The sequence below is a fragment of the Bifidobacterium catenulatum DSM 16992 = JCM 1194 = LMG 11043 genome (assembly GCF_001025195.1).
Taxonomy (GTDB): Bacteria; Actinomycetota; Actinomycetes; order Actinomycetales; family Bifidobacteriaceae; genus Bifidobacterium; species Bifidobacterium catenulatum.
On the sequence record NZ_AP012325.1, the window covers coordinates 459976 to 517646 of the forward strand.

General features: G+C 55.8%; 47 protein-coding genes, 5 tRNA genes and 2 pseudogenes (2 of these 54 only partly in view). 41 read left to right on the plus strand and 13 right to left on the minus strand.

Annotation, left to right across the window (positions count from 1 at the left end; genetic code table 11):
• Positions 1-1089: the 5' portion of a phosphoserine transaminase gene (serC, locus tag BBCT_RS01905; protein ID WP_003835586.1), read on the minus strand. It extends 54 nt beyond the left edge of the window; 1089 of the gene's 1143 nt are visible here — the first part of the coding sequence; the start codon lies at positions 1087-1089; the stop codon falls past the left edge of the window.
• A gap of 182 nt (positions 1090-1271) precedes the next feature.
• Here serC and BBCT_RS01910 point away from each other — a divergent pair, with 182 nt between their 5' ends.
• From BBCT_RS01910 to BBCT_RS01920, 3 genes are all read left to right on the plus strand, one after another.
• Positions 1272-2213 carry a CHAP domain-containing protein gene (locus BBCT_RS01910; RefSeq protein ID WP_003835588.1) on the plus strand — a complete coding sequence of 314 codons (942 nt, stop codon included), beginning with the start codon at positions 1272-1274 and terminating at the stop codon, positions 2211-2213.
• Positions 2214-2337: 124 nt separating this feature from the next.
• Complete coding sequence (locus BBCT_RS01915; protein WP_003835589.1) at positions 2338-3108, plus strand: C40 family peptidase; 771 nt, start codon at positions 2338-2340, stop codon at positions 3106-3108.
• A 163-nt stretch (positions 3109-3271) separates the two neighbouring features.
• Positions 3272-4306: a universal stress protein gene (locus BBCT_RS01920; RefSeq protein WP_033512411.1), complete on the plus strand. Its 1035-nt coding sequence runs from the start codon at positions 3272-3274 to the stop codon at positions 4304-4306.
• A 93-nt stretch (positions 4307-4399) separates the two neighbouring features.
• Here BBCT_RS01920 and BBCT_RS01925 read toward each other — a convergent pair whose 3' ends face one another.
• Positions 4400-4813 carry an OsmC family protein gene (locus BBCT_RS01925; protein WP_003835595.1) on the minus strand — a complete coding sequence of 138 codons (414 nt, stop codon included), beginning with the start codon at positions 4811-4813 and terminating at the stop codon, positions 4400-4402.
• A 239-nt stretch (positions 4814-5052) separates the two neighbouring features.
• On the opposite strand from BBCT_RS01925, the gene BBCT_RS01930 reads away from it, so the two are divergent.
• The 3 genes from BBCT_RS01930 to BBCT_RS01940 are packed head-to-tail and all read left to right on the plus strand — an operon-like array spanning position 5053 to position 7078.
• Complete coding sequence (locus BBCT_RS01930) at positions 5053-5853, plus strand: thymidylate synthase (RefSeq protein WP_172620107.1); 801 nt, start codon at positions 5053-5055, stop codon at positions 5851-5853.
• A 57-nt stretch (positions 5854-5910) separates the two neighbouring features.
• Positions 5911-6576 carry a dihydrofolate reductase gene (locus BBCT_RS01935; protein WP_003835597.1) on the plus strand — a complete coding sequence of 222 codons (666 nt, stop codon included), beginning with the start codon at positions 5911-5913 and terminating at the stop codon, positions 6574-6576.
• 4 nt (positions 6577-6580) lie between these two features.
• Complete coding sequence (locus BBCT_RS01940) at positions 6581-7078, plus strand: low molecular weight protein-tyrosine-phosphatase (protein ID WP_033512409.1); 498 nt, start codon at positions 6581-6583, stop codon at positions 7076-7078.
• A 148-nt stretch (positions 7079-7226) separates the two neighbouring features.
• Here BBCT_RS01940 and BBCT_RS01945 read toward each other — a convergent pair.
• Together BBCT_RS01945 and galE are read right to left on the minus strand one after the other, a co-directional pair.
• Positions 7227-7300, minus strand: a tRNA-Asp gene (locus BBCT_RS01945).
• A 244-nt stretch (positions 7301-7544) separates the two neighbouring features.
• Complete coding sequence (gene galE, locus BBCT_RS01950; protein WP_003835604.1) at positions 7545-8555, minus strand: UDP-glucose 4-epimerase GalE; 1011 nt, start codon at positions 8553-8555, stop codon at positions 7545-7547.
• A gap of 173 nt (positions 8556-8728) precedes the next feature.
• On the opposite strand from galE, the gene trmB reads away from it, so the two are divergent.
• From trmB to fucO, 6 genes and pseudogenes are all read left to right on the plus strand, one after another.
• Complete coding sequence (gene trmB, locus BBCT_RS01955; protein WP_003835605.1) at positions 8729-9622, plus strand: tRNA (guanosine(46)-N7)-methyltransferase TrmB; 894 nt, start codon at positions 8729-8731, stop codon at positions 9620-9622.
• A gap of 167 nt (positions 9623-9789) precedes the next feature.
• Positions 9790-9861, plus strand: a tRNA-Glu gene (locus BBCT_RS01960).
• Between the two features lie 25 nt (positions 9862-9886).
• Positions 9887-9960, plus strand: a tRNA-Asp gene (locus BBCT_RS01965).
• A 21-nt stretch (positions 9961-9981) separates the two neighbouring features.
• Positions 9982-10057, plus strand: a tRNA-Phe gene (locus tag BBCT_RS01970).
• Between the two features lie 361 nt (positions 10058-10418).
• Positions 10419-10871: pseudogene (locus tag BBCT_RS01975) on the plus strand (NAD-dependent epimerase/dehydratase family protein); the annotation flags it as partial.
• 328 nt (positions 10872-11199) lie between these two features.
• Entirely contained in the window at positions 11200-12351 is a 1152-nt protein-coding gene (gene fucO, locus BBCT_RS01980) for a lactaldehyde reductase (RefSeq protein ID WP_003835610.1), read from the plus strand.
• 200 nt (positions 12352-12551) lie between these two features.
• Here the strand turns inward: fucO and BBCT_RS01985 are convergent, their stop codons facing one another.
• A complete protein-coding gene (locus BBCT_RS01985) occupies positions 12552-13487 on the minus strand; it encodes a glycosyltransferase (protein ID WP_003835611.1) in 936 nt (311 codons plus the stop codon).
• A gap of 54 nt (positions 13488-13541) precedes the next feature.
• Here BBCT_RS01985 and BBCT_RS01990 point away from each other — a divergent pair, with 54 nt between their 5' ends.
• The 10 genes from BBCT_RS01990 (at position 13542) to BBCT_RS02035 (ending at position 25337) form a co-directional block, all read left to right on the plus strand.
• The gene (locus BBCT_RS01990; protein ID WP_003835613.1) at positions 13542-15080 is read left to right on the plus strand and encodes an AI-2E family transporter; all 1539 of its coding nucleotides are present in this window, start codon (positions 13542-13544) and stop codon (positions 15078-15080) included.
• Positions 15080-16303 (plus strand): glycosyltransferase family 2 protein, encoded by a 1224-nt coding sequence (locus tag BBCT_RS01995; protein WP_003835614.1) that lies wholly within the window; start codon positions 15080-15082, stop codon positions 16301-16303. The genes BBCT_RS01990 and BBCT_RS01995 overlap by 1 nt, the downstream gene beginning before the upstream one ends.
• Positions 16304-16396: 93 nt before the next feature.
• On the plus strand, positions 16397-17842 hold the full coding sequence (locus tag BBCT_RS02000; protein ID WP_003835616.1) for a D-alanyl-D-alanine carboxypeptidase/D-alanyl-D-alanine-endopeptidase: 1446 nt from the start codon (positions 16397-16399) through the stop codon (positions 17840-17842).
• Between the two features lie 4 nt (positions 17843-17846).
• Positions 17847-18941 carry a tRNA lysidine(34) synthetase TilS gene (gene tilS / locus BBCT_RS02005; protein WP_003835618.1) on the plus strand — a complete coding sequence of 365 codons (1095 nt, stop codon included), beginning with the start codon at positions 17847-17849 and terminating at the stop codon, positions 18939-18941.
• A complete protein-coding gene (gene hpt, locus BBCT_RS02010) occupies positions 18928-19491 on the plus strand; it encodes a hypoxanthine phosphoribosyltransferase (RefSeq protein WP_172620094.1) in 564 nt (187 codons plus the stop codon). The genes tilS and hpt overlap by 14 nt, the downstream gene beginning before the upstream one ends.
• Positions 19488-21590 (plus strand): ATP-dependent zinc metalloprotease FtsH, encoded by a 2103-nt coding sequence (ftsH, locus tag BBCT_RS02015; RefSeq protein ID WP_003835622.1) that lies wholly within the window; start codon positions 19488-19490, stop codon positions 21588-21590. Before hpt ends, ftsH begins: the two co-directional genes overlap by 4 nt.
• Positions 21590-22228 carry a GTP cyclohydrolase I FolE gene (folE, locus tag BBCT_RS02020; protein ID WP_003835624.1) on the plus strand — a complete coding sequence of 213 codons (639 nt, stop codon included), beginning with the start codon at positions 21590-21592 and terminating at the stop codon, positions 22226-22228. Before ftsH ends, folE begins: the two co-directional genes overlap by 1 nt.
• A gap of 63 nt (positions 22229-22291) precedes the next feature.
• Positions 22292-23170, plus strand: coding sequence for a dihydropteroate synthase (gene folP / locus BBCT_RS02025; RefSeq protein WP_003835625.1), 879 nt, complete (start codon positions 22292-22294; stop codon positions 23168-23170).
• 95 nt (positions 23171-23265) lie between these two features.
• Positions 23266-24789: a 2-amino-4-hydroxy-6-hydroxymethyldihydropteridine diphosphokinase gene (gene folK, locus BBCT_RS02030; protein WP_033512407.1), complete on the plus strand. Its 1524-nt coding sequence runs from the start codon at positions 23266-23268 to the stop codon at positions 24787-24789.
• Positions 24786-25337, plus strand: a complete 552-nt coding sequence (locus BBCT_RS02035) for a DUF3180 domain-containing protein (RefSeq protein ID WP_003835630.1) — start codon at positions 24786-24788, stop codon at positions 25335-25337. Before folK ends, BBCT_RS02035 begins: the two co-directional genes overlap by 4 nt.
• A gap of 5 nt (positions 25338-25342) precedes the next feature.
• On the opposite strand, the gene BBCT_RS02040 is transcribed toward BBCT_RS02035, so the two are convergent.
• The 4 genes from BBCT_RS02040 to BBCT_RS02055 form a co-directional block, all read right to left on the minus strand.
• Positions 25343-26257, minus strand: a complete 915-nt coding sequence (locus BBCT_RS02040) for an acyl-CoA thioesterase (protein ID WP_003835632.1) — start codon at positions 26255-26257, stop codon at positions 25343-25345.
• A 432-nt stretch (positions 26258-26689) separates the two neighbouring features.
• Complete coding sequence (gene ettA / locus BBCT_RS02045; RefSeq protein ID WP_003835634.1) at positions 26690-28366, minus strand: energy-dependent translational throttle protein EttA; 1677 nt, start codon at positions 28364-28366, stop codon at positions 26690-26692.
• A 158-nt stretch (positions 28367-28524) separates the two neighbouring features.
• Positions 28525-29448 carry a serine hydrolase domain-containing protein gene (locus BBCT_RS02050; protein WP_003835635.1) on the minus strand — a complete coding sequence of 308 codons (924 nt, stop codon included), beginning with the start codon at positions 29446-29448 and terminating at the stop codon, positions 28525-28527.
• Between the two features lie 149 nt (positions 29449-29597).
• The gene (locus BBCT_RS02055; RefSeq protein ID WP_003835636.1) at positions 29598-30023 is read right to left on the minus strand and encodes a peptide deformylase; all 426 of its coding nucleotides are present in this window, start codon (positions 30021-30023) and stop codon (positions 29598-29600) included.
• Positions 30024-30194: 171 nt separating this feature from the next.
• Between BBCT_RS02055 and BBCT_RS02060 the strand changes: the two genes are divergently transcribed.
• Positions 30195-31070 (plus strand): bifunctional diaminohydroxyphosphoribosylaminopyrimidine deaminase/5-amino-6-(5-phosphoribosylamino)uracil reductase RibD, encoded by an 876-nt coding sequence (locus BBCT_RS02060; protein ID WP_231858078.1) that lies wholly within the window; start codon positions 30195-30197, stop codon positions 31068-31070.
• A gap of 227 nt (positions 31071-31297) precedes the next feature.
• Here the strand turns inward: BBCT_RS02060 and BBCT_RS02065 are convergent, their stop codons facing one another.
• The gene (locus tag BBCT_RS02065; RefSeq protein ID WP_003835640.1) at positions 31298-32236 is read right to left on the minus strand and encodes a DUF559 domain-containing protein; all 939 of its coding nucleotides are present in this window, start codon (positions 32234-32236) and stop codon (positions 31298-31300) included.
• A gap of 199 nt (positions 32237-32435) precedes the next feature.
• Between BBCT_RS02065 and BBCT_RS02070 the strand changes: the two genes are divergently transcribed.
• Positions 32436-33935: an amidohydrolase gene (locus BBCT_RS02070; protein WP_003835642.1), complete on the plus strand. Its 1500-nt coding sequence runs from the start codon at positions 32436-32438 to the stop codon at positions 33933-33935.
• 297 nt (positions 33936-34232) lie between these two features.
• Here the strand turns inward: BBCT_RS02070 and BBCT_RS02075 are convergent, their stop codons facing one another.
• Positions 34233-35513, minus strand: coding sequence for an O-acetylhomoserine aminocarboxypropyltransferase/cysteine synthase family protein (locus tag BBCT_RS02075; RefSeq protein ID WP_033512404.1), 1281 nt, complete (start codon positions 35511-35513; stop codon positions 34233-34235).
• A gap of 234 nt (positions 35514-35747) precedes the next feature.
• Between BBCT_RS02075 and xylA the strand changes: the two genes are divergently transcribed.
• Entirely contained in the window at positions 35748-37094 is a 1347-nt protein-coding gene (xylA, locus tag BBCT_RS02080) for a xylose isomerase (protein WP_003835647.1), read from the plus strand.
• A gap of 332 nt (positions 37095-37426) precedes the next feature.
• Positions 37427-39121, plus strand: coding sequence for a glycoside hydrolase family 43 protein (locus BBCT_RS02085; protein WP_003835649.1), 1695 nt, complete (start codon positions 37427-37429; stop codon positions 39119-39121).
• Between the two features lie 132 nt (positions 39122-39253).
• Here BBCT_RS02085 and BBCT_RS02090 read toward each other — a convergent pair whose 3' ends face one another.
• Complete coding sequence (locus BBCT_RS02090) at positions 39254-40270, minus strand: LacI family DNA-binding transcriptional regulator (RefSeq protein WP_003835651.1); 1017 nt, start codon at positions 40268-40270, stop codon at positions 39254-39256.
• A 360-nt stretch (positions 40271-40630) separates the two neighbouring features.
• Between BBCT_RS02090 and BBCT_RS02095 the strand changes: the two genes are divergently transcribed.
• The 10 genes and pseudogenes from BBCT_RS02095 to BBCT_RS02145 all read left to right on the plus strand — a co-directional run bounded on the left by BBCT_RS02095 (position 40631) and on the right by BBCT_RS02145 (position 52139).
• Complete coding sequence (locus BBCT_RS02095; RefSeq protein WP_047750578.1) at positions 40631-41905, plus strand: ABC transporter substrate-binding protein; 1275 nt, start codon at positions 40631-40633, stop codon at positions 41903-41905.
• A gap of 100 nt (positions 41906-42005) precedes the next feature.
• Positions 42006-43049 carry a carbohydrate ABC transporter permease gene (locus BBCT_RS02100; protein ID WP_003835657.1) on the plus strand — a complete coding sequence of 348 codons (1044 nt, stop codon included), beginning with the start codon at positions 42006-42008 and terminating at the stop codon, positions 43047-43049.
• The gene (locus BBCT_RS02105) at positions 43049-43942 is read left to right on the plus strand and encodes a carbohydrate ABC transporter permease (RefSeq protein WP_003835659.1); all 894 of its coding nucleotides are present in this window, start codon (positions 43049-43051) and stop codon (positions 43940-43942) included. The genes BBCT_RS02100 and BBCT_RS02105 overlap by 1 nt, the downstream gene beginning before the upstream one ends.
• A gap of 76 nt (positions 43943-44018) precedes the next feature.
• A complete protein-coding gene (locus BBCT_RS02110; RefSeq protein WP_003835661.1) occupies positions 44019-45650 on the plus strand; it encodes a glycoside hydrolase family 43 protein in 1632 nt (543 codons plus the stop codon).
• An 86-nt stretch (positions 45651-45736) separates the two neighbouring features.
• A complete protein-coding gene (locus tag BBCT_RS02115; RefSeq protein WP_231858079.1) occupies positions 45737-47701 on the plus strand; it encodes a sialate O-acetylesterase in 1965 nt (654 codons plus the stop codon).
• 342 nt (positions 47702-48043) lie between these two features.
• Positions 48044-48673, plus strand: a complete 630-nt coding sequence (locus BBCT_RS02125; RefSeq protein ID WP_033512401.1) for a sugar O-acetyltransferase — start codon at positions 48044-48046, stop codon at positions 48671-48673.
• 270 nt (positions 48674-48943) lie between these two features.
• Positions 48944-49414 (plus strand): annotated as a pseudogene (locus BBCT_RS02130) (ABC transporter permease subunit); the annotation flags it as partial.
• A 201-nt stretch (positions 49415-49615) separates the two neighbouring features.
• Positions 49616-49915 (plus strand): hypothetical protein, encoded by a 300-nt coding sequence (locus tag BBCT_RS09400; RefSeq protein WP_003835670.1) that lies wholly within the window; start codon positions 49616-49618, stop codon positions 49913-49915.
• A 58-nt stretch (positions 49916-49973) separates the two neighbouring features.
• Positions 49974-50318 carry a hypothetical protein gene (locus BBCT_RS02140; RefSeq protein ID WP_003835672.1) on the plus strand — a complete coding sequence of 115 codons (345 nt, stop codon included), beginning with the start codon at positions 49974-49976 and terminating at the stop codon, positions 50316-50318.
• A gap of 435 nt (positions 50319-50753) precedes the next feature.
• Positions 50754-52139 carry a CHAP domain-containing protein gene (locus BBCT_RS02145; protein WP_407921703.1) on the plus strand — a complete coding sequence of 462 codons (1386 nt, stop codon included), beginning with the start codon at positions 50754-50756 and terminating at the stop codon, positions 52137-52139.
• 111 nt (positions 52140-52250) lie between these two features.
• Here the strand turns inward: BBCT_RS02145 and BBCT_RS02150 are convergent, their stop codons facing one another.
• Positions 52251-53771 (minus strand): xylulokinase, encoded by a 1521-nt coding sequence (locus BBCT_RS02150; protein WP_003835674.1) that lies wholly within the window; start codon positions 53769-53771, stop codon positions 52251-52253.
• 169 nt (positions 53772-53940) lie between these two features.
• Here BBCT_RS02150 and BBCT_RS02155 point away from each other — a divergent pair, with 169 nt between their 5' ends.
• The 5 genes from BBCT_RS02155 to prmC all read left to right on the plus strand — a co-directional run.
• A complete protein-coding gene (locus BBCT_RS02155; RefSeq protein WP_003835675.1) occupies positions 53941-55167 on the plus strand; it encodes an ROK family protein in 1227 nt (408 codons plus the stop codon).
• 51 nt (positions 55168-55218) lie between these two features.
• Positions 55219-55292 (plus strand) — tRNA-Ile (locus BBCT_RS02160).
• A 108-nt stretch (positions 55293-55400) separates the two neighbouring features.
• Positions 55401-55613 (plus strand): 50S ribosomal protein L31, encoded by a 213-nt coding sequence (gene rpmE / locus BBCT_RS02165; RefSeq protein WP_003808371.1) that lies wholly within the window; start codon positions 55401-55403, stop codon positions 55611-55613.
• Positions 55614-55852: 239 nt separating this feature from the next.
• The gene (prfA, locus tag BBCT_RS02170) at positions 55853-56941 is read left to right on the plus strand and encodes a peptide chain release factor 1 (protein ID WP_033500916.1); all 1089 of its coding nucleotides are present in this window, start codon (positions 55853-55855) and stop codon (positions 56939-56941) included.
• Positions 56942-56950: 9 nt separating this feature from the next.
• Positions 56951-57671 carry the 5' portion of a peptide chain release factor N(5)-glutamine methyltransferase gene (gene prmC / locus BBCT_RS02175; RefSeq protein ID WP_033512392.1) on the plus strand. It continues 254 nt past the right edge of the window, so only the first 721 of its 975 coding nucleotides appear in the window; its start codon is at positions 56951-56953; its stop codon lies off the right edge, out of view.

A 57671-nucleotide genomic window follows, 5' to 3' on the forward strand; every position in this document is an offset into this window, starting at 1 on the left:
TGGATCCACCGATGGGAACACGCCGATGCGCAGTTGGTTGCGTCCCAGCTTGCGGTATCCGTTGGTGTCTACAATGCCGTTTTCGCGCAGTGCGGCAACCACTTGGGTGGCGCTGATGCGTTCGTCAAGGTCGATGGTGACCACGGCGTTGGAACGAGCGTTCTTGTCGGCGACGAATGGGGAAGCGTAATCGGACTTTTCCGCCCACTGATACAGCAGGGACGCCGACCTTGCGCAACGTGCCGAAGCCCAGGCGAGGCCACCGTTGTCGTTGAGCCAGCGCACCTGATTTTCCAACATAATCAGCGTAGCTACGGCTGGAGTGTTGAGCGTCTGATCCTTGCGTGAATTCTCGATGGCCGAGGTAAGCGATAGGAACGAGGGAATCCAGCGGCGTGCGCCCGGAAGGTCCACGCTTTTGGCGATGCCGTATGCGCGTTCGACCGCGGCGGGGGAGAGCACGGCGATCCACAGGCCGCCGTCGGAACCGAAGGCCTTCTGCGGGGAGAAATAATAGGCGTCGGTCTGGCTGATGTCGACCGGCAGCGCTCCGGCACCGCTGGTGGCGTCGATCAACGTGAGCGCGCCCTGTTCCTTGGTTCCTGCGATGCGTTTGATCGGTGCGGCAACGCCGGTGGAAGTCTCATTATGGGCCCAGCAGTAGGTGTCCACGTATTCCGTGAGCTCCGGCAGACGGTAGGTTCCCGGCTCTCCTGCGAAAATCTCCGGTTCCTCGAGGAACGGTGCGGATTGCGCTGACTTGGCGAACTTCGAGCTGAATGAGCCGTATGTGCCGAATGCGGCCTTGCGGGTGATCAGCGAGGCGCAGGCGATATCCCAGAACGCGCTGGCTCCGCCGTTGCCCAGCACCACTTCGTAGCCGTCGGGGGTCTGGAAGAATTCGGACAGTCCTTCGCGGATTGAGCCGACCACCTGCTTGATGGGGGTCTGTCGATGGGAGGTTCCCAGGAGATTACGGGCTCCCTTATCAAGCGCTTGGATTTGCTCCGGGCGGATTTTGGTCGGGCCAGAGCCGAAGCGTCCGTCTTCCGGAAGCATGTTGGAAGGAATGGTCACAGTGTTCGTCATGACAACCTAGGGTAGTCAGACGGTCGGATTGTGCGTGGTGATGACCGCTTTTCGGAACCATGATGTGGCGATGATGACTGCGATATCCCGGTGTCGGTGTAGCCTGAGCTTCCGTGACGGTTCTGTAACCACGCGGTCATAAGCTTGCTGTGGTTGAAGTAATCCGCAAGGAGTGTTGATATATGAGGCATGCGGCGCATAAAGCTGCCAAGGTTTCGAATGAGCGTTTCAGCGTTGCTAAGGCGTTGTTCACCTCGAGCCGCGGTTCCCACACCGCCAAGGCCGTTCGTATGGTCCAGCTGGCAAATGGTGAGGGTGCCGTTGTGGGTCTTGAGCCTGCGGTTGCCGAGAAGCTGAATGAGGTGGCTCCGATGAGTCGCCGCGCCATGCGTGAGGCTGCTCGTGTAGCCGGTCGTCGCTCCGCATTCATGGCTTCCGCATCGCTGGCTGCGTTGGTCGGCACCGCGGCCACTGCCATGGCGGTCGGCCAGCAGAATGCGTCTGAAATGACTTTTGCCGACAATGCCACCACTACTACGCAGATGAAGCGCGTCTCCGACAATGCGGCATCCCGTTCCGAGTCCCGTAGCGGTCTTGACGCTCTGGCCTCCACCAGCAACAGTGGTGATTGGCAGCTTGGCGAAACCAGTTCCTCCATGGATGCGAATCTTCTGTCAAAGTCCATTGCCGACAATCCCAATGTCGCCGTCCTCATGGATCAGGACGCCGGTCTTCTTCCTTCGGGCTTCAATCCGAACCACGACACCGGTGATACCGGCAATGACTACCCATACGGCCAGTGCACATGGTGGGCGTATACCCGTCGTGCACAGCTTGGCCTGCCTGCCGGAAGCCATTTTGGCAATGCGCGGAGTTGGGGTGATTCCGCTCGCGCTCTCGGCTATTGGGTTGATAACACGGCACGCCACGTTGGCGATATCGTGGTATTCGCTCCAGGACAACAGGGTGCGGACAGCTATTACGGGCATGTCGCGATTGTCGAAGAAGTGAATGCCGACGGTTCGATTAAGATTTCGGAATCCAATGTCAAGGGTCTTGGCGTGATTTCCGATCGTACGTTCACTGCGCAGGAAGCTTCGCAGTTGACATATATTCATTACTGATTTTTCTGTTTTTCGTTAATATGCGCTTGCCGTCCTGTTTTTTGGGCATAGTGTGATCGCGTCGGCGTGTCGCATGATATGACACTGTTCTGGTTGTCTTGCTGCTTGTTGCAGGGGAACGTTTATGGTAGCTTCGAACACGATGAATATTGCTAAACGTTTCACGAGTATCTTCGCCGTTGTTGCTGTGTCTGCTTCGTTGGGTGCGGCGGTTCCAGCCGCAAGCGCAGGCAGTGCTATGGCTGATACTACGGTAACCGCTACACGTTCTTTCCCGAAGACCGCCGCGGCCAAGCGTGATTTTCTCGCCGAGCACACATCCACGGATGTTGAGTCCAACGCCGATTGGGGTGGCATCGAAAGTTTGGATGTTCCCCAGACCGAGTCTCAGGCAGAAAAGGACCGAAAGGCTCAGGAGCAGGCTGAGGCTGAAGCTCAGGCTCAAGCACAGGCGGCTCAGGCTCAGACACAGACGCAGGCTGAAGCTCAGACTGCCAGCCGTTCTTCCGAACGTGCCGACATCAGCAGCGTTCCCACGGCTCCTGCGAGTGCCACTGGTCAGGCATTGGCCGACTATGCTCTGCAGTTCCAAGGCTATCCGTATGTGTCTGGAGGCAATACTCCGTCCGGCTGGGATTGCTCTGGTTTCGTGCAGTGGGTGTTCGCCCAGTTCGGTGTAAGCCTGCCGCATTATTCTGGTGCCCAGATGAGCGTTGGAACGGCTGTAGGAAGCATTGCCGAAGCAGCTCCAGGGGATATCATCGTCAATACTCAGCATGCCGCGATCTATATTGGCAACGGCATGGTGATCAACGCGCTGAATCCGGCTCAGGGAACGCAGGTTACTTCGCTGGCCGTGTTCTCGGGTGGCTATGCGATTCGTCGTGTGCTCTGAGCGAACATACGGTTTGACTTTTTAAGGCGTATCCTTTCGGGGATGCGCCTTTTTGTATGGAAAAGATCGAGTCGTTGCTGACAAAACCGCATGTCGCGCGGTATGGTGGAGCTTAGAGGCGATGCATGGTGGCGTTGCCGAGGTGATTCAAGGAGGTCGTCCCATGATTAATGACAAGGCAATCCTCGTTGGTGTTGATGGATCCCACGCCAGCTACAAGGCCACGTGGTGGGCTGCGAATTATGCGAAGCATGCGGGATTGACATTGCAAATCGTATGTGCGTACTCGTTGCCGAGCTATGCCGCTGTCTCCTTTGACGCGACGTACACCGCCATGGGAGATGACAATGCGGCCCACAGCGACGCTCAGGAGATTCTGTCGAAGGCCAAGGCCATCGCCGATGAGCAGGGCGTTGAAGCGACGACCCTTATCGTCACGGGCGATCCGGCGTCCGTGTTCGTGGAACTGTCTCGAAACTACAATCTCATCGTCATCGGTAATCGCGGCAAGGGTGGCTTGGCGGAACGTCTGCTGGGTACCACCAGCTCCAGTCTGCCGGCATATGCGTACTGCCCGATCGTAGTGGTGCCGTACACCGATGATGATGGCAATCTGATGCATTTGAACAACACCATCACCAAGGTGGCCGTCGGCTCCGACGAATCCAAGTGGGGTTTGAAGGCCCTTGAGATCGCGGCTGATTTCGCCGCCGCATGGGATGCCGAGCTTGACGTCATCTCCGCGGTGCCGAATATGAAGGGTTCCGACGATGAAGGCGTGATGGCTTCGTTCAAGGATGATCTTGAAGTGCGTATCAAGCCGCTTGAGGAAGCCCATCCGGATTTGAAGATCAACAAGCAGATCGTGCCTGGCCCGGCGGTTGGCGCGCTGACCAAGGCTAGCTATGATCACGATGTCGTCGTGGTCGGTTCCCGTGGTCGTGGCGGCTTCACTGGTCTGCTGCTCGGCTCCACCAGCCAGGGCTTGCTGCAGCACGCGGTCGGCCCGGTGTATGTGGTGCCTCGCAAGTATGTCGAGGCTGCGGAAACCCGTCTTGATACGGTTCCGAGTTCGCCGGCCGAGGTCAAGCCGAAGGCACTCGACGATATCAAGGGTGTCGAAGAGGTGCCGGTCGCCAAGGCCGAGCCGGAAGTGGTCGAAGCCATCGAAACCAAGATCGACCCGGAACGTCAGTAAAATCAATAAATATATATGAAAATGGCGATTGCAGCGCTGTGAAAAGCGTCGCAATCGCCATTTATTTTTAAAAAATCTTTTACAAAGAAAACGTCAGTGCTTGATGGTGACGTTCATACGGACCGGAGTTTTCTCCACGTACGTATGCTTCACCGTGCAGCCCTTGTCAATATGACGGGTGACACGTTCCTTGAATTTCTCGGCATCCTCGTCGCTCAGGCCGGCGTCGGAAGCGTCGATGACCACCTGCTCGTCGAAACCGATATAAGCGTCGTTGTCGGCGTCATAGGTGCCATCCACAACGATTTTCGCACCCTTGCCCTCGCCCAAGGTATGTTCGACGGCGAACTGGCTCGACAGTGCGGCACAGCCGGCCAAAGCGATTTTCATCAGGTCGCCAGGCGTGAACTGGCCGCGGCCTTTGCCGAACTTGATATGCGCGCCATCCTCGCTGAACGCATCCCAAGAACCGTCTTTGTTACGCTCGACCCACAGTCTCTTGCCCATGGTGAACTCCTCATCGTCTTGCCGGGAGCGCCATTCGCTCCTCGCTTACATACCTAATGTAATCCATCGATGTCCATTCACCGTGAAGTATTCCGAAAGCGCAAGAAACATCAACGCGCGGACGGTATATGCTTGACCTGCGATTCTGTGCTGTTAAGCTTGCAAGCATGGCTTTGACACCTGAACAACTTGCAGATATTCGTACTCGCATTCCGGCACGCCCGGAAACCGGCATTCCCATGCCATATGAGGATTTGGTGCGTCGTATCCTGACGGAGGGCACGTTGAAGTCCGATCGTACGGGTACGGGCACCATCAGCCTGTTCGGCCAGCAGATGCGATTCGACCTGAGCGAGTATTTTCCGCTGCTCACTACGAAAACGGTGTTTTTCAAGGGACTTGCCTATGAGTTGCTGTGGTTCCTGAAGGGTTCCACGAATGTGCGTTGGCTGCAGGAACACAATGTGCATATTTGGGATGAATGGGCCGATGAGAACGGCGATTTGGGCCCCGTGTATGGTGCGCAGTGGCGCAGCTGGCCGGCGCCTACGCCTGATGATCCCAATCGCACCATCGATCAGATTAGCAATGTGCTCGATCTGGTCAAGAACCATCCGGATTCCCGCCGTATGGTCGTGTCTGCCTGGAATCCAGCCAAAGTGGAGAATATGGCGTTGCCGCCATGCCACGCGCTGTTCCAGTTCTACGTAGCGGATGGCAAGCTTTCATGCCAGCTGTACCAGCGTTCCTGCGACATGTTCCTCGGCGTGCCGTTCAATATTGCGTCCTATTCGTTGCTGACGCTGATGATTGCCCAGCAGGCCGGACTGCAGCCGGGGGAGTTCGTGTGGACGGGTGGCGACTGCCATGTGTACGACAATCACATCGATCAGGTTCTGGAGCAATTGAGCCGCGATCCATATCCGTATCCGCATATCCGCATTAACAAAGCCGCTTCTCTGTTCGATTACGATTACAGTGATTTTGAAATCGTCGACTACCGGCACCATCCAACCATCAAGGCGCCGGTGGCGGTCTGAGAGTCGTCGCCAGACGTTAGACTACTGACCCTAGTTCAACTTCAAGGAGTGAGTGAAATGGAGCATGACAGTAGCCGCAGTGGCTATCACGAACCCGAGCCCGGACATGCCGGGCTTGAGGACGAGGAGGATTGGGGTGATGATTTCCCCAAGACGTTCTCGGTGAATCTGATTTGGGCGCAGGCTTGTGACAAGGAAGGTCATGACGGCGCCATCGGATTTAAGGGTGGTATGCCGTGGCATCTGCCCGAAGACATGAAGCGTTTCAAGGAGCTTACCGTCTCGCATCCGGTCATCATGGGGCGTAAGACGTGGGAATCCCTGAGCCTGAAGTATCGTCCGTTGCCAAATCGCGACAATATCGTGGTCTCGCACGATTCGTCTTATACGGCGCCTGGAGCGACCGTGGTCGACAGTTTGGACGATGCGCTTGATCTGGCCCGTCAGGAAGCCATTCCGGATGATGGTCTCGATCGCAGTGAAATCTGGATCATCGGTGGCGGTCAGCTGTTCCACGAGGCGATGCCGTTTGCGGACAAGGCGTACGTGACGCAAATCAGCATGCACGTTGACACCGACACCTATGCGCCTGACATCAAAGGACTGGTGGAGTCTGGGGCGTGGAAGGTGGCCGAGGAAGGCGTATGGCAGGGCACAAGAAAAGGTTCCGACGATATTGCTGGATTCCGTTTCATAACCTTTGAAAGAAATCACGAGGAGTGAACCCATGTATACCGTGATGACCGTGTGCACCGGCAACATCTGCCGTTCTCCCATGGCCGAGATCATTCTGCGCACCGAATTCGAGCGTCGTGGACTCGCCGACAAGGTCAATGTCGAATCCAGCGGCGTCAGCGATGAAGAATACGGCAATCCTATCGATCGTTGCGCCGTCAAGGTGTTGCGTGAGCGTGGATATGAGCTTCCGGCGCACCATTTCGCGCACCGCATCACTCGTGATGAGATCGAGCGTACCGACCTGTTCCTGCCGATGACCGCTTCCCACATGCGTGCGTTGTTGCGTCAGCTTCCGCAGGCCAAGCGTGAGAACGTGCATATGTACCGTAGTTTCGATCCGAACCTCACCAAGCCTGCTGCAGGTTACGAAAGCGAGATTGACCTGGTCGATCCATGGTATGGTGGCGCCCATGAATTCGAAGTGGCGATCGATCAGATTGAGGAAGTGGCTCCGTTCATCGTCGATTGGGTCGAACAGCGGCTCTGAACCTATGTTGAATGTGCCATTCGAGGCGATTGAAAAAGCTCGGTTCGTTTGAACCGGGCTTTTTGTATGAGAGATATGCTTGCGTGGCGACCGCAATACGACAATTGCAAAAAACATGTGAAAAGATTTAAAAAAAGAAATAAAAAAGCGACCCCGGCCGGACTTGAACCGGTGACCTCCGCCGTGACAGGGCGGCGCTCTAACCAACTGAGCTACGGGGCCGTTGTTTCAGTCTTGCAACTGACAACAGATGTATATATTACGGCAAAGTCGCCATTGTGCAAATCACGGCGTGTCATCGGCAAATATTTGCATGGATCGGCGAAGGAAAAAATTTGTGGAATCGGAAAATAGCGGGAAAACAAAACAACGGCCGGTCGTATATGAGGGGAAAACTTCTCATATACGACCGGCCGTTACGTTTGCGGTGCCGTGTTGTCGCTCACGACACTACGTTTTGTTGAAATCAGTCGGCCTGCTTCCAGGTTTCGACGTCGATGTGGTGTTCCGGATTGGCCTGCCATGCTGCCCAGGCGGACTTCACGATGTCTTCCACGCTGTACTGTGCGTGCCAGCCCATCTCTTCGTTGATGCGCTTCGGGGAACCGATCAGGTGCGGCGGATCGCCCGCGCGACGGCCCATGACGGCCTCCTTGAACGGCAGGCCGGTGACCTTCTTGACCTCATCGACGATCTGGCGCACGGAGGTGCCTTCGCCGGTGCCGACATTGAAGGCGTCGTACTTGCGCTCGTCGCGGTCCAGATACTTCAGGGCGGCGATGTGGGCGTCGGCCAGATCGGAGACGTGGATGTAGTCGCGCACGCAGGTGCCGTCCGGAGTCGGGTAGTCGTCGCCGAAGATCGCCGGAGCCTTGCCCTTCTTCAGGCGGTCGAACAGCATCGGAATGAGGTTCAGGATTGCCGGATCCTCGAGCTCGACCGGACCGCAGCCGGCCACGTTGAAGTAGCGCAGACCGCAGAAGCGAATGCCGTACGGCTCTTCGCAGGCGCGAGCCATCCACTCGCCGAACAGCTTGGTCTGGCCGTACGGGTTAATCGGCAGCATCGGAACGACGTCTTCCGGCACCACGTCGACCGGCGGAACGCCGTAGGTGGCTGCGGAAGAGGAGAAGACGAGCTTCTTGGCGCCGGAGTCGCGCATGCCGATGAGTACGTTGAGCATGCCGTTGATGTTCTGCTGGTAGTACCACAGCGGCTTCTCAACGGATTCGCCGACCTGCTTTCGAGCGGCGAAATGAATGACGGAGTCGACGCCTTCGGCCTTCATGATTTCGGCGAGACGTTCGCCGGCACCCGGAGCGGCGATATCCATGCCGTACAGGCGGGAGCCTTCGATGCGGGTCGGCTTGCCGTAGCTCAGATCGTCAACGACGACGACCTGTTCGCCGGCCTGATGAAGAGCGTGGACGACGTGGGCGCCGATGTAGCCGCACCCACCAGTGACGAGAACTGTCATGTTCTGGCCTTTCCTCCAAATGAGCGATAAAGCGCTTTGGTTCGAAAAACGAACGTTCAACGAACATTGTTCACTTTTGCTCTAGTTTGTTACTTTTTGAACAATTTGAGTATAACACATGAACAGTAACGCACATAATCGCCCCGTTCCTGCGTTTCCTCTATAAATAGGGTATGCAAGAAGATGTGAACACGCCGACTGAAAATCAAGTAAACGGCGAAAACGAACAAAACATGTCAAAAACGCAAGGTGAACTACAGGCTGATGCTGGTCAGCGTCCTGCCTTGTATGGGCGCAAGGTGCTTTCCTTCGTGCGTCGTTCCGCCAGGCTCGACGCGCGCTTGCAGCGTGCATGGGATACCTATGCCGATACCTATCTTTTGAATATCAATGCAGGTGAAGGTTCCCTTGACGTGCGAAACGATCTGGTGTTCGACCAGCCGTATATTGCGGAAGCGTGGGGCAATGCCAATCCTCTGATTGTGGAAATCGGCACCGGTCAAGGCGAAAACGTTGTTGCCGCGGCCGCCGAACACCCAGAAATGAATTTTCTGGCGCTCGAAGTTTACGATCCGGGTGTGGCACACACCATGCTGCTTGCGGGCAAACAAGGCCTTGCCAATCTGCGCATCGCACAGGTCAACGCTCCCGAACTCTTCAAGGCCGCCGCAGATGGCTCGATCGCCGAAGTGTGGACTTTCTTCCCTGATCCATGGCCCAAGATGCGTCATCACAAGCGCCGTATCGTACAACCGGAGCTTGCCGGTGAGATTCATCGCACGCTGCAGGCTGGAGGAGTGTGGCGTATCGCTACCGATATTGAAGACTATGCATTGCATGTGCATGAGGTCATGGATGGTATTGAAGGATTCCATAATGACGGCACGTTGACGGTGAGTCTGCCGGTTGAGCATGTCGGCAAGGGAAATGCCGACGAAGCCGCAAGTCTGCGACACGCCGATTTCAGTGAATCCGAACGTTTTTCTGGTCGAGTTTTGACGAATTTCGAGAAAAAAGGACTTGCTGCCGGTCGTGTGATTCATGACTTCACCTATCGCCGCGTATGAGGCTTCATGTTGTGCTGTTCATGTGCTGAAATGGCTTTATTTCAACGATTTTCAACATGTGAACAGCATGTTTTCCGCAATTGCGCAACGTTGCGACACGCCGAGACTTGCATGTTTCGATGATTCGCGTATAGTTAAGCGAGTTGTCAAGCGGAAACGCTGAAAGCGCCCCCTTCGTCTAACGGTTAGGACACCAGACTTTCAATCTGACAACGAGAGTTCGACTCTCTCAGGGGGTACTTGCCTTGGTAACAAGGTGGCAATGGCCCCGTAGCTCAGCTGGTTAGAGCGCCGCCCTGTCACGGCGGAGGTCACCGGTTCAAGTCCGGCCGGGGTCGCTCGAACAGGTTCCTGTTCATGGCTCTGTAGCTCAGTTGGTAGAGCGAACGACTGAAAATCGTTAGGTCAGCGGATCGATGCCGCTCGGAGCCACCATGGCTTTAAACCTCGGAAATCTCCGAGGTTTTTTGTTTTTTCGTCACTTTTTTAGTCATATAGGAACCAAAATTACGGCGGACTGACTGCAGAGAGGCCATGACTTTTTGAAGGGGCAGACTCTTCGGTCATGGCTCGCTCAATCTCAAGTCTTGCTGAATTCGTGATGTGGAGCGTGTCAATGCCCCGTACGGGTGTGTCATCTTATGATTTACTATAGAAATGACTAAGAACCCCCGTTGAGGGGTGAATTTGTCTGTTGGCGGATTACACTGGAATACCATATGACAGGAACAATGGAGGGTTTGTGGGCAGAGCTATGCCATAACCCCGTTAAGGGAATACTCACTGGGGCGGCAGCATGGAAGTGCTTTTGGTCGGTAATACCGATTTCATTACCAAACAGTGGATTCAGCATGCCTTTCCCCAAGACCATGTGGTGATAGCGGAACGCGAAGGCACCGTAGACGGCAATGACCGTCTCAGAATCGTCAACATGTCTGACGCCAACGCCCTTGCCGAAACCATCACCACATACGAATTTGATCGCATCGTATTCTTTTCCGAAAATCTGACCCCACACAGCGACAGAGACGGCGATCTGGGAGCATTGCGAAGACTTCTGCATGCCATTCGCAACAGGCAAACGCAAATGCTGATGGTCAGCGGCCCCGAATCCGAATTCACTTATCCGGAAAACGCCGACGTACGCGATACCAGCAAAAGCCTGATGTCTCGAGCATCGGAAGAACTCTGCCTGTATTACGCGCGCACCTACCGTCTGGAGGCGAAAATCATTCGTTGCCCATACTTGTCCGTAGCCGGCTCAAGTCGGAAGGTGTCGTGCAATGCGGTTACGTGAAGAACGACGGTGAGCGGTTCATGTTGACGATTCTTACCGACAACAGATCCATGGACGAGACCATGTGGGTGTTCGAACGTAAGGACCTGCCGTAGCAGAAGGGCAGGTTGTTCAATGGATGTTTTACCCCCTATCTGGTTTTATTATGTGAGAATGGTTACATAATGTCGCGGTGTCGTTGATCGCATAACAGTCGAAAATGGGTTTATGATGGAGGCGTTGGCTTCGGCAAGGTATGACGAAGCCTATGAACGCACAGTAGCTTAAAGGAGAGCATACTATGGTCTATCGCATGATTTTCAACCAGACGGCGTATTTCGGTCGCGGAGCCATCAAGGAGATTCCGGGCGTTGCCAAGTCGCACGGCTTCACCAAGGCATTCATCGTCACCGATCCGGTGCTGCTGGAAACCGGTACCGTCAAGAAGGTCACCGATGTGCTCGATGAGGCAGGCATGTCGTATGAGGTCTTCGACAACGTCAAGCCGAACCCGCCGGTCGAATGCATTCAGGACGGTGTCGCCAAGTTCGCCGCATCCGGTGCCGATTTCCTGATCGGCTTGGGCGGCGGCTCCCCGCAAGACACCTGCAAGGGCATCGGCATCATCACCGCCAACCCGGAATTCTCCGACGTGCTTTCCCTGGAAGGCGTTGCCGACACCAAGAATCCGTCCGTGCCGATCTTCGGTGTGCCGACCACCGCTGGCACTGCTTCGGAAACCACCATCAACTATGTGGTCACTGACACCGCCAACAAGCGCAAGTTCGTGGCCGTCGACCCGCACGACATTCCGATCGTCGCTTTCGTAGACCCGGATCTGACCGACTCCATGCCGCGCGGCCTCAAGGTTGCCACCGGCCTTGACGCCCTGACCCACGCCATCGAAGGTTACATCACTCCGGGCGCATGGAGCCTGTCCGACTGCCTGTCCATGCAGACCATCCGTATGATCGCCAAGAACCTCGCCAAGAGCGCCGATGGCGACATTCCAGCAGGCGAGCAGATGGCATACGCCTCCTACATCACCGGTATGGCCTACTCCAACGTCGGCCTCGGCTTGGTGCATGGCATGGCCCACCCGCTGGGCGGCCGCCTCGGCGTGGCCCACGGCGTTGCCAACGGCATTCTGCTGGCTCCGGTCATGGAATACAACAAGGACTACACCGGTGAGAAGTACCGTGATATCGCCGACGCCTTTGGTATCGCGGACGCCTACACCGGCGATATCGAAACCGTGCGCGAAGAGGCCGTCCAGGCTGTGCATAAGCTCACCGTGGATCTGAAGAACCCGACCACCATCTCCGAAGTCGGTGCCACCGAAGCCGATCTTGAGCCGCTGGCCCATGATGCCTTCCACGATGTGTGCACGCCGGGCAACCCCCGTCAGGCCACGCAGGAGGACATTCTCGCCATCTACAAGAGCCTGATGTAATGCGGCAATTCCCACGAATCGGCAATCGTGCGTAGCGAACGACGAATCGTGGGAGAACGTCGCTGAGAACATAAAAATCGTGGTGTGAATCGTAATAAATTCACACCACGATTTTTGTATGCGATTACATATCATGTATGTTGATGAATCGCACATGCTGAAATATTTCGATATCTCAATTCAATATGAATATATGCGGATTAATCGTTGGAATCCTCGTGCTTTTCGCTCCACTCCTCATCGGTAGGGGTGTCGTCATACCATTCACGTCCCTCCTGCTCGGCCAACTCCATCTGCTCGTTGATCCACGCCGCCTCCGCAGGATTGATATCGGCGGTGTCAAGCACCTTCTGCCACACCGGATACAGCAAATGCATTACCGGATACAGCGCGGTGAGCAGAATCTCCGGCTTATGTTTGCGTGAATGCTGTGGATGCGCGTCGAACGTGTTCTTGAAACGACGCATGTAATTATTGAACGACGTGAGCGACGTGTCCATACGGCGGGCGCTGATGCCGGCGATCATGCGCGGGCAGTACACGGTTTTCAAATCCTTGCCCAGCAGATGCAGCGAAATATCGATATCCTCATGCATCACATCGGCCTTGTCGCGGCACACCTCGTCGCAAATTTCACGCCAAGCTGAAGCGCGGACCGCCATATTCGAGCCAAACAGCAACGGCTGGCCACCATCGGCCTTGTAGATGCGCTTGCGTGTGAAATTATCCCCACGCAAACCAAAATGGCGGCTCGGCAGATCGTAATACATTACCGGACCAGTGGCACCCATGGCCTCCGGATCCTCAGTGAAAATGCCGGACACCACCTCGACCCAATCCGAGCGAATCATGCAATCAGCGTCGAAACGGCCCAAAATATCGCCAGTAGCGTGATTCAAACCATAATCGCGCGTCGGAATCAATCCCTGCTCCTCATCCTGATGCAACAAACGGACAGGGGCTTGAGGGTGGTCTTTCATAAACTGCTCCACCACGGCTACCGTCGAATCGGTGGAACGATTGTCGACAACGATCACTTCATGGGGCATCACGGTCTGCCTAGTGGCATTCAACAGGCAATCGTTGATACGCTCCTCTTCATTCCAAGCGGGGATGACAATTGAAACGTTCAGCATAACTACCACAATAGCTCAGCCTGTACACGACGCCTATCGCTACAATAGGGAGCCATGAGCGAAAGCGAACAGCGAATGAACAATACGCAGAGCGAAAACGATGCGAACACCAGCGAACAGCGTTGGGATCTCGGCACCCTGTTTCCAGCCAAAGGAGATTCCCGAAAACCGCCGGAATGGCTGGGGCGTGCGCTGCTATACATTGCCATAGCCATTGTGGTGTTTACTTTCTGCTGGCGCAGCTGGGGCAAAATCGAATACTTGGTGATCGACATCATCGTCTCGCTGTTCATCGCGCTCGCGGTAGAGCCGATGGTGGTGCCGCTGGTCAAGCATGGCTGGAAACGATCGTTCGCCTCGCTGTTCTCGCTGCTGATGCTGGCCGTGATTCTCGGCGTGCTCTTCACGCTGTTCGGCAATTTGTTTGTGCAGCAGGTGATCGCATTGGTGAACGGTCTGCCCGACCTGTATGAGCAGATGTGCCAGTTCGTCAGTCAATACGCGAATTTCCGACTTCCTGAGATCAATAATCTCGGCAATGAGATTCTGAAGAACATTCAAACGTCGTGGGTCACCGATTTCGCGGGTACCGCGCTGAATACGGTGTCGGGATTGTTTTCGTTCCTGATCAACCTCATGACAGTAATCATGACCACGTATTACATTTCAGCGGCTGGCCCGAAACTGCGTCGTGCCGCATGCCAGTGGATGGCTCCGGCGGCTCAGCGCCGATTCCTGTTCGTGTGGACGGTGAGCCAGAGCCAGATCTCGTCATTCCTGTTCTCCCGCGCCATTCTCGCATTGCTGAACGCGTTCTTCACCGGAATCTGTCTGATGCTGCTGCACGTGCCCTATTGGCTACCGTTGGCGCTGTTCTGCGGTATGGTTTCGCAGTTCATTCCTATGCTGGGCACGTATATCGGCGGCGCATTGCCGGTGCTGTTCGCGTGGGGCAGCTGCGGATTGTGGCAGGCCGTGGTGGTGCTGATGTTCATCTGCGTGTATCAGCAGATTGAGAATCTGATCTTCGCGCCGAAGATCTCCCAGCGCACCATGGATATAAACGATGCCGTGGCGTTTCTTGCGGTGCTGGCGTTCACTTCGCTGTTCGGCGCGCTTGGAGCATTCCTCGCATTGCCGGTGGTCGCGTCCGTGCAGACGATTTTCCGCACCTATACAAAGCGGTACGAGCTGGTCGATTCCCCGCTGATGGACGATCCGGTGCCTGAAAAGAAGTCGAAGCTGGTGGAAGGCGCCGAAGCGATCAGCGAGCATCTGCACAATATGCCTCGCGCGGTGCAGGGATCCAGTGCGCATGTGCCGATTTCCGACGAAGTGCGGCAGTTACAGGAGCAGGCGTACAATATCAGCCGTTCCGAGGAATCGCTGGAATCGAACGAAACCGTCGCCATTCCGAAGCACGTGTTGGACAAAACGGAACACAAGCCATTGCAGGGTCTTGAGAGCGAAAACACATCGCAGGAATCCAACGAAAAATCGGAATCCGGCAATGAGCGGAAGAACGACGAATCGCGGGAAGCTGAAGGAAGCACGAAAAACGCGGATGACAATCCAAGAAGTAGGTGGCGTTAATGGTACTGCTGAGCGTACTTGACATTCTGCTGGTCATTGTCGGCGGCGCAGGCATGGTCTATCAGGCGGTATGCATTCTTATCTCGCTGTTCACCAAGCCGATCAGATTCCCACAAGCGCCGATGGACAAGCGGTATGCGGTGCTGATTTCCGCACGAAACGAAGCGAACGTCATCGGCAACCTCATTACTTGCATCCAAACGCAGACGTACCCGAGCGAGCTGATCGACATTTGGCTCGTTGCCGACAATTGCACCGACAATACCGCCGAAGTGGCACGCAATATGGGATGCCATGTGATCGAGCGTTTCAACAAGGAGCTCGTGGGCAAAGGCTACGCATTGACGTATCTGCTTGACCAGATGAACGAATCCGGCGCGTCCGATCCATACGACGCGTTCTTCGTGTTCGATGCCGACAACAAGCTTGACAAGCATTACGTCGAAGAGATGAACAAGGCGTTCCAGTCGGGATTCAAGATTCTCACCAGCTACCGTAATTCCGTGAATTTGTCCGACAATTGGGTCTCTTCTGGTTCTGCATTGTGGTTCATTCGTGAATCTCGATTCCTGTCGGCCTCGCGCATGTGGCTCGGCAACAGCTGCCATGTAGGGGGTACTGGCTTCATGTTCTCGCGGGAGATCATGCGTCGCAATAATGGTTGGAAATTCCATTTGCTGACTGAGGATTTGGAATTCACCATGGATTCCTTGCTGCACGGTGACCGCATCGGCTACTGCGGTACTGCGGTTCTGTATGACGAGCAGCCTGTTACCTTCGCGCAGAGCTGGCGTCAGCGTTTGCGTTGGAGCAAGGGCTTCCTGCAAGTGTTCCGTTATTACGGGCCGGCTTTGATCAAACGTGCCATCAGGGAACGTGATTTCTCCGCCGTTGATTTCACGCTGTTGTTGTGTCCGTTCACGGTGATCGGTATTGTGCGCATTCTGCTTGGTTTGCTGTTTGCCGCATGCGGATTCGTTACATGGCAGAGCCAGTTGAGCTCGTTGGCCGGTTGGACGTCCGGCATTGTGACGTCGGTGATCGGCATGATGGCGTTGGCCGCGTTGACGATCATTGTGGAACGCGATCAGATTGGCGCCACCAACAAGGAGCTGTTCGCGTACGTGCTGAGCTTCCCGATCTACATGTTCAGCTATGTGCCGATCTCGTTCCAGGCGATGTTCGCCAAGTCGGAATGGAAGCCAATCGAGCATAAAGGATGACGTTCTTTCGCTGGCTTTCGCGTTTCCTGCTTTTTCGTTTTCATTTCGATTTTTCATTTCGATTTCTGCTTATGACTGGAGTGTTGCTGTTCCATGGATGATTCGGCTGAATACCGGCATGTGAAACGTCGTCGATACATCACGGTGGCGCTTTCCGTGGCGCTCACTACGGTATTGTGCGTTGGCTATGTCGTGGCCGACATTTTCGACCTCCTGCCGGGCGTTCTTACCCTGCAGGAGGTCGAACACATCACCGCCAAGACGCCGGGCAACGCCGTTCCTGCGGCAACGGTGGTCGGAGGGCTTGACGCTTCAAAGACCGTGGATGCAGCTGCGGCGAAGGCGCTGATCAGCCAATTCGAAACGGCCGCCTCCGACTTCGGTGACGAATATGCCATCGCCATCGCCGATGCGGCCGGCAATGTGGTCGCCGAGCATGCTCTCGACAAGTCGTATACGCCGGCATCCACCATGAAAACGTTGACGGCATATGCGGTGGCGACCACGCTTGACATGGGCGAGACTCTGGACACGCAAACCTATCTGGAACAGCGCGAGGACGGCACTTCGCGATTGGTGCTCAAAGGCAATGGCGACATGCTGCTCGGTGCCGGTGCGTCCGATTCGTCGCATATCAATGGGCGTGCTGGATTGGGAACGCTTGCCGCGAACACGGCCCAGGCGTTACGTCAGCGGGGCATCACTTCCGTGACGCTTGTCTACGATGATTCCCTGTTCGGTAACGACCGTTGGCCAAGCGGCATCGCCGAACTCGATTCAAACCACGTGTACTACGCGCCGACCTCGTCCATGGCGGTGGACGGCGGGCGCAATTGGAACGGTGCCGATCCCGCCGATCCCGATATGTTCAGCACATACCCAGCTTTGAGCACGCAGCCAGCCCGCGAGGCCGCACAGGTGTTCGCGCAACGCTTGGCTGAACACGGCATTGCCGTGAACTCTTCCGTGGAACAGGGAACGGTCCCCGAGGGCACCAGTCCCATCGCGGCCGTGCGTTCCGCATCGCTGAATGAGATCATGGCGTTCATGCTTCGGCATTCCGACAATTCCTTGGCTGAGGAATTCGGCAGACTGCTGGCTTTGCATCTCGGCGCCGACAATTCGCCGACCGGGGCTGTGCGGTCAGTCGAACAGGTGCTGGTTCAGCAGGGAATCTCCACCGAAGGTCTCATCATGCTCAACTGTTCGGGTCTGTCCGAGGAGTCCAAACTCACCGCGCGTACCCTGCTTGAAGTGCAGCAACGCAACCTAACGAGCGGTGTCGGAGCTGCCGCTGCCGAAGGACTGTCGGTCGTGGGGTTCGTGGGCACTGCCGCGAATCGTTTGAACGATGACAACGAGGCTGGTCTCATCCGTGTCAAAACCGGCAGTTTGGGAGATGCGACCTCCATGACCGGCAATGTGTCGCGTCACAACGGAGGCGCGTTGAGCTTTGCCGTGATTGTCAATAATCCCGATGATTTCGAGGCCGCGAAATCCGCTATCGACACTTTTGTGGCCGCGCTGCCGAAGCTGTGATGCCATGGTGTATTCGTCTCGTTTGCGTAAGGGTGTCGGTGAGTTGCGGGCCGCGCTGAAATCGGCCGGATTTGGATTGCAGGATGCCCGATTCGCCCGCCATGGCGAGCACGCGCCCGATGCGGACGCTCCTCTGATTATGGTGGCCTGTTCCGGTGGCCGCGATTCGATGGCGTTGGCTGCGGTTGCTGCGAAAACATGCGCTTCATTGGGATTGCGATGCGGGACGATTATCATCGACCATCAGTTGCAGCAAGGCTCTGCCGGGGTCGCGCAAACAACCGCCGATCGTTGTGTTGCGTTGGGTCTTGACCCAGTTCGTGTTCGTGCGATTGACGTACCCGACTCCCGCGGCATCGGTGTTGAGGCAGCGGCGCGTGAAGCACGCTACCATGCGATTGTCGACGCATGTTCCGACGCTTCGGCCGTGCTGCTGGCTCATACGAAAAACGATCAGGCGGAAACCGTGATCATCGGTTTGTTGCGTTCCTCGGGCCTCGATGCGGTTTGCGGTATGAACGGTTCCTTCATACGAGACGGGGTGCGTTTTCTACGCCCGTGGCTGAATATGACCCGCGAAGAAACCACCGGCATCTGCGAGGATCTGCGGCTTGCCTGGTGGGACGATCCCACAAATGGGCCGGATGTGGGGAATTCGGGCGGAAACGAGCCTCTTCCCGCGAACTATCCGCTGCGATCCCGAATACGGCACGATCTCATGCCATATCTTGAATCATTTGCGGGAAGCGACGTTGTGTCGAAACTTGCGCTTGGAGCGAGGCTTGCCGAAGACGATCGCGCATATCTTGACGGTGTGGCGCAACGCGTGTGCGAACAGGGCGTAACCGTGAACAACGGCGAGATAATCATCGACGCGCGTGCGTTGCAATCGCAAGACATTGCCATCAGAAGACGGGTGATTGTACGCTCGCTTGCAGAAGCAGGCATTTCGTGCATGGCACGGCAGGTTGAAGGAATCGACAGGCTGATCTGCGACTGGCACGGCCAGAAAGGTGTGAATCTTCCCAGCGGATATTCAGCATATCGCCAGAAACACGTCATTCGCGTGTGCCAAGATGGTGGGCATGCGAATCGCTGACGTACAAGAAGATATTGATCACGAGCTGATCAGCAAAGAAGAGATTGCCGACATCATCAACCATGCTGCTGCTCAGGCCAGTGAAGACTACCGTGGCAAGAACCCGCTGCTGGTTTGCGTGCTCAAGGGTGCAGTGAACACGCTTGCGGCGTTCTCACAGGCCATGAGCATCCAGGCGGAGATGGATTTCATGAGCTTGTCGAGCTACGGTTCCGGCACTCAATCGAGCGGCAAGATCACCGTGCGGCAGGATCTGTCCACCGATGTTCGCGGTCGTCACGTGCTTATTGTGGAAGACATTATCGATTCGGGCGTCACGTTGGCGTGGCTCGTCGATGAACTCAAGAGCCGCGGTGCCGCTTCCGTGGAGATTTTTGCGCTGTTGGAAAAGCCGGCGCGCCGTAAGGTGGATGTTCCTGTGAAATATAAGGGACGTGAGATTCCCGATGAATTCGTGGTCGGTTTCGGCTTGGATTATGACGAGCGATACCGCAACCTTGATTCGATCGCGGTGCTGAAGCCGGAAGTGTATGAAGGAGGTCAGGCATGAGTTTTCCTGGTCCGGGCCAGTCGCCGAATAACAACGGCGGCGGCAATAACCCGTTCACCAATCCGTTTGGACGCAACAATAACGCCGGCAATGGCAAAGATTCCAACGGCAACGGCGATAAGTCCAACGGCAACGGATCCAATGGCGGTCCGCGTCCGTTCTGGCAGTCCCCATGGCTGTGGGTTGTGGTTGTAGCATTGCTTGCCGTGACCATGTTCCAGATTTTCGCTGGAACCGGTTCCCAGACCATCGACACCAAGGATGGTCTGCAGATCCTCAACGGCAACAATGTTGAATACGCGCAGATCGTAGACAACACCCAGCAGGTCAAGCTCAAGCTTAAGAGCGACTACTCCGCTACTAACCCTGATACCGGGCGTATGAAGAACTACGGCAAAAACGTGCAGTTCTACTACACGTACGCGCAGTCCGCGACCGTGGTCAAGGCCGTGCAGAAGGCTGATCCGGTCAAGGGCTGGACGGCGACCATGCAGCAGAGCAGCATTTGGACGTATCTGCTGACCTCGCTACTGCCGTTCCTCATTATCTTTGGTCTGTTCTGGTTCATGATGAGCCGTATGGGCGGTGCCGGCGGCATGTTCGGTATGGGCGGTAAGAAGAACAGCGGCAAGCTGCTCGAAGGCCAGACTCCGACCACCAAGTTCGCCGACGTGGCCGGCGAAGAGGCTGCCGTACAGGAAGTCGAAGAAATCAAGGACTTCCTGAAGGATCCGTCTCGTTACAAGGCTTTGGGCGCCCGTATTCCGCGTGGCGTGCTGTTGTATGGTCCTCCAGGTACCGGTAAGACGCTGCTGGCACGAGCCATCGCAGGCGAGGCCGGCGTGCCTTTCTATTCCATGGCAGGCTCCGACTTCGTGGAAATGTTCGTGGGCCTTGGCGCATCCCGTGTGCGCGACCTGTTCGATGAAGCCAAGAAGAACGCTCCGGCCATCATCTTCATCGATGAGATCGATGCCGTCGGTCGTAAGCGTGGCGGTTCCGGTATGAGCGGTGGCCACGACGAACGTGAGCAGACGCTGAACCAGCTGCTAGTTGAGATGGACGGCTTCAATAACGATACCAATCTGATCATCATCGCCGCGACCAACCGCCCCGATGTGCTTGATCCGGCACTGCTTCGTCCGGGCCGTTTCGACCGTCAGGTGGCCGTCGAAGCGCCTGATTTGGAAGGCCGCGAGGCTATTTTGAAGGTGCATGCCAAGGGCAAGCCGTTCGTGCCTGACGTCGATCTGCATATGATTGCCGTGCGTACGCCGGGCTTCACCGGCGCCGATCTGGCCAATGTGCTGAACGAAGCTGCATTGTTGTGCGCCCGCGCCGGTGCGCAGCTGATCGACAATCGTGCCATCGATGAGGCCATCGACCGCGTGCAGGCGGGCCCGAAGCGCCGTTCCAAGGGCATGGCGCTCGACGAACTGCGCAATACCGCATACCACGAGGGTGGTCACGCGCTGGTGGCAGCCGCCATGAACGATACCGATCCGGTCACCAAGGTCACCATTCTGCCGCGTGGCCGTGCGCTTGGCTACACCGCGGTAATGCCTACCGAAGATCGATATTCCATGTCGCGCAACCAGCTGCTCGACCAGATGGCGTACGCCATGGGCGGTCGTACTGCGGAAGAGGTCGTGTTCCACGATCCGACCACCGGTGCTTCCAACGACATCGAAAAGGCGACGAACATCGCACGTCAGATGGTGCTCGACTACGGTTTCTCCGACAAACTGGGTGCCATCAAGTGGTCTGATGACGAGCAGAGCGACCTTGGATCGCTGAACCACAAGTATTCCGCACGCACCGCCGAAATCATCGATGAGGAAGTGCTCAAACTGGTGGAAACCGCGCATACCGAAGCGTGGAACGTCATCAACGAAAATCGTGAGATTCTTGACGAGCTTGTACGTCAGCTGCTCGTCAAGGAAACACTCAACGAAAAGGAGCTTGCGGAAATCTTCGCTAATGTCAAGAAGGCACCGAAGCGTGAAGTGTGGCTGAGCGACAGCAAGCGCCCGGATTCCGACATTCCGCCGGTTCCGATTCCCGAATCCCTGAAGAAAAGCGCAGGATTGACCAACTGATGAGCGATACCGAAGCATTCGATACCCTCTTCGATGACAAGGCCCGTGCCGCCCATACGGCCGGGCCTGTCGGCTATGACGAGGAAGGCGTGCGCCAGGCGGTACGCCTGTTTTTAAAATCCATTGGCGAAGATCCGGACCGTGAAGGCCTGCTCGACACCCCAGACCGTATCGGGCGTGCTTGCAAGGAGCTATTCGCAGGCCTTGGCCACGGCCCCGAGGAAGTGCTCAAAACCAAGTTCAAAGTCGATACTGACGAAATGGTGCTGGTACGCGATATTGAACTCTTCTCGGTATGCGAACACCACCTGCTGCCGTTCCATGGCGTGGCCCACGTCGGCTATATTCCGTCAAATGGCCAAGTGGCGGGCTTAAGCAAGCTTGCCCGACTGGTGGAATTGTATGCCCGACGTCCGCAAGTGCAGGAACGCCTCACCCAACAGGTGGCCGACGCGCTGATGGAAGGCATCGAAGCACGTGGCGTGATCGTGGTCACCGAATGCGACCACATGTGCATGGCCATGCGTGGCGTAAAGAAGGCGCAATCGCGCACGGTCACGTCGGCGGTGCGCGGCTGCATGCGAGACGCGACGACGCGAGCCGAAGCCATGAGCCTGATCCTGTCGCAGCATTCGTGATCGACGCGGCCGCAGCAAGTCGAATCGTAAATAACAATAACCGGATATAGGAGGGGAAACCGGATGACCATTGATATGAAAGCGATTCATGATAGTGACCGTACTCTGGTGATGGGCGTGCTCAACATTACGGAGGATTCGTTCTCCGATGGAGGGCTGTGGCTCGATCCCGCGAATGCGAAAGCGCACGGCGAGGCGATGATGAAGGATGGGGCTGACATCATCGACATCGGTGCCGAATCCACTCGCCCCGGAGCCAAACGCGTCAGTGAGGAAGATGAGCAAACCCGCGTGCTAGGTGCCGTGGATGCGTTGATTCCGGAAGGTGCGGTGCTGTCAATCGACACCACGCGCGCATCGGTGGCTCGCATGGCGTTGGAGCATGGTGCGCAGATCATCAACGACGTGTCCGGCGGTCGGCTGGACCGCGAAGTGCCCCATGTGGTGGCCGAGCATTCGGAAAGCCTTTACATTGTGCAGCATTGGCGCGGCTGGCTTGCCGGCTCCGCAGGCGACGTGCCTGACGCTGATACGTCCGTGTACGCCAATGGCGTGGTGGATGACGTGTATGACGAACTCATGAAGCAGGTCGACGACGTGCTTCAGGCAGGCGTCTCACCGTCACAAATCATCATCGATCCGGGTCTTGGATTCTCCAAACCGAGCGTCGAGCATAACTTCCCGCTGATGACGGCATTGGAGAGGTTCAATGCTACCGGATATCCGGTGCTGATTGGAGCCTCGCGCAAACGATTCGTCGGCGCGGCGCTTGCCGATGCTGGTATTGACAAGCCAGACATGGATAGCAAAGACAATGCGACCGCCGCCATCAGCGCCCTATGTGCCGAACATGGAGCGTGGGCCGTGCGCGTGCATGACGTGAAGAAAAGCCGCGATGCGGTGGCGATCGGCAACGCGTGGCGTGCCTTCGCTAACGACTGATGCACGGCGTTCGCATACGTCGTGCGTTCCCGACAGCGTAGGTGCGGCAACGCATTTCCACCATTAAACCTTGAGATATGCAAAGAAAGGCTGGCATGGATCAGATTCGATTGACTGGCGTTCGCGCGGTCGGCAAACACGGAGTGCTTGATTTCGAACATGAGCGTGCGCAAACGTTCGTCGTCGACGCCACGTTGTTTCTTGATCTTGCGCCAGCCGGGCATTCCGACGACCTGCGGGACACCGTCGATTACGGTGCCATCGCCAAAGGAATAGTCGCCATCATCGAAGGCGAACATGTCGATCTCATCGAAAAACTCGCTGATCGCATCGCCAGCATGATTCTTGAATATCCAGCCGTGGCACAGACGCAGGTGACCGTGCACAAGCCGAGCGCGCCAATCGTCGTACCATTCGACGACGTGAGCGTAACCGTGGAACGTTCCCGTGAAACAACTTCGGCTGCATCGCAAGTGCATCATGCCATCATTGCCATGGGTGGTAACCAAGGCGATGTGGCGGCCACCTTGCGTGACGCGGTGCGTTCGATCGACGGACTGGCATCCACTCAGGTTACGGGCGTTTCGCCGCTGTACCGTACCGATGCGTGGGGTATGCCCGATGGTACCCCCGACTTTTACAATGCGGTTGTTTCCGTGACCACCAAACTGTCGGCAATGGAACTGCTGCGAGGACTGCAGCGCATCGAAGCCGAACATGGTCGAGTGCGTACCGACCATTGGACTTCGCGCACACTCGATCTGGATATCATCGATTTTGACGGGCAGAGCAACGATGATCCGGATCTGACGTTGCCTCACCCCCGTGCATGGCAGCGTGCGTTTGTGTTGGGGCCGTGGCTGGCACTCGAGCCGGACGCTGAATTGTCGGGCGAACATGCCGGTTCCGTGGCCCAGCTATTGCACGAGGCATCCGATCGCGACCATATCGACGAAATCGCTGATGATTGGATGGTGGGAAGCCCGACCGGCTACGGTATCGACGACCTTGCCTGCGATGCCAATAATACGGGCGATGCGGATGATATGGACGAAGCGTATGGTGCGATCGATTCCAGTGATCTGCCGGAAGGAACCGCCGCAGCCAAAGCGGCGGCACTTGCTTCTGCACAGCCAGAACCCGCATCGAAACGCGCGGTGATCTCACTCGACAGCCCAGCAACCGATGCCGAACAGCAGTTCCGCATGGCCATCGTCACGTTGGACGGCATTCCCGGCAACCAAGTCGAGGGCATCTCACCCCTCTACCATGTGAGCCAACTCGACGGACTCCCCGACAAAATGGCTGCGGTAATCCAGATTTCCACGCGCATGGGCGCCCATGATCTGATCGAAGCATTAGGCAATGTGGAAGCTTCCATTGGCGAAGACCTTGATCTCGACCTGATCGACATGGAAGGCGTGGAATGCGACGAACCCGATTGCAAGGTGCCGTGGCCCACCGCACGCAATCATGCCGCAGTGCTTGCGCCATGGCTCGACATGGATCCCGATGCACGACTGGGTAAGGATCCGGTATCATTCCTGCTAGCCATGGCCCCCGATGCCGCGCAGGTGGGACTGCTGACCGACAATTGGATTATCGGAGGTACGCTATGAAAGCGCGCAGAACCCCTTGGTGGTGCTACGTTCTCGCTGCCGCATTAGGATTGCTTGCCGGAATAGGATTGGCGAAATATGGCGAGATTTCAGGTTTCCCATTGGTCGGCGCTCCATGGATTGTGCCCGTGGTGTTGGCGATTCTGGGATTCGTCGTGCTTTATATGGCATTGCAGATCCACAAATACACCACCACAGATCCCGAAAAACGCGCGCAGCTGAAACCTTTGGACCCGCAGAAGGCGTTCGCCACACTGGTGTCGTGCAAAGCGTTGGGCGTGGCAGGAGCGTCGTTAGCCGGCTGGTATGGTGGGCAGCTCATCATGAGCCTGCCGCATGGTGAGGCAGCGTTCTACAGCCAAGCCATCCTCGAATGCGCGATCGCGGCAATCGTATGCATAATCGATATGATCATTGGCATTGTGGGGGAGTGGCTGTGCCAAATCCCACCAATCGACGGCCCGGAAAGTCCGAAAATGAAAACGGCCACGCAACGCAATCGTTACGCGGCCGCGGCTACCAAATCAGCGACACAATCGAAAGTCTGATTACCTCACTTCTTCAGATCCTCTTCGGGAACGCGAAGCATCACCTCCTGTGTCATGCAGGCAACAAGCTCACCATCCTGCGTATACACCTTCGCCTGACCCAAGCCACGGCCGTGAGCTGCAGTAGGCGTATCCTGCACATACAAATGCCACTGAGTGATATCAATATCGCGATACCACCACATCGAATGATCGATCGAAGCGAACGAAATACCAGGCGTGGCAATACTCAACCCAGCGCGACGTAACACCGGCTCCAACATCACCTGATCGCAGCCCATCGCCAACATCGCACGATGCATAACCTGCGGAACATCAACCGTGCCATCAGCCTTCATCCACACCATCTGTTTACCGGAATCATTGCTGGCGCTCTTCTTATCGGCACCCAACATAATCGTGCGCGTCACATGACGAATGTCGAACGGCGACTTTTCCGCATAATATTTGGCAAACGAAGACTTCTCGGCAAATGGTTCCATAAGCTGCTTCGCGCTGGTCAACGCTTCCGGCTCCGGCACACCCTCCGGCATCGGATCAGCGAACTCAACACCCTCCTGACCCTGCTCCTGAAAACTGGCGATGGCGGTAAGAATCGAACCCTGAGCCTGCGTGACATTTACACGACGAGCTGAAAACGAGCGGCCATCACGCAGATTCTCCACATCAAACAGCAAATCCTGACGAATATCACCGGCAGAAATGAAATAGCCATGAATCGAATTCGGCAGGCGAGACGGCGACACCGTTTTGGATGCGGCCATCATAGCCTGCGCAATCACCTGACCGCCATACACGCGGCCAGTGGGGAAATACAGGCTTTCACCATTCACATACATATGATTGCGGTACATGGACGGCGTGCCCAGTTGAAGCACCTTTGCTAACCGTTGCAATGGTGTGATTGCCGTTTCTGTCATGACACTCCTCGATTCTTTTGAGTCACATAGGTAACGCTTCGTTCCGGATTCGAGTCTACGCAAGGGCGGTAAATTTCGCCGGATTGTTTTGTAACGAATGCGTGAGAAGCGTGAACGGCAGGTAATCGTCAAACGATTCGCATACGGCAAAGCGCCGCACTTCGTAACGAAGCACGGCGCTTTACTGAAATATGGGGTTAACCGGCCCTGCAATTATGGACTTGCTTCGCAAGGCTCATTGCTACCCTCGTTCGGTTGTCGCCTCACTCAGGTTGACCCTACGAACAGTCCACTGGACTGTTCGCTTAACAGGTCAGCCTGTGGCCCTGCAATTACGGTCTTGCTTCGCAAGGCTCATTGTTGCCTTCGTTCGGCTGTCGCCTCACTCAGCCTAAGCCTACAGACAGTCCATAGGACTGTCTGCTTAACGGCTTAGCGGGTCAGCTTGCGATGGAGACGGTGGGGGCGAGCCGCGTCTTCGCCAAGACGGGCCACACGGTTCTCCTGATAGGCCTGGAAGTTGCCTTCGAACCAGTACCACTTGGCCGGATTCTCATCATCGCCTTCCCACGCGAGAATATGCGTGGCCACACGGTCGAGGAACCAACGGTCGTGAGAAATCACCACAGCGCAGCCCGGGAAGCCAAGCAGTGCGTTTTCAAGCGATTCAAGGGTTTCAACATCAAGATCGTTGGTCGGTTCGTCGAGCAACAGCAGGTTGCCGCCCTGCTTCAGAGTCAAAGCAAGATTCAGACGATTGCGTTCACCACCGGACAGCACGCCGGTGAGCTTCTGCTGGTCGGAACCCTTGAAACCGAAGGACGCCACATACGCGCGGGTCGGCACTTCAACGCCGGCAACCTCGATGAAGTCAAGACCGTCAGACACGGCCTCCCACAGGTTTTTATTCGGGTCAAGACCAGCACGATTCTGATCGACATAACTGATCTGCACGGTCTCACCGATCTTCAACGAGCCAGACGTCAACGGTTCAAGACCGACAATGGTCTTGAACAGGGTGGACTTACCCACGCCGTTCGGGCCGATCACGCCGACAATGCCGTTACGCGGCAGCGTGAAGCTCAAATCGTCGATGAGCACGCGGTCGCCGAACGCCTTGTGAATATGCTCGGCTTCCAGCACAGTAGAGCCCAGACGCGGACCAGCCGGAATCTGAATCTCGGAGAAGTCAAGCTTCTTATTGTTACGAGCCTCCTGCTCCATCTGGTCGTAACGTTCCAGACGAGCCTTGTTCTTAGCCTGACGGGCCTTCGGCGAAGAACGCACCCAATCAAGTTCGCTCTTCAAACGCTTGGCGAGCTTGGCGTCCTTGGCGCCCTGGATCTCCATACGCTTGGCCTTCGTCTCCAAGTACGTGGTGTAGTTGCCCTTATACGGGTACAACTGACCACGGTCGACCTCGCAGATCCACTCAGCCACGTTATCCATGAAGTAACGATCGTGGGTAACGGCGATGACGGCACCCTTGTACTGGTGCAGGAACTGCTCCAACCACAGAATCGACTCGGCATCAAGATGGTTGGTAGGCTCGTCAAGCAGCAGCAGATCAGGAGCTTCCAGCAGCAGCTTGCACAATGCCACACGACGGCGTTCGCCACCGGAGCACACCGTCACCGGAGTATCCGGATCCGGGCATTGCAGAGCATCCATAGCCTGCTCAAGCTGAGAATCAAGATCCCAACCGTTTGCAGCATCGATATCGTTCTGCAGCTTGCCCATCTCATCCATCAAAGCATCGAAATCGGCATCCGGATTGGCCATCTCTTCGCCAATCTGATTGAAACGAGCCACCTTTTCAGCGATCTCACCGAACGCCATCTTGATGTTCTCGCCAACAGTCTTGGTGTCATCCAGCGGCGGTTCCTGCTGCAGAATGCCGACGGTATAACCCGGAGTCAAAGAAGCCTCGCCATTAGACACGGTGTCGAGTCCGGCCATGATCTTCAGCAGCGTGGACTTACCCATGCCGTTCGGGCCAACAACGCCAATCTTCGCGCCTGGCAGGAAGCTCAAAGTCACGTCATCGAGAATCACACGGTCGCCGTAAGCCTTGCGGGCCTTGATCATCTGGTAAATGAATTCAGCCAATGTTGTGTTCCATCCTTAAGAAACGTTGGAATTCCAGCGTGTTGCATGAGCGGTCAACGGAAACTCAATCAAGGATTCCGGAACGCAACCCACGCACAATACCGTGCATAATTATCCCATACCCCATCTACACGGCGGTATGGGCGAAAGTCGTGCGCTCAGGCAGTAAGCGGAAGCAGCAGATGCTCATGCAAAGCAGGACGAACGATATTGTCGAAATCGCCAGATTCCGGGCATTGAATCGCAACAACCAAACCCTGCTTCGGCAAAACCGTAGTGATCTGACCGTACGCACCATCCGCACGATATGCCCCCTCATAAGGCGACATCCAGAACTGATAGCCATAACCGCACGTCCAAATATTGCTATACGGAGTGTCGATCTGCTTACCGGAAGCCTGCTTGACCCACGATTCGCTGACAATGCGCGTGCCATGCCAAGTGCCATCATTCAAATAGACCTGGCCAAGTTTCAACATATTCGCAAGCGACATGTAGATCCCGCCGCCTGCAATCGGATGACCTTGCGGGTCACATTCCCAAACAGGCCAACCCTGATCCAACTTGGAAAAAATCATGCCATACAAATACTCGCCAAGACGCATGCCGGCAGCCTGCTCCAACATGCGGCCCGCCAAATCAGAATCCGCAGACGAATAGCAGAACGTGCTGCCGGGCTCCACTTCAACCCTGCGAGAGAACATGTACCGTAAATAATCAGGCGCACCAACACCACTGCGCCGGTCAGGGTTCATCAAATACGCATGATTGAAACCGCTCGACATAGTCAGCAAGTGCCTCAGCGTGATCTGATCCAACTCCAGTTGCGCATCGGAGGGAACATACTCGGGGAACGAGTCGACCAATCGCGAATCGAGCGACAGCAAGCCATCTTCAATCGCAATGCCGATAGCCGTCGAAACATAACTTTTCGTATGGGAATAAATATTACGATCCTGGTCGGGAACGAAATGACGTTCCGCGATAATGGCGTCGCCATCCGCAATCGCAACGGCTTCGACGGGCAGGGACTCGCTTTCAATGAGTTTGACGAAATCGTTGAACATATTGATGGCACCCATGAAATCTCCTTTGACACTGCCTTACGGTGCATTACGGAAACTGTAACGTAAGGCAGTTACGTACGATTGCTACATCAAACGATTTTTCCTAAGCCTGTCGCTAGATGGAGCGCCCGAAAAGCCGCTAGGTGCCATGCCTGAAAAAGTCGTTAAATGATAATGCCTTCGCAATGATCGATCTCGTGCTGGATGATCTGCGCGGTGAAACCAGTGAATGTGGCATGACGCTCGCGGAACTTGCGATCCGCATACGAGACCTCGATGCGCTGGAAGCGGACCGTGCGGCGCTCGCCTTTGAGGGACAGGCAGCCTTCGGAGGTGTCGTAGGCGCCGTCTTTCGCAGTGATCGTCGGGTTGAACATTACGAAGATGCGACCGCCGAAATCCTCGTCCACGAATGCAATGATGCGCTTCGAGACGCCGATCATGTTTGCGGCCATGCCGACGCAGCCGTTGCGGTGTGCGTCGAGTGTGTCTTTGAGATCCTGCGCGACGGCAAGATCCTCGGGCGTATTGAGCGCCTCCGCCGACGGCTGGCTCAAAAACGGAATGGACGTCATGATTTCGCGCTGCATGTGATGTTTCCTCTCGCTGGTTCCTTTGCTGGTCTGCCAACATTGTATGGCGTTATTGTGCGACGCCGTACGGCGATGGGACGGATGACCGGTTCGCGCCTATCCTTTTACGGAATGTCTCGTGGCGATTTTGAAATGTGGGACCGCAATCGACGCAATATGCTTGGAACCATGGATGACATGCCTCAATATCGGAAATACATGACGCAGGCGCTGGAACTGGCCCATAAGGGAGCCGGTTGGGTGAATCCGAATCCGTTGGTCGGCACGGTGGTGGTCCGCGACGGCGAGATTCTCGCAGCCGGATACCACGACCGCTACCGCGGACCGCATGCGGAACGCATGGCCTTCGACTACGCCGACGAGCATGGTGTCGACATGCATGGAGCCACGGTCATCGACACTCTCGAACCTTGCTGCCATGTCGGATCGCAGCCGGCATGCACCGATCTAATTCTTTCGCACGGCATAACGCGCGTCGTGGTCGGTTCGATCGATCCGAATCCCATCGTGGCCGGCAAAGGACTTTGCATTCTTGAGGAAAACGGTGTGGAAGTGGTATATGACGTGATGCGGGCGGAATGCGACGCCATCAATCGCCATTTCTTCCACTACATCACCACAGGAATGCCGTACATTGTGGACGGCAGAAAACATGCGGAGGAATCTGATGCCGAATACGCTGTACGTCGACGCGGGCTATATGACATGTATGCGGCGGTGTTGGGCATATGTCCGATTGGTGGCCGTGCGGGTGCCCCGGGTAATTCGAACGGTACGGAAGGATCGGTGGGAAGTGCCGCACGCCTTTCGGGTCGGACGGATCGGCTGGATGTTTCAGATGGTGCCTTTGCCCATTTCGACGGACCGGTCCAAGCTGTGGCTGCTAACGAGGTGGTGGTCGGAAGGCACAAGCCGTTGCATCTCGACATCCGTGCGCTCGCCGATACGGAACCCGACGAATGGCTGCGCGAACTCGGCCGCCGCAAAATCGATAGCCTCGTCGTCGATGATGATGACGTTTTCGAAATACTGTCTTCGATCTGACGAAAAAGGGATATGCCTATGCCGTGTTTTCAGTTTGAAATGTCCTATATGTGGCAGTTTTTGGCATTTCAGAAAAATGATTTCCGTTATATGTGGCAGTCTCCCAAGGAAAATCTCGTCTAGGGGGTACTGATTGGGGTCTTTTGAGGCTTGAAACCGGTCTGGTCTGCCACATATAGCGGTTTTGGTTTTTCTGGGGATGACAAATCTGCCACATATAGTGGCTTTCAGATGAGAATCTTTCTGCTTCCATTGGCGAGAGACGTTATGCGGATGTGTATCCTCCCTGAGGACATTCTTTGACAGAGCATGATGGGCTTGCTTAATCGTTGGCTCATCCGGTCGGCCACACGTTGCGCGAGTGCCCGTTCCTCGAAGTCGTTCATAAGGTTTTCGGCGGTCACTTGAATGTATGCCCAACCGTCGTCTTCCAAGGCTTCACGTCTCTTGCTGTCGGCGAGCCATTGGCCGGCGTGATGTCTTCCGTCGTATTCGATGGCCACTTTTATATCTGGATAGGCCATATCCAAAAGCACGATTTTCCCATTGTTCAGTCGAACCTTCCAGTTGACTTGCGGACATGGTAGCCCATTGCGAATCAGAGCGATTCTGCAACGGCTTTCCTGCGAGGAATCCGTGCCTTCGCGCATGAACTGTAACGCATGTTGCATTTTTCTGATTCCTCGGATGGGACGTTGTCTATTCGCATTCGCGTAGTTGCTGAAATCTTTGAGCCGTTCCAGATATTCATGGAAGTCGTCAATGCAGACTTGGGGAAAACGTTGGTTCCTTCTTAGCATTGAATCGCCAAGCGTTATCAGTTCTTCTTGGGGAAGCCGATTCGCGTGCATTGCCCATGTGGTTACTGGATCCGTATGGCGGATCTTGCCATAATGCGTAGCGGTTTCGATGATTGGTCCTGTCCACAGTTCAAATTGGACGTTTTGAAGATGCGTGCGTGCGTTGTTATCTGTGGCAAGGGCATGCAGGGAAGACAGCATTTGCTGATCGGGATATCTTGGCATCTCGGTTCTTTGCAGGCATAATGCCGTGCTGTGTGTAAACACCAGCTGCTTACCGGTTCGTTGCTGCGCCGCAAGGCATTGTTCGATGGTATGCGCCCGCAGCTGCGCGAGACTCTCAGAATATTGTGCTCCATTGTCCATGGAGCAAAAATAAAGGGATTGGTCGGTCTCTGTCCATCCGCATTCGAAAAACAGTGGATAAGTGGATAACCGAGGTTATGCGCGAAAAAATGTGGATAAACAGTCGGCCGCCGGCATGCCTGATTGAGACGAACGTGCGCTGCTGCGCTGCTGCGGGATACCATGGCACGGGTAGAACATCACGTTGAAATGAGGATGTATGGGCGAGCCGTGTGTGATTGAAAACGTGTGTTTCGTAGGTTCGGATAAGCCGGTCGACATTGCTGTCGGTCACGGGCGAATAGCTTCGGTGCGACCTTCGGAAAGGACAACGGATACTGCTTCGAAGATATGGGTGATTCCCGGATTGTGGGACTGCCACACGCATTTCACGCAGTGGTCGTACACGTTGGGACGGCTCGATCTGATTGATGCACGCAGCGCCAGCGAAGCGCTCGACATGTTGCGTCGGCACTTGGAGGAGCGTCGTGAAAGCGGCACACTCGACCCGAACCAATATGTGGTCGGCATGCGCTTCCGGCATTCCCTGTGGTCCGATGACGCCCAGCCGACCCTGGCCGCGATCGATGCGGTGGCGGGAGACCAGCCGGTGGCGCTGTCAAGTGCCGACATGCATTGCGGTTGGGTGAACTCTGCCGCCGCGCGCAAGCTTGGCGTAGATGTGGACGAATCCGGACTCGTCGGCGAGCTTGAGTGGTTCGACGCCTACTGCAAGCTGGACAAAGGACCTGGTGCGGCCAATGAGCTGATGCATCTGTTGCGCAACGCCGAACGCGACGCTGCGAGCAAAGGCGTGGTCGGCGTGCGTGACTATGAGATGGCGGAGAACATCGACACGTGGATTAGCCGATTCTCGCAAGGGCTTGATGGTCTGCGTGTCGAGGCTGGCATATATCCCGAGAGACTCCGGCAAGCCATCGACGACGGCTGGCACACCGGAGACGAATTGCCCGGAAGTCATGGTTTGGGCCACGTCGGCGCGATGAAGATGATCTCCGACGGCTCGCTCAACACCCGTTCCGCCTACTGTTCCATGCCATATTCGGGCATCAGACCGGAAACCTACGGCACATTGAGCTATGCCCCTGAGCAAATCGAGTCGTACATGCGACTCGCCGTCGAACATGGCTTCGACATCGCCTGTCATGCCATCGGCGATGAAGCGAACACCATTGTGCTTGATTGTGTCGAACGCACCCATGCGCATGGTTCCATTGAGCATGCCCAAATGCTCAAGGAGTGCGACATTCCGCGACTCGCGCAGCTGGGACTTGCCGCAAGCATCCAACCGCAGCACGCCATGGACGATCGTGACGTCATCGCGCGATTCTGGGGCACCCCCGCCGGAATCCCTTATGCATTCAATAGCCTGCATAAGGCGGGGACCAAACTGCTCATGGGCTCGGATGCGCCGGTCGCGCCGCTGGACCCATGGATGGCCATCTCCGCGGCGGTATTCGGTACGGAAAGTTCCGACCGCGAGCCTTTCCAACCTGAGCAGTGCCTTGATTTTGAAACGGCGCTCGCTTCGTCCACCGCGGTCGGACGCGTGGCGTTGCGGGACGCAGACGCGGCCGATTTGGTGCTTCTGGACTGTGATCCGAGCATAATCGATTCTCCGGAGGCCATGCGTGCCATGCCCGAGCATGTGCTTGGCACTATGCTTGCCGGTCGCTGGACGTACCAACAGGCTGAATGAAAACCGTTATGTGTGGCAGATTCCACGGTGCTGGAAAAGTCAAAATCGTTATATGTGGCAGACCTGAGATTTCTTAACGGGATTTTTCTATAGATTTATACCCTCGAATGTAGTGTGAATCTGCCACATATAGCGCAAATCGGATTTTGAAGATGCCTTAATCTGCCACACATAAGGGATTTCAGATGATTGGCGCGCCCGTGCAAGATGAGTATGAGGTGCGAGTCTACTCGGATAGGAGGAAGACCGCACCTCTGAGTGGGGATACGGCCTTTCTGATGTGATTTTGAGTGAGAATCACTGCACGGCGGCGAGTGCCTGATCGAGGTCGGCGATGATGTCGTCGGCGTTTTCGATGCCGCAACTCAAACGTACCAGGTCAATGCCTACGCCCGCTTCAATGAGCTGTTCCTCGGTGAGCTGACGGTGTGTGGTGCCTGCCGGGTACAGGGTACAGCTGCGAGCGTCGGCCACGTGCGTGGCGATGGACACCATCTTCAAATGGTCGAGGAACGCGGACACTTTTTCGCGTCCGCCAGGCACGCCGAAGGAGATGACGCCGCAAGTGCCGTTCGGCATGTACTTTTCGGCCAACGCATGGTATTTGTCTCCCTCAAGGCCCGGAAAGCTCACCCAGCTGACGCGCGGGTCGGCGCTCAGCCACTGTGCCACCTTGAGCGCGTTCGCGCAGTGGCGCTCCATGCGTACTCCCAGGGACTCCAAATGCATGCCCATGATCCACGAGTTGATTGGTGCCGGTGTTGAGCCGAAATCGCGCATAAGCTGTGCGGTGGCTTTGGTGATGTAGGCGGCCTTGCCAAAATCTTTGGCGTAGGTCACGCCATGGTAGGAGTCGTCTGGTGTGGTGAGTCCGGGGAATTTCTCCGCATGAGCCATCCAATCGAAGTTGCCGGAATCCACGATTGCGCCGCCCACGCAGGAGCCGTGACCGTCCATATATTTGGTGGTGGCGTGCGTGACGATGTCCACGCCATACTGGAATGGACGACAGTTGACTGGTGTGGGGAACGTGTTATCGACGATCAGTGGCACGCCGTGGCGGTGCGCTGCGTTCGCGAACTTTTCGAAATCAAGAACGATGAGCGCCGGATTGGAGATGGATTCGCCGAAGACCGCCTTGGTGTTCGGCTGGAATGCCGCTTCGAGTTCTTCCTCGGTGCAGTCCGGGCTTACGAACGTGCATTCGATGCCCATTTTGCGCATGGTCACGTTGATGAGGTTGAACGTGCCTCCGTAGATTGCGGAGGATGCAACGATGTGGTCACCGTTGTTGCAGATGTTGAAGAGTGCGAAAAAGTTTGCCGCCTGGCCGGATGAGGTCAGCATTGCGGCCGCGCCGCCTTCCATTTCGCAGATTTTCGCCGCGATGGTGTCGTTGGTTGGGTTCTGCAGTCGGGTGTAGAAGTATCCGGATTCGGATAGGTCGAACAGTCGGCTCATCTGTTCGCTTGACTTGTATTTGAAGGTTGTCGCCTGAATGATTGGGGGTGTGCGGGATTCGCCGTTTCCAGGTTGGTAGCCTCCCTGCACACAGATGGTGTCGACGTTTTTGCTCATGGATTTCCTTCTTTCGATTGGGCGCTTCATTGCGTAGCGCTGCGGTGCAACAAACATGCTCACCTTATCACTGAGCTGATAATTGGCTATTCTTCAATAGAAACGCCGAATAGTTCACTGAATTGACAAACTTAGGAAATTGATTTTATTATATACATCAAGACAGGCGGGAATCCGCTTGACGGGAAAAGCAATGTCTTGCGAAAGTAAAAACTAATAGCAAAGGAGCAACCCATGGGTCTGTGGGATATCGAAAAGATTCCGTATGTCGGTCGTGAAAAGGGACCGCAGGAGGGTCTGGCTTTCCATTACTACGATGCCGACAAGGTTGTTGCCGGCAAGAAGATGAAGGATTGGCTGCGTTTCGGCGTCGCTTGGTGGCACACTTTCGATCAGGAGCTGGTCGATCCGTTCGGCACCGGCACCGCCCAGCGTCCGTGGTACGGCAAGTACTCCAATGCTGAGGATGAGGCCCTGGCCAAGGTTGATTACGCCTTCGAGTTCTTCCAGAAGCTCGGCGTCGAGTACTTCTGCTTCCATGATCGTGATATCGCTCCGGAAGGCGATACCCTGCGCGAGACCGACAAGAACCTGGACAAGGTCGTCGACAAGATCGAAGAGAACATGAAGTCCACCGGCATCAAGCTGCTGTGGAACACCTCCTCTCTGTTCACCAACCCGCGCTTCGTTTCCGGTGCTTCCACCTCCCCGTTCGCCGACATCTACGCTTACGCCGGTGGCCAGCTGAAGCATTCCCTGGAGATTGCCAAGCGCCTGGGTGCTGAGAACTACGTGTTCTGGGGTGGACGTGAAGGCTACGAGAACCTGTGGAACACGCAGATGAAGCGCGAACAGGCGCACATGGCCAAGTTCTTCCACATGTGCCACGAGTATGCTCAGGAGATCGGCCTGGACGCTCAGTTCCTGATCGAGCCGAAGGCCAAGGAGCCGACGATGCACCAGTATGACTTCGATGCATCCACCGCCATCGCCTTCCTTAAGACCTACGACATCGACTTCATGAAGCTGAACCTCGAAGGCAACCACGCCAACCTGGCCGGTCATACCTACCAGCACGAGATCCGCACCGCCCGCGAGGCCGGTGTGCTCGGCTCCCTCGATGCCAACCAGGGCGACAAGCTCATCGGCTGGGATATGGATGAGTTCCCGACCGACCTGTACGAGACTTCCACCGTCATGTGGGAGGTCCTCGCCGAGGGTCAGATCGGCCCTCACGGCGGCCTGAACTTCGATGCCAAGCCGCGCCGCACCTCCTTCGCCGCCGAGGATCTGTTCCGCTCCCACATCGCAGGTATGGATGCATTCGCTGCAGGTCTCTTGGTCGCAGCCAAGATGCACGAGGACAAGGTCATCGAGAACCTGCAGGCCGAGCGCTACAGCTCCTTCGATTCCGGTATCGGCGCGACCGTCGAGAACGGCACTGCCTCCCTGGCCTCCCTCGAGGAGTATGCTCTGGATATCCCGCAGTCCAAGCTCATCGAAGCCACCAAGTCCGATCACCTCGAGTCCGTCAAGGCCACGATCAACAACTATATGATCGACGCATTGGCCGAGGCGTGAGCCGAAATCGAGCAGTGGTTGGGTGCGCGTAGCGCTCCGAAATTGCCGGGGCGGGCGTGGCCCAACAAGGAGTTTTCGCTAGGACTCTGATTTATCGCTGGATTAAACAGCGAGGCTCGGTTGCAACAAAGCCGAATATGGTGTGTCGAAGCGTTGGTGCTCCGGCACACCATATATTTTTACCTCATCCTTCCTTAAATTTCCTTCGCATACAAGTCGTCTGCCGGCTATGTCGTCGGTGGACGACTTGCATGTGTTATGAAAACAAGTCGAAAATTTCAATTATTCGCAATGATACGATGTGGAAAAGCGTTTCTGAATAAGGTGTATTTATGACCGCGACTATTACCATTACCAATCCCATTCTTAGTGGAATGAATCCTGATCCGAGTTGGATTTGGGATGATGAGTTCCAGCGAATTGTGTTGGTGACTTCTACTTTTGAGCTTGTCCCAGGTCTTCCCATTTACGTTTCCGAGGATATGACGTGCTGGAAGCATGTGTCGAATGTGATAGATGCTGACTTGGCGAGGCGCCTACTTATTCCTTTCGTGGATGATTCGGGCGGTGTCTATGCGCCGACGCTGCGCAGGATTCATGGCAAATATGTGATTGCATGCACCATTGCCCGTCTTGATGATCGCCGTGCTATGGAAGGTGGTTGCACAGAAAGCGAGCTGATGCGGTTCCACGCCGCGGAGGGCAATTTTATCCTTGAAGCGGATTCTATCGAAGGGCCATGGCGTGGCCCGTTCTGGATTGAGGGCGCTGAAGGCATCGATCCAGACATATTCGAGGACGGGGATGGCAACGTGTACTGGACCCAGACCCGTCCTGCGGTCAATCCGCAATGGGAAGGCCAGACCGAGGTCTGGACCCAACGCATTAATCCGGAGACTTGGACTTTTGTCGATGACGGTCTTCCTGCGGGATCGGGCAAGACGGTAATATGGCGCGGATACGGTATGGAATCGGTGTGGGCTGAGGCGCCGCATCTCTATCGCGTGGGTGATTATGTGTATCTGATGACCGCTGAGGGGGGCACCAGTTTCGAACATAGCGAAATGGCCATGCGCATCTATGCGCCGCATGGACTACTTCGGGCGTTCGAAGCTTACGAACGGGAAGTATCCGAATTGGGTGAGTGCATTCCGCAGGTTCGTGACGGGGAACGCTGCTATCTTGGCACCGCAATCCGTGCCTTCCATGCGGATAAGAAGAATCCGATTCTCACCCACCGACATCTGGGTTTGTCGGAACCGCTGCAATGCGTGGGACATGCGGACCTGTTGCTTCATCCGGAACTGGGATGGTGGCTGGTGTGTCTCGGCGTGAGAGAGACACGGGGAAAGCGTGACGGCGAATTATTGAGCTACTTGGGAAGGGAGAGCTTTGTCGCTCCGGTATCCTGGGAACATAATCCGGCCGATTGGAAGCTGGACGGCAACGGTGCATCATGTACGCATGAGGGTGACCCCGGATGGCCAGTGACTTGCGCTGGTCTTGGCCGCTTGGCCGACGAGATCACGGTTACTACTGAAGACGATGGCATCGCCATCGAGCCTAGGGTGAAATCCTCGCTCGCCGGTGACGTGGAACCTGCGCTGGTGGATGTGGCTGATGGCTCGACGAACGATGTGGTGGTGCGCGATGAGCGTGATGTCAGCTACCGCAGAATAGCGAAACTGCCGACGCTCATGCCGATTCCCATGTCCGGTTCTTTAGTGATCCGGCAGAATTCCACACATTACGCGGTGTTTTCGATGCATGGCGCGGATGTGCGCTACGAGATGGTGAATGGAGACGATTCGCAAGCTGGGTCTGTTGCCGTACAGGCTGACGGAGTGCGTCCGGCGGTACTTTTCGACGACAACCGCTTGTCGGTCATCGTGACTGGCATGCATGGTTTGGTTGATTCTGCGACGTTCGTGCGTCAGGGGCAGGTCCTGCTGAGTGTCGATGCTCGTTTCCTCAGCACCGAATGGGCCGGTGGGTTCGTCGGTTGCATGGCCGGCTTCATGGCATAGATTCTACGGAATTTCAGGATGGTTCACTGCTGGTGTTCCGACGGGCCGTCTTAGAACGAGTTGAAAACGGGGCGAAAGGCTAGGAGCGCTGTATTCTCCCTCCGGTTGTGCCTGTGAGGTTTGCCCCGCTGATTAACCCTCGAGTTGCTGTGTGCTGTTGCGTACCACTAGCGATGTCGGCATGATGATGTGCGGTTGGATCACGTCGGTGGACAGCGCTTCGACCAGCATGCGTACGGCGGCCCTTGCCATGTCTTGGAGCGGCTGCCGTACGGTGGTCAGCGCCGGGCCAAGGAATGCGGCAGTCTGCACATCGTCGAATCCGACCACGGATAAATCCTCGGGAATACGTAATCCCAGCTGCCTTGCCGCCTCGTAGACGCCCATGGCTTGCAGATCGCTGCCGGCGAAGATTGCGGTCGGACGATTTGGTCGTTTCAACAGGGAGATGGACTGTGCGTAACCGCCGGAAGTGGTGAAATCGCCTTCGGTGATAAGTTCGGGATCGGTTTCGATTCCATGTTCCGCAAGCGCTGATGTATATCCGTCCAGACGTGCTTTGGAACACATCATCTCCTCCGGTCCGGTGATGATGCCTATGCGGGTATGTCCGAGTGCGAGCAGATGCCTGGTGGCGATTACGCCTCCGGTCCAGTTGTCCGCTTGCACCGACAGCGTGTCTGGATCTGGATTACCGAATGGATCGAACAAGACGAAGGGAATACCTCTGGAATGCAGTTTGTTCCGCTCGATACGTGTCAGACTGGAGAAGACAAGAATGGCGCCATCCGTCTGCCGACGCAGCATGTTGTCAATCCAGGATGAGTCCGGGTGCTGGCGATTGCCGCCTTCGGTGGTGATGACGTTCAAATCATGCAACTTGGCTTCGCGAATGGCGCCACGGAGTACTTCAAGGGCCCAAACATTATCGAAATCTTGGAACACGATTTCGATAATTCGTTGGCTTTTCGTGCTTGTCGCTTTACGGGAATACCCATACCGTTTCAACACCGCGTTGATGGTTTGCCGCGTCTCTTCGGAAACGTCGGCTCTGCCGTTGAGCGCCTTGGATACGGTGGAAAGGGAATAACCGGTCTCTTTAGCTATGTCAGAGAGTCGTACCGTAGCTTTTTTTGCTGTATTGCGCATGAGTCACTCCTTCTTTATTTTCATCATATCCGAAAATGCGAACGAAAGTTTCGGTTTACGTTTTTCGAAACTTTCGATATGTTGGCAATGCTTAAAAACGTTGTAAAATCAACGAAAAATAGTTAGTTTTCTGATTTTACAAAAAACTTGACTTTGTGTGATTTGTTTCGGTAGTCTGTAGGTACAACGAAAACGAAATGGAAATTTTCGAAGGGAGTCAAAGGCTGATTCTCTGTCTGCCAGGGGAGCTGCAGCAGCATTCGTTGCGGTCATGCTTCCCGATTCGACCCATTCGAGAGAAATCGTTCCTGTCGTTGCCATCATTTTGTCGATGATGATTTGGTCAATAAGGAGAAGACAATGAAGTTCAAAACCATTGCAGCTGCCACTCTTGCGGTGGCGACCATGTTGGGCATGGGTGCCTGTGGCTCCAGCGCTGGTGCCAAAGACGATAAGACCATTACGTTCTGGCATAACGCAACAGCTGGTGACGGCAAGCAGTATTGGGAGGATCTGGCCAAAGCGTTTGAGAAGAAGACTGGTGTCAAGGTTCAGATTCAGGCCATCCAGAACGAGGATTTCGAAGGCAAGCTGACTACCGCTATGCAGGATCCCGCCTCCGGCCCGGATGTGTACATGACCCTTGGTGGAGCCAAGACCAAGGACATGATTGACGCCGGACAGACCATGGACCTCACTGATAAGATCAGTGACACCGTCAAGAAGCAGATGTCTTCTGCGCTGAAGTCCATGTCCTATGACGGCAAGGTCTATGGTGTTCCAGTCACTGTGCAGCCTGGTGGCATCTGGTATTCCAAGGATCTGTTCAAGCAGGCTGGCATCGATGCCGTGCCGACCACTTTCAGCGAGCTGAAGACCGATGTACAGAAGCTTCGCAGCGCTGGCATCGATCCGATCGCACTCGGCGGCAAGGATGCTTGGCCGGTCGGTCACTGGTACTACTGGTTGTCCATGCGCGAATGCTCTCCGAAGGCCTACGCCAAGGGCGTTAATGACAAGGACTTCTCCGACTCCTGCTGGACCAAGGCCGGAGATGATCTGAAGGATTTGTTGGATGCGAATGCTTTTAACGAAGGATTCCTCACCACGACGGCCCAGCAGGGCGCCAGCTCGTCCGCAGGTCTGCTGGCCAATCATAAGGCTGCGATGGAGCTCATGGGTACATGGGAGCCTGGAGTTCTCAAGGACCTGACTCCGGACAAGAAGCCAATGGCTGACCTTGGCTTCTTCGCCTTCCCGACCGTGGACGGAGGAAAAGGCGAGGAAGGTGCTTTGATGGGCGCTGTGACCGGTTTCGCTGTCAATCCCGAGGCTCCGGACGCTGCTGTTGATTTCGTCAATTTCATGGCTGAGAAATCAAATCAGGAGAAATACGCCACTGCGTTCAGCACCATTCCGGCTTCTGTCGAGGCTTACGATGCGGTTACCGATGAAAATCTTAAGGCTATCCTCGAAGCTATGAAAAAGTCTGATGGCATGCAGCTGTGGATGGATACCGCTCTCGGCGGAAATATTGGCAACGCTCTTAATTCCGGAGTGGTGAATCTGCTTTCCGGACAGGGGACTTCGGCTGACATCGTTAAGGCGATGAAGGACGCAGCGGCCAAGGGCTGATAGTGAACATGGCTGGTTGACGGCCAAAGGAGGGTGGATAGACAGATCTTCATCTGCCCTCCTTCCTATTCGAGAAACGTATCTGGTAGTGGAGAAAACCATGTCAAGTACAAGCAAAGACGCGGTGACGCTGCGCGCTAAGCGGTCCAAGAAACCGTCCGATGGCAAAGTGCGTCGTAATGTTGAGATTTTCGTACTGTCCGCACCTGCGATTCTTCTGTTCGTCTGCTTTGTGATTCTGCCTATCGTCTTGGGTGCTTATTACGGCTTTTATCAGTGGAAGGGCTACGGACTTCCCTCCAAGACAGGTAAATTCGTTGGTCTCCAGAACTACATCACAGCGCTTAAGGATCCCGCGTTCCAGGCGGCGATTCTGCATACCTTCGAGGTCGTGATCGGCTCGTTGGTTATCCAGGCTCCGCTCGCCATCCTGTTCGCATTGCTGCTGAACCAGAAGTTCAAGGGGCGTGGTCTCATCCGCACCCTCATCTTCGTGCCGTATGTCGTTTCCGAGGTCATCGTCGGCACAGGATGGAGCCTGTTGCTACAGAAGAAGGGCGCCATCAATGAGATTCTGGCCAACTTCGGCATCAATGGTCCTGATTGGCTGGCCGACCCGAAAATCGCTATTTGGACGCTGCTGTTGCTGATCAGCTGGAAATACGTCGGTTTCGCCGTAATTCTGATGCTCGCCGGCATGCAATCCATTCCTGATGAACTGTATGAAGCAGCCAAAGTGGATGGGGCGAGTTTCTGGCAGATGCAGAAAAGCATCACGTTGCCGTTGCTTGCTCCGACGTTGCGGATCTGGGTGTTCCTTTCTATGATTGGCTCTCTGCAGCTTTTCGATCTGGTCTATATCGTGTGGGGCAAGTATGTGTCGACCACCGCTGGTGTGTCCACCATGGCCACCTACATGGTGCGTGAAGGTCGTGGAGCCGGCAACTATGGCTATGGTTCCGCCGTTGCTCTGATCATCTTCGTGATCTCTTTGATCATCGCACTCGTCTATCAGAAGTTCGTGCTGAACCGTGACTTGGACGGTGCTGTTACTGAACAGAAAGAAGCCGAGAAGCGTGCCAGGAAGCGCGCAAAAGAAGTGCAGCATCGTGAGGTTGCTGCCCTGGCAAGTGAGGTGAAGTGATGACTGCCGCAACAATCGCAGGACATTCCAACAAAAGCGAGTACAGCAAGAAGAATGGTTACCGTAAGTCATCCAAGACGCCATGGGGCAACCCAATCGTCTACTTCTTCTCCCTGGTGCTTGTGGCCATCTGCATCACTCCGGTGTTGTACATTATCTTCGGCGGCTTCCGTACCAATTCGCAGATCACCAACCATCCGTCCGGGATGCCGAACCCATGGGTTCCCGACAACTACAAGACGGTCGTCGAAAGTGATATTTTCTGGACGGAACTGAAGAATTCTACCATCGTGGGTATCGCCACCATGGTAGGCGTCGTGGTGCTTAGCATCATGGTGAGCTTTGTCATCGCCCGATACAAATTCCGCTATGCGCCGCTTATGTACGCGTTGTTCTCTGCTGGTCTCATGTTCCCGATGACCGTTGGCATTACACCTTTGTATCTGCTGATTCGCAATCTGGGTCTGGCCAACTCCCTGTGGGGTCTGATCCTTCCGCAAATTGCCTTCGGACTTCCTCAGACCATCATCATCTTGGTGCCGTTCCTACAGTCGATTCCTAATGAGCTTGAGGAGGCCTGTCTTCTCGATGGATGCTCCCGCCTTGGCTTCTTCTGGCGCATGGTCATTCCGCTGTCCATGCCTGGCGTGGCCACCACTGGAATCCTTACCTTCGTGGGAAGCTGGAATGCCTACATGCTGCCGCTGTTCGTGCTCAGTGATGCCAGCAAGTACACATTGCCACTTGGCGTACAGATGTTCAGCTCCGAACACTCCGTTGACACCGCACAGGTGTTGGCCTTCACCTCTCTGGCTATGATTCCGGCCCTGATCTGTTTCACCATCTTCCAGAAGAAGATCGTCGGCGGCCTGACAGGTGCGGTCAAGGGCTGACGGAATGTGACAACCCACGCCCGGAAGATGTTCCTTTCCGTCTTCCGGGCTTCATCTCTTATGCAAGAGGTACATTATGAAGATTTCCAACCCGGTGCTCACCGGTTTTCATGCCGATCCTTCAATGATTCGCGTCGGTGACACTTATTACATTGCCAATTCCACTTTCGAATGGTTCCCAGGCGTTCGCCTGCATGAGTCCAAGGACCTGGTGCATTGGAACATTCTTCCAAGCCCGTTGAGCCGGTCCAGCCAGCTTGATATGAGAGGAAACCCCTCTTCGGGAGGCATCTGGGCTCCTGACCTAAGCTATGCGGATGGCAGATTCTGGTTGATCTACACTGATGTCAAGGTGGTCAATGGTGCATTCAAGGATTGCACTAATTATTTGGTTACTGCCGAGGACATCCACGGGCCATGGAGCGAGCCGATTCGTATCAACGGGGTCGGTTTTGACGCCAGCCTGTTCCATGACGACGACGGCCGCAAATACTTGGTGCAGCAGACATGGGATTTCCGTGAATACCACCACCAGTTCGACGGTATCACATTGACGGAATTCGACGTCGACACCATGAAGCTCAAGCCAGAAACGGCCCGCACCATCTGGGATGGCACCTCGGTGAAGGTCACCGAAGGTCCTCACCTATACAAGAAGGATGGTTGGTACTACCTGTTTGCCGCAGAAGGTGGCACGGTGTATGAACATCAGGAATCTGTGGCGCGTTCCCGTACCCTTGACGAATGCTCCTTCGAAGTTATGCCGAATGGCCCGTTCATCGGTAACTTCGACACTCCTGACACCTATTTGCAGAAGCAGGGCCATGGAGCGTTGGTGGACACCCCGTCCGGCGAGTGGTATTACGCCTCCCTATGCGGTCGTCCGTGGCGTCATGATACTGAACCGGCCCATGGTACCCGCGGATGGTGCACACTCGGACGCGAGACCTCCATCCAGAAAGTAGAATGGGATGAGGACGGTTGGCCGCGCGTGGTTGGAGGTCACGGCGGACAGCGTTACGTTGATGCTCCGAAAGATGCTATCGAGACTTTGGCCCCAACGACGCGTGACGAACATGATGAGTTCGATTCCGGCGAGCTCGGTCCGAATTGGAACACTCTACGCGTCCCGTTCACCGACGCCATGGGCGCGGTGGGCGGTGGCAAACTGGCATTGCGTGGTCAGGGCTCGCTGTGCAACCTGTTTGACTTGTCTCTTGTGGCTCGTCGCTGGCAGGCATTTGATTTCGACGCCGAAACCAAGGTGCGTTTCGATCCGAAGAATTACATGCAGATGGCAGGCCTGACTAACTATTACGATGACCTATGCTGGTCATGGGCGTTTGTCACTTGGGATGAGAAACGACATGCAAGGGTCATCGAAGTGGCTCAGAACGATTTCAACCAATATACGTCGTTCCTCAAGGATGACGCCATCGTAGTGCCCGAAGAGGCTGAGGCGGTATGGCTGCGCACCAAGGTCCGCACGGAATACTATTCCTACGAATATTCCTTTGACGGAGAACATTTCACCGAGATTCCGGTCAGGCTCGATGCGAAGATCCTGTCCGACGATTACGTGAACCAACGTTACGGCGGCTTCTTCACCGGCGCGTTCGTGGGACTTGCCTGCGTCGATCTGTCCGGCTACGACGCGCAGGCCGAATTCGACTACTTCGACTATCGGGAGCTTTCCGATAACCAGTAGACAGTGCCGGCTGGCGACAGAGCGTCCGCCGTCAGCCGGCATGCTCGACGGGATTGAATTCTATGGGCAATGAGGAGCGGACAAGCATGGTTTTGCAATTGCCGAAACTGCTTGACGACGGTTGCGTGCTGCAGGCCGGTGCGACCATACATATTTGGGGCGCCGGCGACCCTGGACGCGGCGTGCTGGTACGCCTCGATGGCAAGGACCGGACTACGCGGGTGAAGGACGACGGCTCATGGAGCGTGCCGTACGGTCCGATCAAAGCAGGCGGACCGTACGATTTGACGGTGCGTTATGAGGACGGAACCGAATGCATCTCGCGCCAATGCTATGCGGGAGAAGTGTTCCTGTGTTCGGGACAGTCGAACATGGAACTGCCCATGGCTTGGGTGCGTGCGGACTATCCGCTGGAGTGGGATCGTGAGCCTGACCCATTGCTGCGGCAATACAAAGTGATTCCCGATTGTGACTTCAACGGTCCCCGCAACGATCATGATCATGCATTCTGGCAGGGATGCGATGCGGAAACCCTTGGAGATTTCTCCGCGCTCGCCTATTTCTTCGGACGCAGAATCCGTCAGTGGCTGAATGTGCCCGTCGGCCTGTTGAACGTTTCATTGGGCGGATCGCCGATTGAATCCTGGATGGATGCCGACGCATTGCGGGTGTTCCCCGAAGCGCTCGCTGACCTTGAGCCGTATCTTGGCGATGGCGTGGCGTCGAAGAAAAGCCGCGATTCCGTTGCCGAGCGGGACCGGTGGTACCAGGCGCTTGGATACGAGGCTGTGGCCGATGCCCACCATGAATGGCTGCCATTGATCGCGTGGGACTGTCCGGAATCCAAGAACATCGAGCCGTGCGACGTGGCATGGCATGACATACGCCTGCCGGGATGGTACAAGGATCGCGGACTTGCCGGTTTCCGCGGCGAGATTACCATGAGAAAAACCGTGTTCCTGCCTCCGTCGGATGCGGGGAAGCCCGCCCTACTGCGTCTGGGCACCATGAATGATGCCGACCATACGTGGGTCAATGGTGTGTTGGTCGGTGGGCGAAGCAATGTGTATGAGCCGCGGGACTATCCGGTCGCAGCCGGCGTGTTGCGCGCCGGCGCGAACGAAATCCGCATGCGGCTGGTCATTGAACGGCCCGGCGGCCGTGTGACGCCCGGCAAACGGATGACACTGACCATCGGAGACGATATCTTCGACCTGTCCGGCATTTGGCAGTATGCCGTGACCGCCGAAGCTGACCGCGATTGCCCATTCGAGGATTTCGTCAGATGGAAGCCGACCGGCCTGTACAATGCCATGCTCGCCCCGTGTTTTCCATATGCGGTGCGGGCTGTGCTGTGGTATCAGGGCGAATCGAATACCGGCGATCGCGCCATGCAATATGGTGACGAGCTGAAGGCCATGATTCAATTGTGGCGCGTCAAATGGCATCAGCCGGATATGCCGTTTCTGATCGTCCAGCTTCCAAAATTCGACATCGACGCCATTGAGGATGGAGGCTGGCCACTCGTCCGCGAACAGGAGTGGAACGTCGCAAACGAACTTGAAAACGTTGCGACGGTGGTGACGCTTGACGCCGGCGAGGGCAACGATCTGCATCCGTATGACAAGAAGCTCGTCGCGGATCGCGTGTTCAATGCCGCGATGGATTTGGTATACGGTCGCCAGGCTCAGCCTCAACCGGCCGTGGAAACCATCGAGGTCTGCGGAGATTTGTTGCGGATGCACTGTGTGTGGCGGAGTCGCTCGGACGAGCGGATCCGATCGGAGGGCCGCCGGCTGATGACGTTGGACGGTGACGCTCCTCGGGAAATCGAATTTCTATGGCGCGACTGCGCCACATCCGCGCGGGCCGAGGCATGGCTGGACGGCTGTGATATCGTGGCGCGCATGACGGCGCGCAGGCCAGATGAGGTGCGGTACGCGTGGAGCAATAATCCGGAATCCGGACTCATCTGCGACGGCGACGGCATGCTGATTCCGCCGTTCCGCCTGACATTGCCCACGGACGATGATAAGGGGATTCATGCGTAGGCAGGTCGCGCTTCGACAAGGACTCGTCGATGGATTCTCCGATACGGACTCTGTGATTGCCGTGTTTCGTGGCATCCCCTATGACAAGCCTTCCCGTTGGCGCATTACGATTTGTTTCGTGTCATGATTCGGTATTGGACGAATTTCGCGGCGACGGGCGATCCGAACGGTTCCGGATTGCACGAATGCCCGGCATGCGGACCCAATTGCCGACGATACATGCTGCTCGGCGGGTGCCACGATACATCGGATAGTATGTCGTATGCCAGGTCAAGTAGATGAATATAGTATAGTGTGAGCGCTCACTATAGTGTGATGGAAATCGTGACGAAGGAGACGGGCATGACGAAGGAGACGGAGACGCTGATCGCGTCCGACGAGGATCTGACTAGGCTGTTCGCCGGTAAGCCGACGCAATACCGCAAATCGAAGTCGCTGCCGAAGTTTACTGGCGAGGCCATGCGTACCTGCGCCACGATCAACCGCATCTTCTTCGATGATCCTGACGAGGCCTACCGACTGTTCCACGAGCTCGTTCCCGACGCGGGGGAGGGCGTACAATTCACGCCGCCGTTCAATGTGGATTATGGCATCGGCCTGACCATTGGCCGCGGCACGTTCTTGAACAAGGATTTTATGGTGTGCGGCGGCGGATATGTAACGCTTGGCGAGGATTGCCTGATCGGGCCGCGTTGTACCATTGCCACGCCGAATCATGCCTTGGATGCGGCAACGCGACTGGCTGGCTGGGAACATGCTTCGCCGGTGACGATTGGTGACAACGTGTGGTTTGGTGCGAACGTTACGGTCACGCCTGGCGTCACGATTGGCTCGAATTCCATTATCGGCGCGGGTTCTGTGGTTACACGAGACATTCCCGCCAATTCGATCGCAGTCGGCAATCCGGCGCATGTAATCCGCGAGATTCCCGAACGCGATCCCGCCTTCGCCGATGTCGAGGGCATCATCTGACGTTACGCTTCAACGCACTCGTTACGGAATTAAATCTTGATCTCCATTGGCGTGTTGCGAAGAATCAGAAGTTTACGTATAGTATTTCTTTCGATTCTTTCTATATCTAAGATTGATGCAGAAAGATTTGAAAGAAATGCTCTTTTTGGATGTGCGCTTAGTAAGTTAAATGAATGCACTAATTTTCGTTACAACGCCGCCGTCAAGAAAGGCGACGACAAGGTAGAAACCCAGTCCCTCAAGGAGCTGTTGCTCGGCAACGCCACCTAGGGTGGCATTCCGATTGTGATGCTCATCATCGGCGTGCTGATCGGCGTCTACTGGTTCGCACTGAACCGCACGGTTTACGGCCGCAACGTCTACGCCGTCGGTGGCAACCGCAAGGCCGCCATTCTTTCCGGCGTCGACACCAAGGCGACCGATTTCAAGATCTTCCTGAACATGGGCTTCCTGACTTCGATCGCAGCAGTCATCACCTTGTCTCGCTTGGCTTCCGCCACTGCACAGACCGGTATGGAATTCGAAATGGACGCCATCGCAGCTTGCTTCATCGGTGGCACTGCAGTCACCGGTGGTATCGGCACCATTCCGGGCGCTATGGTTGGCGCACTGATTATGGGCGTGTTGAACCAAGGCTTGTCCATCATGGGTGTTGACGCAGCTTGGGTCAAGACCATCAAGGGCCTCGTCGTGATCGCGGCTGTGGCTTACGATCTGGTCAGCAAGCGTAAGAAGGCGTGATATCCGTCAAAAAAATAGCATAAGCTGGAGCGGTATCTTTGTAAAGTGCCGCCCCAGCTTTGCGATTTATTCATATAGCTGTTAAATTGCAATCATTTAATCTTAATTATTTAGTTCTTAGGTATTTTAATTATTTAATCTTTTGAATATTAATATTATTGAATGCCGTTGATGGTGCCGTCATTACAGAAGGAGTGAATTATGGACGACAAATTTCGTATGAGGCTGTATGCGTTGACCTGTGTCGTATGCATCGCATGGTTGGCGCAGTCGATTTCTTCCGATTTGAATGATGGTACGCTGGCTACCGCGCCAAGCATTATTCTGATTGTGTGCATTGTTGGTGCGATTGCATATACCGGTTTCAGCGCGGCGCAATTATGGATGATCTCAGACAAGCATGAAGATGGGGACGAAGAAGACGATTTTGGTGGTGATGATGTCGATGAGTCTGAGAATTCTTCTGAATCAGACGGTATTAAGCTAGTGAATGCGTTATAGAAGTTCTGGATAATTCAGAAATGTAAAGTAGAAAATCGTAGAAAAGAAGGGGATTGCGATGCCTCCAGCATTGTCGTTGACTGTGGCGATTATCTGCGGACTGCTATGTCTGGTGGCGGGTGTGTTTTTGGGAGCCATGCCCATTCAGAACAGCAAAATGACTGATGCGCAACGTAAGGCGTCGTCGTTGCTGTGTTTCATCATCGCCATTGTGTTCGTCGTGTTGATGTTCACTGGGCAGGATTTGGCGACTTGGACGATTCTTGGTGGCATCGTTGTTGGTTTTGCGGTCGGCAAGATTCCGCCTCTGCATGAGGCTTTGGTTGCAAAGTGGGATTTTTTGAAGCCATACGAGCCGAAGAACAAGCGTCGTAAGGGTTCTGGCAAATCCAAGAATCGTTGATCCTATAATTCTGATTCTAGTTTCTTACGATTCCTTTTCGTTGTCGTACGATTCGGGCAGTTCGTCGCACGATTCTTCGTATTTGACCTCATGATTCGATTTTTGGGAATGAAAAAGAGATCGTGAGGTCGGATATCCTCCAGAAGTGAGATTGGAGGGTATGGATATGGATGAAAGGCGCGGATTGATGCCCTCTAACCGGTATCTTCATCTCGCGATTCGTAAAATAATAAGAAAGAAGGAATCGTGAGATCAAATAAAGAGGACCGTGCGACAAAATGACTGAATTGTGAGGCTGGGTAACGTGGCTGTAGGGCTAACACAGCAGAGATGTGCGATTATTGCTGAGTGAGTGGTGCATGATCATATGCAGAATGCCCCCGAGTTTCTTGGTTTTATCCATGATAGGATACAAAGGACAAATGTGAAGGGGTATTGAATCATATGGGAGTTTTCGCTTCAAATATATTGAAATACGTATCGTGCGCAGTGTCGGTTGGGATGATGATGGTCTGCGCGGTTTTGCCGTTCGAGGCTCACGCGGATACCTATTCGGATTTGGTTGCGGCGCAGAATTCCCATGCCAGTAGTGTGCAGCGGGAGCAGATGCTTCGTGAGCAGTTGAAAGGTGTCCAGTCCGATCTGCTCGAACAGGTCGTCGAGCTCGACAAACTGACGAATACTCAGATTCCGGTAGCTCAAGAGAAGGCTGATGTAGCTAATGATGCTGCGGCTCAGGCTCAAAGCGAAGCTGATGCCGCTGCGGACAGGCTTGATGCTGCGCGTAAGGATGAGCAGGATCTCAAAGAGAAAATAGCTCAAACTGGCGCGGATTATGACGATTCACATGCTGCCGTGGCATCAATGGCGCGTGAATCGTTGCATGGCTCGAATGCCGCGGACACGATGGCTGTTGCTACGGGTGCAAAAAGCACGAAGGAATTCGTGTCCGCCATGCAGACACGAGACGCTTTGGCGCGAACCGAGGCGAATGCTGCCGCTGCGGATGCTAATGATCTGAATGTGTCCATGAATCGTGGCGAGCGTCTGAAGGCCATCGAACAACGCATCGCCAAACTCAAGTCTGATGCCGATACTAAAGCTGCAGCTGCGTTGTCTGCCGCGTCGGAAGCGCAGGATGTTAGAGATTCCTTGGATGCATTGCGTGTGCAAGGCGAGAATCGTCGTGCGGAATTGGAAGGCAAACAGGATCAGCTGCAATCCGATGCGGCGAAACAGGCCGTGCAAACGGTGCTTCTTCAATCAAAAATCGATGATGCCAACAGACAGTACGCACAGCAACAGGCAGATGCGGCTGGCAGCGCCAATCCCGGTCAGTCCGCTCCGCAGCCTGCAAAACCGGGCAATTCTGCTTCCTCGGGAAATATGACTCCGCAGCAGCCTTCGAATCCAGTTCAGCCGTCCCAGCCGTCCCCGCCAAGTGTGCCGTCCACTACTGGTCAGGGCACACATAACGGAGACTACGGAAACATGTATCCGGCCGGACAATGCACATGGTATGCGTACAATCGTCGTGCGGAAATGGGCATCGGCACGCCGTCTTATTTGCATAACGGAGGGGAATGGTATCTGACTGCGCCGGCATATGGTTTGAGAGTCGATCATAGCCCTCAGGTCGGAGCGGCGATCTCTTTCCTCCCCGGGCAAGACGGTGCCGATGGCTCATATGGTCATGTCGCCGTCGTCGAAGCAGTGTATGGAGACGGCACGTTCCTGATTTCGGAAATGAATTGGGGAGGTCCGTTTCTGATGCACTCGAGAGTGTTGGTGAATAGGGGCCAGTACTGGTTTGTGCACTGAATAGTGTTTTTGGGGATTGTGATTTTAATGCAAATGGGTGCCGTCACGGTTTGGCTGTGACGGCACCCATTTTTTGTGTTGGATCATGCCGGATTCACGATGGCTGATTGATCAGCCGCGTGCTTTTACGTAGGCCTCGTACACGGCTTCGGTCGGCTCGCCGGTTTCTACGCCGTCGATGGTGAGCGGCCATGCGGGCGGTTCCGTTTCGCCGGACAGCACCCAAGCGGCCTGACGGGCGGCGCCGATGGCAACATACTCGTCGGTGGTCGGGCGGGTTACGTCCATGCCGAAAACGCTCGGCGCGAGCGTGCGGATTGCCTTGGACTTCGCGCCGCCGCCGATAAGTAGAATGCGGGAAATCTCAGCGCCAAGCGAACGGATAAGCTCTAGGCAGTCGCGCTGGGAGCACAGCAAGCCTTCGACGAACGCGCGGGCCATGTTCTCGCGTGTGGTGTTGGCCAGCGTCATGCCGGAAAGGGTTGCGGTCGCGTCCGGGCGGTTCGGCGTGCGTTCGCCGTCGAAATACGGCACCAGCGTAATACCGCCGGCGCCCGGTTCGGAAGCGAATGCCAGGGATGCGAGTTCGTCGTAGTCGACGCCGAGGGCTGCACGGCCGGCGTCAAGAATGCGCGATCCGTTGATGGTGCAGGCCAGTGGCAGGTAGTGGCCGGTGCAGTCGGCGAAGCCGGAAACGGCACCGGTCAGATCGTAGGTCGGATTTTCGGAAATGGCCGCTGCCACGCCGGAAGTGCCCAATGAAACGGAAACGTCACCCACGCTCATGCCAAGTCCGAGGGACGCCATGGCGTTGTCGCCGCCGCCCGGTGCGATGATGCAACCACCCTCAACGTTCTTGCCGGCGATTTCCGGGCTTGCCTTGACTGCGGCGGCATCGTGCGGTCCAAGCACGGTCGGCAGCATGATTGCGTTGGCGTGCTCGCGTGCCGCTTCGGTACCTTCCGCTGGCTCAAGCACCATGGCGATCAGATCGCGGCGGTATTCGTTGGAAGCGGCATCGTAATAGATGGTGCCGGAAGCGTCGGAACGGTCGGTGAACAGCGCTTCCAAGTGTGCGTCCTCGCCTTCCGCGACCGGGCCGTAGCCGGCGATACGCCAGCTCAGCCAATCGTGCGGCAGGCAGATCGCGGCGATCTTCTTAGCGTTTTCCGGTTCGTTTTCAGCCACCCACGCCACCTTGGTCAGCGTGAAGGAAGCAACGGGAGAGGAGCCAACGGCCTTGACCCAACGCTGCTTGCCGCGTGCAATCACATCTTCCGGTTCGCCTTCTTCGGCGGGAGCCTCGCCCATCTTTTCGATGAGGGCCGCGGCCTGCGGCGCCGAGCTTATATCGTTCCACAGCATGGCGTCGCGAATCACGTTGCCTTGCTGGTCGAGAATCACCATGCCGTGCTGCTGACCGCCAACGGCCAGTGCTTCAACGTCGTCAAGTCCGCCGGCCTGCTGGGCTGCCTCGAGGAACGCGTCCCACCAGAATTTCGGGTCGATAGACGTGCCATTGGGGTGTTTGGCCTGGCCAAAGCGCACCATTTCACCGGTTTCGGCGTCGGTCACGCGCACTTTGCAGGACTGGGTCGAGGTGTCGACGCCGGCCACGAGAGTTCGAGTCATTGTGTCTCCTTGCAGTGAGCTGGCGTAGCGAAGTGCAAGGAATTTGCACCGTCCGCCACCTCATTTAGTTAGATGAATGAACTATAATGTCTAGTGTACCATCATAAAGTGATTTGACTATAGGGACGGTGCGCTTTTTCTGCGAAGACGCGTCGAGAAGGAGGGAACCATGGCTTCACTGCGGAGTATCAATCAAGACGATTTACGAAACCATAATCTTTCCGTTGTGCTCGATTCGCTATTGCGTGCCACCGAGCCGATGAGTCGCGCCGATCTCGCCAAGAAAACCGGTTTGACCAAAGCCGCCATGTCGGTGCTGGTGTCGTTGATGCTCGAAAATGAGATTCTGGTGGAAGGCGCGCCATCCGGCCAGTCGCTGTATGGGCGACCCAGCATTCCGCTTGAAATCAAGTCTGGTCGCCTGTGCGGCATGGGATTGCAGGCCAACACCGACGGCTACGGCGTGGTGGTGCTCGATCTCGACGGTTCCGTTGTGGGGGAGCAATGGGTTGACGCCGACATGGCCAATGCTGATGAACAGGAGATTTTCGCCCGTCTCGATGAACTGGCTTTGCGGCAGGAAGATGCTCTTGCGAGGAAGGGTTATGTGCTTGCCGGTACCGGTTTGGCATTGCCGGGGCTCGTCACCGATGATCAGCGATTGCTGAGCGCACGCAATCTCGGTTGGGAACGTTTGGATCTCAAACAGTTCAATGTGGTCAAACGACTTGATCCTGTTGCCTGCAATGAGGCCAATGCCGCTGCGTTGGCGCAGATTCCCGGCTATGCCACGCAGCGTGAAGGTTCGGGGCAGATCAAACCGACCGATTCGTTTATCTACATGTCGACCGATGTGGGCATCGGCGGTGCGGTGATCCGTGAGGGACGTGTGATGAGCGGCGATCACGGTTTCGGCGGCGAATTGGGTCATGTTTCCGTCGACATGCGTGGTCCCATCTGCCGTTGCGGCCGTCGCGGCTGCCTTGAAGTGTATGCGGGCAGGCGCTCCATGGTGAGTGCGGCCGGAATCGCCAGCAGCGATGCCGCCGCGACCTGCAGTGCCATCGACGAACTGATCGACCGTTGGCACCAGCGCGACGTGCAAACCGTGGCCGTTGTTGAAAAAGCGTTGGAAGCCATATCTTCCGTAATCGCATCAACCATCAATGTCTGCGACGTCGACGTGGTGATGCTCGGCGGTTTATGGGCGCGTTTCGAGCCTGAACTAATCTGCAGAATCGAACGCATGGTACGCCCGCAAGTGCTGGCATATCCGGAAGTCGAGGCGAGCGTGCTCGTGGCCGATGTCATCGAACGTCCAGCCTTGATGGGCGCGGCTGAGATTGGCTTGCGACGCTTCATCGACAACCCGTTGCGTTTCATGGGGCAAAACTAGTCCACCCATTTGCTAAACTTACCGAGTTGGCATGTTCGCATGTTGCAACGTGGGGCGTTAGCTCAGTCGGTTAGAGCATCGGACTCATAATCCGCCGGTCCACGGTTCAAGCCCGTGACGCCCCACTCTTTCGTAAAGTCAAGGCTTCTGATACAATCCGAAAGGTTATCCGGTTCACGCGATGCTATAGGGGCGTTGCGACCCGGGTCCCCCGAATCTCTAGGAGACAAACTATGAAGCAGGGTATCCATCCTGATTATCACGCAGTGCAGGTTACCTGCTCTTGCGGCAACACCTTCGTCACCCGTTCCACCTACAACGGCGATCACATGACCGTCGACGTGTGCTCCAACTGCCACCCGTTCTACACCGGCAAGCAGAAGATCCTCGACACCGGTGGCCGCGTGGCACGCTTCGAGAAGCGTTACGGCAAGAAGGCCAAGTGAGTCTTATTGCTTAGGCAATGAAAAACGCCAGTCCGATTGTGGGCTGGCGTTTTTCATTAACGGATGCGTATGCGCTGCGTGCATGCGATTGGGATATTCGTAAGATGCGTGGAATGCCTGCGAAATACCGCGCTTCGGCAGCGTTTCCAAGGCACCTTATATGATGGATAGATTGAGTGGAGTTCAGCGAAGCGTTCACGCTGAAGCGCAGATTTATAAGCAGACAGAAAAGGCGTACATTGGCAGACGAGCAGTTCCCCGCGGCAGTTACCGCACTTGAGGAATATCACAATATCGAACAGCAGATGGCCGAGCCGGAAGTCGCGTCGGATCCGGATAAGATGCGTAAGCTGGGACGTCGTCACGCTGAGTTGGGCGTCATCGTTTCCGCATACACCGCATACAAGCAGGTGAAAGACGATCTGGAGGCAGCCAAGGAAATGGCTTCCGAAGATCCGGATTTCGCGGAAGAGGCGAAACGTTTGGAGAGCGAGCTTCCAGCGGCGGAGGAGAAGCTGCGTACCGCGTTGATTCCGCGTGATCCCGATGATGCGCGTGACACGATCATGGAAATCAAGGCGGGCACTGGCGGCGAGGAAGCGGCGCTTTTTGCGGGCGATTTGCTGCGCATGTACATGCGATATGCGGAAAAGCGTGGCTGGTCGGTTGCCGTGCAAAGCGAAAACACCACCGAGCTGGGTGGCGTCAAAGACGTGCAGCTTGCCATTCGCGCCAAGGGTACTCCTGCGCCGGAAGATGGCGTATGGGCGTCTCTCAAGTATGAGGGTGGCGTGCATCGCGTGCAGCGTATTCCCGTCACCGAATCGCAGGGTCGCATCCAAACTTCCGCGGCCGGTGTCATTGTGTTCCCGGAAGCCGACGAAGACGATGATGAGATTGAAATCGATCAGAAGGATCTGAAAATCGACATCTTCATGAGCTCCGGCCCGGGTGGCCAGTCCGTGAACACCACATATTCCGCCGTTCGTATGACCCACATTCCGACCGGCATCGTGGTGAGCATGCAGGATGAGAAGAGCCAGATCCAGAATCGTGCGGCCGCACTGCGCGTGTTGAAGAGCCGCCTGCTCGCCATGAAGCACGAGGAGGAAGCCGCACAGGCCGCAGACATGCGTCACTCCCAGGTGCGCTCGCTGGATCGTTCCGAACGAATCCGCACGTACAATTTCCCGGAGAACCGTATCGTCGATCATCGTACGAATTACAAGGCGTACAACCTTGACGCCGTGCTTGACGGCGATTTGCAGGCCGTCATCGATTCCGACATCCAGGCGGATGAGGCCGATCGTCTCGCCAACCAGAAGTAAGGCGTGGTTGTGGCTACGGTATTCGAAACGGTGCGTTCCTCCGCGGCCATATTGAGCGCGGCAGGTGTCGACACTCCGGAACATGACGTCAAACTGCTGCTCGCCGAAGCCTTCCACGTCGATTTGCGGGACGTGGACAAGGCCATGCTTATGGGAGAGGACGTTGGACATCTGAACAGTGCCTTGGCGTCCGATTCACCAGAATCGGGCGCTTGGGCGAATGCGAAAACCACCGGGAATACCGTCGCGGCGGCCATGGAACGGTTCCATTCCATGGTGGATCGTCGAGCCAAACGTGAGCCATTGCAACACATCACCGGCCATGCGCCGTTCCGCTATCTCGATCTGAAAGTCGGACCGGGCGTGTTCATTCCGCGTCCTGAAACCGAGTTGGTGGTGCAGGAAGGCATCGAATGGACCACCCGGCATGGCATGTACCGTGCCAAAGTGGTCGATTTATGCGCCGGTAGCGGTGCGATCGGCCTTGCTTTCGCCACGGAAGTGCCGGGCAGCGAAGTCTGGGCCGTCGAAAAAAGCGAACGGACCGCGCAGTGGACGCGTCGCAATCTTGACGAAACCACGAAACGGTATCCGGCGATCGCAGGTAATTATCATCTGGAAATCGCCGACGCCACGCAGATGCCGACACTGAACCAGCTTGACGGCACAATCGACATCGTGCTCACCAATCCTCCGTATGTGCCGCTTTCCGACATTCCCGTACAGCCAG

Coding starts and splice junctions, on each gene's coding strand:
- BBCT_RS01910 (WP_003835588.1), top strand. CDS start 1,272: ATGAGGCATGCGGCGCATAAAGCTGCCAAGGTTTCGAATGAGCGTTTC.
- BBCT_RS01915 (WP_003835589.1), top strand. CDS start 2,338: ATGGTAGCTTCGAACACGATGAATATTGCTAAACGTTTCACGAGTATC.
- BBCT_RS01920 (WP_033512411.1), top strand. CDS start 3,272: ATGATTAATGACAAGGCAATCCTCGTTGGTGTTGATGGATCCCACGCC.
- BBCT_RS01925 (WP_003835595.1), bottom strand. CDS start 4,813: ATGGGCAAGAGACTGTGGGTCGAGCGTAACAAAGACGGTTCTTGGGAT.
- BBCT_RS01930 (WP_172620107.1), top strand. CDS start 5,053: ATGCCATATGAGGATTTGGTGCGTCGTATCCTGACGGAGGGCACGTTG.
- BBCT_RS01935 (WP_003835597.1), top strand. CDS start 5,911: ATGGAGCATGACAGTAGCCGCAGTGGCTATCACGAACCCGAGCCCGGA.
- BBCT_RS01940 (WP_033512409.1), top strand. CDS start 6,581: ATGTATACCGTGATGACCGTGTGCACCGGCAACATCTGCCGTTCTCCC.
- galE (WP_003835604.1), bottom strand. CDS start 8,555: ATGACAGTTCTCGTCACTGGTGGGTGCGGCTACATCGGCGCCCACGTC.
- trmB (WP_003835605.1), top strand. CDS start 8,729: ATGCAAGAAGATGTGAACACGCCGACTGAAAATCAAGTAAACGGCGAA.
- fucO (WP_003835610.1), top strand. CDS start 11,200: ATGGTCTATCGCATGATTTTCAACCAGACGGCGTATTTCGGTCGCGGA.
- BBCT_RS01985 (WP_003835611.1), bottom strand. CDS start 13,487: ATGCTGAACGTTTCAATTGTCATCCCCGCTTGGAATGAAGAGGAGCGT.
- BBCT_RS01990 (WP_003835613.1), top strand. CDS start 13,542: ATGAGCGAAAGCGAACAGCGAATGAACAATACGCAGAGCGAAAACGAT.
- BBCT_RS01995 (WP_003835614.1), top strand. CDS start 15,080: ATGGTACTGCTGAGCGTACTTGACATTCTGCTGGTCATTGTCGGCGGC.
- BBCT_RS02000 (WP_003835616.1), top strand. CDS start 16,397: ATGGATGATTCGGCTGAATACCGGCATGTGAAACGTCGTCGATACATC.
- tilS (WP_003835618.1), top strand. CDS start 17,847: ATGGTGTATTCGTCTCGTTTGCGTAAGGGTGTCGGTGAGTTGCGGGCC.
- hpt (WP_172620094.1), top strand. CDS start 18,928: ATGCGAATCGCTGACGTACAAGAAGATATTGATCACGAGCTGATCAGC.
- ftsH (WP_003835622.1), top strand. CDS start 19,488: ATGAGTTTTCCTGGTCCGGGCCAGTCGCCGAATAACAACGGCGGCGGC.
- folE (WP_003835624.1), top strand. CDS start 21,590: ATGAGCGATACCGAAGCATTCGATACCCTCTTCGATGACAAGGCCCGT.
- folP (WP_003835625.1), top strand. CDS start 22,292: ATGACCATTGATATGAAAGCGATTCATGATAGTGACCGTACTCTGGTG.
- folK (WP_033512407.1), top strand. CDS start 23,266: ATGGATCAGATTCGATTGACTGGCGTTCGCGCGGTCGGCAAACACGGA.
- BBCT_RS02035 (WP_003835630.1), top strand. CDS start 24,786: ATGAAAGCGCGCAGAACCCCTTGGTGGTGCTACGTTCTCGCTGCCGCA.
- BBCT_RS02040 (WP_003835632.1), bottom strand. CDS start 26,257: ATGACAGAAACGGCAATCACACCATTGCAACGGTTAGCAAAGGTGCTT.
- BBCT_RS02050 (WP_003835635.1), bottom strand. CDS start 29,448: ATGGGTGCCATCAATATGTTCAACGATTTCGTCAAACTCATTGAAAGC.
- BBCT_RS02055 (WP_003835636.1), bottom strand. CDS start 30,023: ATGCAGCGCGAAATCATGACGTCCATTCCGTTTTTGAGCCAGCCGTCG.
- BBCT_RS02060 (WP_231858078.1), top strand. CDS start 30,195: ATGGATGACATGCCTCAATATCGGAAATACATGACGCAGGCGCTGGAA.
- BBCT_RS02065 (WP_003835640.1), bottom strand. CDS start 32,236: ATGGACAATGGAGCACAATATTCTGAGAGTCTCGCGCAGCTGCGGGCG.
- BBCT_RS02070 (WP_003835642.1), top strand. CDS start 32,436: ATGGGCGAGCCGTGTGTGATTGAAAACGTGTGTTTCGTAGGTTCGGAT.
- BBCT_RS02075 (WP_033512404.1), bottom strand. CDS start 35,513: ATGAGCAAAAACGTCGACACCATCTGTGTGCAGGGAGGCTACCAACCT.
- xylA (WP_003835647.1), top strand. CDS start 35,748: ATGGGTCTGTGGGATATCGAAAAGATTCCGTATGTCGGTCGTGAAAAG.
- BBCT_RS02085 (WP_003835649.1), top strand. CDS start 37,427: ATGACCGCGACTATTACCATTACCAATCCCATTCTTAGTGGAATGAAT.
- BBCT_RS02090 (WP_003835651.1), bottom strand. CDS start 40,270: ATGCGCAATACAGCAAAAAAAGCTACGGTACGACTCTCTGACATAGCT.
- BBCT_RS02095 (WP_047750578.1), top strand. CDS start 40,631: ATGAAGTTCAAAACCATTGCAGCTGCCACTCTTGCGGTGGCGACCATG.
- BBCT_RS02100 (WP_003835657.1), top strand. CDS start 42,006: ATGTCAAGTACAAGCAAAGACGCGGTGACGCTGCGCGCTAAGCGGTCC.
- BBCT_RS02105 (WP_003835659.1), top strand. CDS start 43,049: ATGACTGCCGCAACAATCGCAGGACATTCCAACAAAAGCGAGTACAGC.
- BBCT_RS02110 (WP_003835661.1), top strand. CDS start 44,019: ATGAAGATTTCCAACCCGGTGCTCACCGGTTTTCATGCCGATCCTTCA.
- BBCT_RS02115 (WP_231858079.1), top strand. CDS start 45,737: ATGGTTTTGCAATTGCCGAAACTGCTTGACGACGGTTGCGTGCTGCAG.
- BBCT_RS02125 (WP_033512401.1), top strand. CDS start 48,044: ATGACGAAGGAGACGGAGACGCTGATCGCGTCCGACGAGGATCTGACT.
- BBCT_RS09400 (WP_003835670.1), top strand. CDS start 49,616: ATGGACGACAAATTTCGTATGAGGCTGTATGCGTTGACCTGTGTCGTA.
- BBCT_RS02140 (WP_003835672.1), top strand. CDS start 49,974: ATGCCTCCAGCATTGTCGTTGACTGTGGCGATTATCTGCGGACTGCTA.
- BBCT_RS02150 (WP_003835674.1), bottom strand. CDS start 53,771: ATGACTCGAACTCTCGTGGCCGGCGTCGACACCTCGACCCAGTCCTGC.
- BBCT_RS02155 (WP_003835675.1), top strand. CDS start 53,941: ATGGCTTCACTGCGGAGTATCAATCAAGACGATTTACGAAACCATAAT.
- rpmE (WP_003808371.1), top strand. CDS start 55,401: ATGAAGCAGGGTATCCATCCTGATTATCACGCAGTGCAGGTTACCTGC.